This is a genomic window from Micrococcus sp. FDAARGOS_333 (assembly GCF_002206575.2).
Classification (GTDB): Bacteria; Actinomycetota; Actinomycetes; order Actinomycetales; family Micrococcaceae; genus Micrococcus; species Micrococcus lylae.
Window position 1 is genome coordinate 2,053,077 of record NZ_NJFJ02000001.1, and the last position, 57,671, is coordinate 2,110,747.

Consider the following 57,671-nt stretch of genomic DNA (forward strand, 5'->3'; position numbering starts at 1 on the left):
CCTCCACCTTCGCCTCGTCTCCGAACCAGGTGCCCCGCCACTGGTCCAGCGCGGACCAGTCGAAGGAGTCGAGCTGTGCACGGGAGAGCTCCTCGAGGCCCTGCAGCGAGGCGCGGGCCTCGTCCGCCATGGCGCTCAGGTCAGAGGCATGCCCCTCCAGCTCCTCGGACTGCCCCGTGAGCTCCTCGATCTGGGCGCAGCCGGTCAGCCCGCCCAGGGTGAGGGCCGCGGCGGCGGCGAGGACGAGGGGGCGGCGGACGCGCGATACAGTGCTCATGCGGTCATCGTAGGCCCGCCCGGATGACACCGGCGTGAGAGTGCCGCGCCGGCCTGCACCGCGCCCCGTCACCGCGCCCCACGGCGCGCCGTCCGGGCCGCACCGCTCCCCCTCGGCATCGTCCGTCCCCCGGGGACGACGACGGCCCCACACCGTCCGGTGCGTGGCGCACCGGGGGTGAGGGGCCGTCGTCGGGAGGCCGCCGGACCCTCAGGCCCGGACCGGCTCCGCCGCAGCCGAACCGGCTTCGTCTCCACCAGACTGGTTGAGCCTCAGCCGTGCCGGCTCAGCGGCGCCGGCCGCGCTTCTCGCGCACGCGCATGCCGATCTCGATGGGGGTGCCCTCGAAGCCGAAGGTCTCGCGCAGGCGGCGGGTGATGAAGCGGCGGTAGCCCGGGTCCAGGAAGCCCGTGGTGAACAGCACGAACTTCGGCGGCCGCGAGGACGCCTGGGTGGCGAACAGGATGCGGGGCTGCTTGCCGCCGCGCAACGGGTGCGGGTGGGCCGCCACCAGCTCGCCGAGGAACGCGTTGAGCTTGCCGGTCGGGATGCGGGTCTCCCAGGACTCGAGCGCGGTGTCCAGGGCCGGGACCAGGCGGTCCTTGTGCCAGCCGGTCTTGGCGGAGATGTTCACGCGCGGGGCCCAGGCCACGTGGGCCAGGTCGCGCTCGATCTCGCGCTCGAGGTCGTGGCGGCGGTCCTCGTCCACCTGGTCCCACTTGTTGTAGGCCAGCACAAGGGCGCGGCCGGACTGGAGCGCCATCTGGACGATGCGCACGTCCTGCTCCGAGATGACCTGGTTCGCCTCGAGCAGCACCACGGCCACCTCGGCACGGTCCAGGGCGGACGCGGTGCGCAGGGACGCGTAGTAGTCCGAGCCGTGCGCCATGTGCTGGCGACGGCGGATGCCGGCGGTGTCCACGAAGCGCCACAGGCGGCCGCCGAGCTCGACCAGCTCGTCCACCGGGTCGCGGGTGGTGCCGGCGAGGTCGTCCACGACCACGCGGTCGGAGCCGGCCAGCTTGTTCAGCAGGGAGGACTTGCCCACGTTCGGGCGGCCGATCAGCGCGATGCGGCGCGGGCCGCCGCGCGGGACCAGGCCGCCGTAGGCGGACTCCCGCGGCAGCTCCTCGAGGGCGGCGTCCAGCAGGTCCGCGGTGCCGCGGCCGTGGATGGCCGAGACCGGGTACGGGTAGCCGAAGCCCAGGGACCACAGCTGGGCGGCGTCGGCCTCCTGCATGGCGTCGTCCACCTTGTTGGCGGCCACGATCACCGGGCGGCCCTTGCGGCGGAGCATGGAGACCACGGCCTCGTCGGTGGAGGTCATGCCGACGGTGGCGTCCACGACGAACACCACGGCGTCGGCGACGTCCACGGCCAGTTCGGCCTGGTCCGCCACGCGCCGGTGGATGCCCTTGGCGTCGTGCTCCCAGCCGCCGGTGTCCACGACCGTGAACACGCGGCCGTTCCACTCGGCCTCGTAGGAGACGCGGTCGCGGGTGACGCCGGGGACGTCCTCCACCACGGCCTCGCGGCGGCCGATGATGCGGTTCACCAGGGTGGACTTGCCGACGTTCGGGCGGCCCACGATCGCCAGGACCGGCGGGACCGGGGCGTCCGGGAGCTCGGCCTCGTCGTCGTCCCAGCCGGTCAGGAGGGTGGCGTCGTCCTCGTCGAGGTCGTAGTCCTCGAGGCCGGCGCGCAGGGAGGCGGCGCGGGCCTCGGTCTCCTCGTCGGACATCGCGGCCAGGCGCTCGGTGACCTGGTCGTCGTGCTCGGGCTGGTAGTCCTCCCCCTCGACGGGGAGGAGCTTGTCGTTCTCGCTCACGGGCGGGGTCCTTCCACGGCCGGGGCTCCGGCCTGCTGCTGCACGGCGGCCATGATGGCCGCGACGGTCTGGTCGAAGTCCAGCTCCGAGGAGTCCACGAGGGCCACCCCGTCGGCGGGGCGCTCGAAGCTGGAGTGGGTGGAGTCGGAGCGGTCGCGTCCGGCGACCTGGGCCTTGAGGGTCTCGGCGTCCACGCCGGAGCCGGCGGCGGTGAGCTGACCGGAGCGGCGGGCCATGCGGACCTCCGGCGAGGCGGTCAGCAGCACGCGGGCCTCGGCGTCCGGGGCCACCACGGTGGTGATGTCACGGCCCTCGGCCACGATGCGGCCGGCGCGCTCGATCTCCTCGCGCTGGCGGCCCTGCAGGATCTCGCGCACCGGCACGATGCACGCCACCTGGGAGACCACCGCGGTGACCTCCGGGGTGCGGATGGCCTCGGTGATGTCCTGGCCGCCGACAGCGACGTGCTCGGTGTCCGGGTCGGTGGACTGGGTGAGCTCCATGCCGTGGACGGCCTCGGTCACCGCGTCGGCGTCGTCGAGGTCCACGCCCTCGTGGACGCAGTGCCAGGCGGCGGCACGGTACATGGCGCCGGTGTCCAGGTAGACGGCGCCGAGGGCGCGGGCCACCTGCTTGGACACGGAGGACTTGCCGGAGCCGGACGGTCCGTCCACGGCCACCACGAGGCGGCCTGACTCCACGGGGGCGACGTCGGTCGGGGTCCCGGTGACGTCGACGACGCCGTCCACGGCCGGGCTCTGGTTCGGGTTGTCGGTCATCTCAGACCACCTTCCATCCGCGTTCGGTCAGGGCGGCCGCCAGCTCCTCGCGGCGGCCGGGCAGCACGGAGATCTCCAGCATGCCCACCTCGTGGCCCGAGGCGTGGTCCATGCGCAGGTCCTCCACGTTGACCCCGGCGTCGCCGGTGGCCTGCAGGACCGCGGCGATCTGTCCGGGGGCGTCGTCCACGACGACCGTCACCACGGCGAAGGCCTGCGGCGGGGCGCCGTGCTTGCCGGGGATGCGGGCCTGGCCCGCGTTGCCCTCGGCGATCAGCCGGGCGATGTCGAGCCGGGCGCCGGGGGCGTCCGGGGCCTCGAGGGTGCCGATGAGGCGGTCGAGGTCCGCGCGCACACCGTGGAGGATCTCCACGAGCCGCGCGGCGTTGCCGGCGAGGATCTGCACCCAGAGCTGCGGGTCGGACGCGGCGATGCGCGTGGTGTCCCGCAGTCCGTTGCCCGCCAGGGCCAGCGAGGCGGCCGGGGTCTCCTGCAGCCGGGACGCCACGAGGGAGGCGGCCACCTGGGGCAGGTGGGAGATCAGGGCGACGGAGGCGTCGTGCTCCCCGGCGTCCATGGTGTGCACGGTGGCACCGGTGGACCCGGCGAGCGCCTCGGCGGCGGCCACGGCCGCGGCGGAGGTGCCCTCCTCGGCGCAGACGACCCACGGTGCCGCGGTGAACAGGGTGCCACGGGCGGCCACCGGGCCGGAGCGCTCGCGCCCGGCCATCGGGTGCGTGCCCACGTAGCGGGAGGCGTCCGCCTCGGTCAGCGGCCCGTTCCCGACGGCGGCACGCACTTCTGCCTGGACGCTCGCCTTCACGGAGGCGATGTCCATGACGACGGCCTCCGGCCAGCGGACCAGGGAGTCCACGGCCACGCGGCCGGCGACGTCCGGCGGCGTGGCGACGACGACGGTGCCCGGGACCGGGGTGTCGGCGTCGTCTCCTGCGGGCGCGCCCTCGAGGTCGACGGCGCGTCCGGCGCCGATGTCCTGGGCCACGGCGAGCGCGGCCGGGGACGGGTCGTGCAGGAGCACCTCGACGCCGCGGCCACGCAGGGCCAGGCCGATCGAGGTGCCGAGCAGGCCGGTGCCGCGCACCAGCACCGGCTGCGGCAGCGCCGCAGGGCCGGTGGTGCTCACAGCCCCACCATCGCCTTGAGGTGGCCGAGCTCCTGGGCGTTCATCACGCGGACGGAGCCCTGCTTCTGGTCGCCCAGCAGGATGGGGCCGATCTTGACGCGGACGAGGCGCTCGACCGGGTGGCCGACGGCGTCGAACATGCGGCGCACGATGCGGTTCTTGCCGGAGTGCAGGACGACCTCCACGAGCACGTGGCCGGGAGTGGAGTCCACCAGCTTGAAGGAGTCGACCTTCGCGAGGCCGTCGTCCAGCTCAACGCCGGCGCGGAGCTGGTTGGAGACGCCCTTGGGCAGCGGGCCGCGCACCTGGACCAGGTATGTCTTCGGCACCTCGTAGGAGGGGTGCAGCAGGCGGTTGGCGAGCTCGCCGTCGTTGGTGAGGACGAGCAGGCCCTCGGTCTCGTTGTCCAGGCGGCCCACGTGGAAGAGGTGCTCCTGGCCGGACTTGAGGTAGGTGGCGATGGACGGGCGGCCATCCGGGTCCACCATGGTGGAGATGACGCCGCGCGGCTTGTTGAAGACGAGGTACTGCTTGGCCACGTCCGTCTGCACCGAGATCCCGTCCACCCGGATCACGGAGGACTTGGGGTCCACGCGCAGGCCCGGCTCGGTGACGACCACGCCGTCGACCTCCACCCGGCCCTCGGCGATGAGGTCCTCGCAGACGCGGCGGGAGGCGACGCCGGCGGCGGCCATGACCTTCTGCAGGCGCTCCCCGTCCTCGTGGTGGATGCGGCCGAGGTCCTTCTCCTGGGCTCGCGCGGCGCCGGCGCCCTTGCCGCGGCGGGTGCGGCGGCTGCGCGGGGCCTCGTCGTAGAAGTCCGGGGTGGGCTCGTCGCGACGGCGGGCGCCGCCGGTCTTCCCGGCGCCCTTGCGGGCACCGATCTGGCGCTGGAAGTCACGCTCCTGGAACGGGCCGCCGCGCTTGCCGACGGCGGGGGTTCGTCCGGAGCCTCGCGGCTTGCGGGAGTTCATGGGGAGACGTCGTCCTTCCTGGTTCGTCCGCCCGGCGCGGCGCAGCGGGCCGTGGGCTGCGGACGGTGGGGGTCGGTGGAGGTGCCGCGGCGGCGGCCGCCGGGCCCGTGACGCACGTCGGGCGCGCATCGAACTGCCATTCTCGCAGATCGTCGCGCGCCCGTCGCGGTCCGCCGGTGTGAGCTTCGGCCCGCCCGGCGTGGGGGATGTCAGCCGGTCACGGCGCTCCGCCGCGGCAGATGAGCTCGCGGGCGAGCTGCCGGTAGGCCTTGGAGCCGTCGTGGTTCTCGGCGAACAGGGTGATCGGGGTGGCGGCGACCGTGGCGTCGGCGAACTTGATGGAGCGCTTGATGACGGTCTCGAAGACCTTGTCCCCGAAGCCGGCGACGAGCGAGCCCACGACCTCCTTGGAGTGCAGCGTGCGCTGGTCGAACATGGTCGCGAGCACGCCGTCGATCTCCAGGTCCGGGTTGAGGCGGTCCTGCACCTTCTCGATGGTCTCCACGAGCAGCGCGACGGCGCGCAGGGCGAAGAACTCGGCGGTCAGCGGGATGATGACGCCGTGGGAGGCGGTCAGCGCGTTGACGGTGAGCAGGCCGAGGGACGGCTGGCAGTCGATGAGGACGACGTCGTAGTCGTCGCGCACCTGGCGCAGGGCCCGCTCGAGCACCTGCTCGCGGGCGACCTCGTTGACGAGCTGCACCTCGGCGGCGGACAGGTCGATGTTCGCCGGGAGGAGGTCCATGTTCTCGAACTCGGTCTCCAGGATCGCGTCCTTCGCGGAGGTCTTGCGCTCCATCAGGACGTTGTAGACGGTGACGTCGAGGTCGTGGGGGCTGGTGCCGAGGCCGGCCGAGAGGGCGCCCTGGGGGTCGAAGTCCACCATGAGCACGCGGCGGCCGTAGCTGGCCAGGGCCGCGCCGAGGTTGATGGTGGAGGTCGTCTTCCCGACGCCGCCCTTCTGGTTCACCATCGAGATGATGCGGGCCGGGCCGTGGCCGTCCAGCGGGCGGGGCTCGGGGAAGTCGTGCTTGGGCCGTCCGGTGGGGCCCAGGACCGGCTCGCCCTTGACGGTCATCACGGGGATCGGGTCGTACTTCGACACGGGGCTGCGACTCCTTCTGCCCTTCGGCGGCACGTGGGCGGCCGTCCGGGGCGGGTGGCTGGGGGCGGCGTCCTCTGCGCGTCCCGCGCCGGTGCGGCGTGGGAGGCGGCCGGAGCCGTTCTGCTCGGACTCCACAGTAGACCCTGCCCGCGGATCGTGCCGAGGCCGGGCACCACGACGACGGCCGCTCGCCTCCGTCACGCCTCTCCCCCGCGTCCGGGGTCGCCGACCGGAGTCCCCCGGCCAGAGACGCCGGACGCGGTCACCGGAGGCGGGGACGAGCTGCGGTGCCCGAAGGCGGTCGCCGGGTCAGGAGACCCTGGTGTGCCAGTCCGTGTCCCAGGTGAACGGCGGTCCGGGGGTGCCGCTGACGCGCAGCGAGGCGAGCATGGCCTGGGCCTGCCGGACGGGATCGGTGCCGACGACCTCGCGGACCGCCTCGATCCCGGTCCCGCCGGTCAGCTCCTCGGCGGCGTCCTGGGTGACGAACGCCCTGGTCCAGGCGATGAGCACGCCGTCGTCCGTCTCCACGGGAAGTCCCGGCGGGTGCACGAGCTGCTTCAGGTCGCCCGGCGACCGCCCGCCCTGCGGGGTCTCGAGGGCGGCGGGGTCGGCGTCCTGCGGGACCCGGCACACGGCGATCTCGAGCACGTGACGCAGCTCCGGCTCCTCGGGGCCGTAGTGCTCCACCCGTGCCTGCTCCTGGATCCAGGTGACGAGCACCAGGCGATCGCCGGCGTCGGCGAGCTCCGGCCAGGCGTCCTCGGTGAGCTCGTGCGCGTCGAGGACCTCCACGACGTCGGGGCGGGCCGGCATGCGGACGGCCGCCTCGCCCATGCCCGACCCCGGGAGGACGTAGCCCAGTTCCGGGGCCGGGCGGGCGTCGTCGTCCTCGGGCTGCAGGATCCGCAGGCCCGGTCCCCCGCCGACCGGCCCCGGCTCCCGGGGCTCGGGCCGCCACTGCTGCGCCACCCGGACGGTGAGGTGGTCGCCCACGTCGTCGCGCTCGTCGCCGAGCACCACGCCGTGCAGGGCCTCGGGCTCGGTGCCGGCCGTGCCCGAGGACGTCCCGTCCGGCGCGGGGGTGTCGGGGGTCTCGGCTCCCTCGTCGGAGCAGGCGGACAGCGCCGCCGCCGGGAGCAGTGCCCCCAGCGCCAGCGCCGTCCGTCGTGTGATCCGCTGCTGCATCGTCATCCCTCCTCAGACGATCGGCGTCGGTCGGTCAGCCGCGCGGCGAGAGCAGCGGCTTCAGGCTGTCGAGCACCGAGGGGTCCTCGATGGTCGAGGGCACGGTGTACTCCTCGCCGTCGGCCATCTGCCGCATGGTCTTGCGCAGGATCTTGCCGGAGCGGGTCTTGGGCAGGGCCTCGACGATCGCGACGTCCCGGAAGTCCGCCACCGGACCCACGCCGCGGCGCACCGCCTGCTTGAACTCGTCGTACAGGGCGGCCTCCTCGTCCGAGCCCGGCTGCGGCGTGTCCACGCCGGACTTGAGGACCACGTAGCCGGCGGGGCGCTGGCCCTTGAAGTCGTCCGCGAGGCCGATCACGCAGCACTCGGCGACGGCCGGGTGCGTGGCGAGGGCGGCCTCGAGCACGCCGGTGGACAGGCGGTGGCCGGAGACGTTGATGACGTCGTCGGTGCGGCCCAGGACGAACACGTAGCCGTCCTCGTCCACGATGCCCGAGTCGCCCGTGGCGTAGTGGCCCTCGAACGCGGAGAGGTACGAGTCGATGAAGCGCTGGTCGTCGCCCCACAGGGTCTGCAGGGTGCCGGGCGGCATCGGCAGGCGGACGGCGATGTTGCCCTCCACCCCGGCCTCCACCGGCTCGCCCATGCCGTCGAGCACGACGATGTCATAGCCCGGGGACGGCACCGAGGAGGAGCCGGTCTTCACGGGCAGCTGCTCCAGGCCCACCGGATTGGCCGCGACGGCCCAGCCGGTCTCGGTCTGCCACCAGTGGTCGACGACCGGGATCTCCAGGAGCGCCTCGGCCCACTTCTGGGTCTCCGGGTCCAGGCGCTCGCCGGCGGCGTAGAGGACCTTGAGGCAGGAGATGTCGTACTGGTCCTTCAGCTCGCCGTCCGGGTCCGCGCGGCGGATGGCGCGCAGGGCGGTCGGGGCGGTGAAGAAGGACTTGGCGCCGTGCTGGGAGATGACGCGCCAGAACGCGCCGGCGTCCGGGGTGCCCACCGGCTTGCCCTCGTACAGGACCGTGGTGGCGCCGGCCAGCAGGGGGGCGTAGACGATGTAGGAGTGGCCCACGACCCAGCCCACGTCCGAGGCGGTGAACATGACCTCGCCCGGGCCCACGTCGTAGATGTTCTCCATGGTCCAGCGCAGCGCCACCGCGTGGCCGCCGTTGTCGCGCACCACGCCCTTGGGCTTGCCGGTGGTGCCGGAGGTGTAGAGGACGTAGAGCGGGTCGGTGGCCTTCACGTCCACCGGGGCCGCCGGCTCGGCTGCGGTAACGGCCTCGCCCCAGTCCTTCCACTGCGCACCGCCGCGGTCGGACACGTCGGCGAGGGAGGCCTCGAAGCCGTCGCGGTGGTGCACCAGCACGGTGCGGACGGTGTGCTGCGCCTCCTCGAGGGCCTCGGCCACGGCGGGGAGGTACTCGACCCGACGGCGGGGCTCGATGCCGCCCGAGCAGGTCAGGACGACGTCCGGCGCGGCATCGTCGATGCGGGTCGCGAGCTCCTTGGGCGCGAAGCCGCCGAACACCACGGAGTGGACGGCGCCCAGGCGGGCGCAGGCGAGCATCGCGATGGGCGCCTCGGCGATCATCGGCAGGTAGACCAGGACGCGGTCACCCCTGCCCACCCCCTCGGCGGCCAGGGCCCCGGCGAGCGCGGCGACCTCCTCGGTGAGCTGCGCATAGGTGTACTCGGTGACCTCGCCGGTCATCGCCGAGTCGTGGATGAGGGCGACGGCGTCGCCGCGGCCGGCCTCGAAGTGACGGTCGAGGCAGTTGTACGCCGTGTTCATCACGCCGTCGGGGAACCAGCGGTAGAGCGGAGCGTCGGAGTCGTCGACGGCCTGGGTGGGCGGGGTCGTCCAGTCGATCGCCTGGGCGGCCGCCAGCCAGAAGCCCTCCGGGTCGGACAGGGACCGGGCGTGCGCCTGGGCGTAGGCACCGGTGGTGAGGGTGGTGGAAGCATCATGGGTCGCCATACCCTGAGAGTAGTGTCCTCAGTCACAGGCAGACAAGGTCCATGTATACATTTCACCCATGTGACACGGAATCGACCCCAAGAGGTTCCCCACCCTCGGGTGCTTCTGTATACACTGATGGCATGCGAGCAAGCGAGAGGGCGTACCACACGCTCCGGTCCGAGATCCTGGACTGGACGCTGCCGCCCGGCACCGTGCTGGGCGAGGTGGACCAGGCCGAGCGCCTCGGCATCTCCCGCACGCCCGTGCGCGAGGCCCTCTCCAAGCTGGTGGCGGACGGCCTGGCCGAGCAGGGCGGCGGCCGCGGGGTCCTCGTCGCAGACCTCTCCCTCAAGCAGGCGGACCAGCTGTTCGACCTGCGCATCGCACTCGAGTCGCTCCTGGCCCGCCGGGCCGCCGAGCGCGCGCACGGCGAGACCGCGGACCGCTTCCGGGCCCTCGCCGAGCGCTTCACCGCCGCCGCCGACGCGCTCGACGGGGGCGCCGACCCCTCCGAGTACTACGACATGGCCTCGGACCTGGACGCCGCCCTGGACGAGGCGGCCTCCAACCCCTACCTCGTCTCCGCGCTGCGGACCCTGCGCCTGCACCTGTCCCGGCTGCGCCGCCTGTCCGCCAACGACCCGGCCCGCCTCGCCGTCTCGGCCGCCGAGCACGCGGACATCGCCTCCGCGGTGGCCTCGGGCGCCGGCGACCTGGCGGAGGCCACCACGCGGGTGCACCTGCACCACGCCTTCAGCCACCTGACCAGCCGTACGACCCCCGACCACACCGACACACTCTTGACCGCATCGTCGAAGGAGAACCGATGAAGAACCACGAAGTCCGCGTCTACCGCTCCGAGGAGAACCTCCCCCGCGAGGACCAGCTCGCCTGGAAGCTCGCCGAGGTCGCCGTCGACCCCGTCGAGGTCGAGGCCGAGGTGGAGGAGATGATCGTCAACCGCATCATCGACAACGCCTCCGTCGCCGTCGCCTCCCTGAAGCGCGGCCCGATCGTCGCCGCCCGTGCGCAGGCCATGTCCCACCCGGTCTCCGCCAACGGCGAGGGCGCCACCGTCTTCGGCATCGACCAGAAGGTCTCCCCCGAGTGGGCCGCCTGGGCCAACGGCGTGGCCGTCCGCGAGCTGGACTACCACGACACGTTCCTGGCCGCCGAGTACTCCCACCCGGGCGACAACATCCCGCCGATCCTGGCCGTCGCGCAGCACACCGGCCGCTCCGGCAAGGACCTGGTGCGCGGCATCGCCACCGGCTACGAGGTCCAGGTGGACCTCGTGAAGTCGATCTGCCTGCACAAGCACAAGATCGACCACGTCGCGCACATCGGCCCGTCGGCCTCCGCCGGCATCGGCACCCTGCTGGGCCTGGACACCGAGACCGTCTTCCAGGCGATCGGCCAGGGCCTGCACACCACCACCGCCACCCGCCAGTCCCGCAAGGGCGAGATCTCGACCTGGAAGGCCCACGCTCCGGCGTTCGCCGGCAAGATGGCCGTCGAGGCCGCCGACCGCGCCATGCGGGGCCAGACCTCCCCGGTCCCGATCTACGAGGGCGAGGACGGCGTCATCGCCTGGATGCTCGACGGCCCGGACGCCCGCTACGAGGTCCCGCTGCCGGAGAAGGGCGAGGCCAAGCGCGGCATCCTGGACACCTACACCAAGGAGCACTCCGCCGAGTACCAGGCCCAGGCCTGGATCGACCTGGCCCGCAAGCTCCACAAGGAGCACCCGGAGGCCACCGACCCGAAGAACGTGGAGTCGGTGCTCATCAAGACCTCGCACCACACCCACTACGTGATCGGCTCGGGCGCCAACGACCCGCAGAAGTACGACCCGAAGGCCTCCCGCGAGACCCTCGACCACTCGATCCCGTACATCTTCACCGTCGCCCTGCAGGACGGCTCCTGGCACCACGTGGACTCCTACGCCCCGGAGCGCGCCGGCCGCGAGGACACCGTCGCCCTGTGGCACAAGGTGACCACCGTCGAGGACCAGGAGTGGACCCGCCGCTACCACTCGATGGACCTGGACGAGAAGGCCTTCGGCGGTGCGGTGGAGATCACCCTCGCCGACGGCACCGTCATCACGGACGAGATCGCCGTGGCCGACGCCCACCCGCTGGGCGCGCGTCCGTTCGCCCGCGAGCAGTACATCCAGAAGTTCCGCTCCCTGGCCGAGGGCATCGTGACCCCGGAGGAGCAGGACCGCTTCCTGGACGCCGTGCAGCGCCTGTCGGAGCTGAAGGCCGGCGAGCTGGACCAGCTCAACGTCAAGGCCGACCCGGCCTGGCTGACCGAGCAGGACCTGGCCGACGCCCCGAAGGGACTCTTCTGATGCTGTACTCCAAGCTCACCGCCGAGCAGAAGCGCAAGAACCTGCGCGCGACGCTCGCCGAGGGCGGAGCCGCCCAGTTCCCGGGCGCGTTCACCCCGCTCACCGCGCGGCTGATCGAGGAGAAGGGGTTCCCGGGCGTCTACATCTCCGGTGCGGTCCTGGCCAATGAGCTGGGCCTGCCGGACGTGGGCCTGACCACCCTGACCGAGGTCGCGGCCCGCGGCGGCCAGATCGCCCGCCTCACGGACCTGCCCTGCATCATCGATGCGGACACCGGGTTCGGCGAGCCGATGAACGTCGCCCGCACCATCCAGGAGCTCGAGGACGCCGGCCTGGCCGGCTGCCACATCGAGGACCAGTTCAACCCGAAGCGCTGCGGCCACCTGGACGGCAAGAACATGGTGGACCTCGAGACCGCGGTCAAGCGCATCCGCGCCGCCGTGGACGCCCGTCGGGACCCGAACTTCCTCGTCATGGCGCGCACCGACCTGCGCGCCGTGGAGGGCCTGGACGCGGCGATCGCCCGCATGAAGGCCCTCGTGGAGGCCGGTGCCGACGCGATCTTCCCGGAGGCCCTCAAGGACCTCGGCGAGTTCGAGACCGTCTGCCGCGAGCTGGAGCCGCTGGGCGTCCCGGTCCTGGCGAACATGACCGAGTTCGGCAAGTCGGAGCTGTTCACCCGTGACCAGCTCGCCGACGCCGGCGTGTCCATGGTGATCTACCCCGTGACCCTGCTGCGCTCCTCGATGGGCGCGTCCGAGCGTGTGCTCGACGCGATCCGCACCGAGGGCACCCAGCAGTCGCAGCTGGACCAGATGCTCACCCGTGCCCGCCTGTACGAGCTCGTGGACTACGAGGCGTACAACCGGTTCGACACCGGGATCTTCAACTTCGAGGTCCCGACGCTCGACATCGACTCCAACAACGCCAACCTCTGACCATCCCGCCGGCGGCGCGGCTCCCCCACGCCGCGCCGCCGGCCGTTCCCCCAAGGAGGGACACCATGTCTGACGAGATCAAGAAGGGACTCGCCGGCGTCGTCGTGGACCACACGGCCGTCTCCAAGGTGAACCCGGAGACCAACTCCCTGCTCTACCGCGGCTACCCGGTGCAGGACCTCGCGAAGAGCCTGCCGTTCGAGGCCGTCGCCCTGCTGCTGTGGAACGGCGAGCTGCCGTCCGAGTCGGAGCTGCAGGAGTTCCAGGAGTTCGAGCGCGCACACCGCGCCCTGGACCCGAACGTGAAGCAGGCCATCGACCTGCTGCCGACCGACTGCCACCCGATGGACGTGGGCCGCACCGCGGTCTCCGTGCTGGGCGCGAACCACCCGAAGGCGGAGGACTCCTCCCCGGAGGCCGAGCTGGAGAAGGCCAAGGCCCTCTTCGCCGCGTTCCCGGCGGTCGTTGCCTACGACCAGCGCCGGCGCCGCGGCCAGGACGTCGTGGAGCCGAACGCGGATCTGGACTACTCCGCGAACTTCCTGTGGATGACCTTCGGTGAGGAGCAGCCGGAGGAGGTCGTCGACGCGTTCCGCGTGTCGATGGTCCTCTACGCGGAGCACTCCTTCAACGCGTCGACCTTCACCGCCCGTGTGATCACCTCGACCCTGTCCGACCTGCACTCGGCCGTGACCGGCGCCATCGGCGCCCTCAAGGGCCCGCTGCACGGCGGCGCGAACGAGGCGGTCATGCACACCTTCGACGAGATCGGCATCCGCAAGGAGGAGTCCCGCGAGGACGCCGCCGGCCGCGCGAAGGCCTGGATGGAGGACGCCCTGGCCCAGAAGAAGAAGATCATGGGCTTCGGCCACCGCGTCTACAAGAACGGCGACTCCCGTGTACCGACCATGAAGGCCGCCCTGGACCGCATGATCGCCCACTACGGCCGCGACGAGATGCTCGGCCTGTACGACGGCCTCGAGGCCGCCATGGGCGAGGCCAAGGACATCAAGCCGAACCTGGACTATCCGGCAGGTCCAACCTATCACCTGATGGGCTTCGACACCGAGATGTTCACGCCGATCTTCATCGCCTCCCGCATCACCGGCTGGACCGCGCACATCATGGAGCAGCGTGCCTCGAACGCCCTGATCCGCCCCCTGTCCGAGTACAACGGTCCGGACCAGCGCGAGCTGCCGAACGGCTGACCGGTCGCATGTCGGACCGCCCGCGGTCGGCCTCCTGGAGCGCCGGCTGCGGGCGGTTCGTCGTCAGGGACGCACGGTGCGGGCGGCGCGGAGTGCGAGGACGGTTGCCGGCACTGACGCCGCAGCACCGGTGAGGGCCGCCAGGGCACAGACTCCTGGCCGCCCTTGCCCCGTCCGGCGCAGCAGTGTCTCCTCGACGAGTGGGATCCTGCTGCCCGTGACCAGTTCCTCCACGTTGTGCACGGCGAACACCGCGAGCAGGACGTGCCCGTCGTGCCCCGTCATCGCCCGACGCCCCATCCGGCTCACCGGGCCCGCGGGTGGGCCGAGGCGTAGACCTCCCGAAGGGTGTCCACGGTGACGAGCGTGTAGACCTGCGTGGTGGTCACCGAGGCGTGGCCGAGCAGCTCCTGGACCACCCGGACATCGGCGCCGCCGGAGAGCAGGTGGGTGGCGAAGCAGTGGCGCAGGGTGTGCGGCGAGACCTCGGCGGTGATCCCGGCACGCTCGGCGGCGCTGCGGATGACGGCCCAGGCGGACTGCCGGGACAGCCGGCCGCCGCGGGTGTTCAGGAACAGGGCCGGCGTGGACGTCGTCGCCCCGGCCAGCAGTGCGGGGCGGCCACGGACGAGGTAGGCGTCCAGGGCGGAGGCGGCGTAGCGGCCGACCGGGACCACGCGCTCCTTCGAGCCCTTGCCGAACAGACGGACGACGGGCTGGCCCGGCGCGGGGCCGTCGTCGTGGTGGGCGGATCCGGTGCTCTCGGACAGGGCGGCGGTGATGCCCACGACGTCGTCCACGTCCAGGCCCACGGCCTCGGAGACGCGGGCGCCGGTGCCGTAGAGGAACTCCAGCAGCGCGCGGTCCCGCAGGCCCGTGGGGGTGTCCTCGGAGCAGGCCTCGAGCAGCGCGGTGGTCTCCTCGATGCTCAGCGCCTTGGGCAGCCGGCGGCCGGGCTTCGGCGGGGAGACGGCGCGGGCGGGGTCGTCCGCGGCAAGGCCCTCGACGGCCCAGAACCGATGGAGGCCGCGGACGGCCACGAGCACCCGGGCGGCGGAGCGGACGGCCAGCGCGGCGCCGCCGTCCCCGCCGGTGGACAGCGCCTGCAGGAAGCCGGTGACGTGGCCGGTGGCCACGTCCTCCGGCGCGGTCACTCCGGAGGCCGTCAGCCAGCGCAGGTAGCGGTCCAGGTCACGGCGGTAGGCGGCGAGGGTGTTCGCGGACCTGCCCTTCTCGACCGTGAGGTGGTCGAGGAACCTCCGGACGGCGTCGGTCAGCTCGGCGGAGGGTGCCGCGGCGTCCTCGGTGCTCATCCCCGTGGGTCGTCCTGGCGGCCGGGCACGAAGGGCGCGTCCACGGGACGCAGCCGCCGCCAGCCACGGGCGCGGTGGGCGTGCAGGGCCAGGACCGCGACGACGGCCTGCGGGTTGTGGATGCGCCCGTCCAGGACGGCGTCGGTCACCTCGTCCACGGCGATCCAGGCCAGCGGCATATGGGCCTCCTCCTCCGTGCGGGTGAACCGCTCGCCCTCCGGGACCTCCTCCACCTGGCGGGCCAGGAAGACGCGGATGGCCTCGGTGGAGCCGCCGGGGGTGGTGAAGAAGTCGACCAGGGTGTGCCATTCTCGGGCGCGCAGGTCGGCCTCCTCCCACAGCTCGCGGACGGCCACCTGGTGCAGGTCTTCGCCCTTCTTGTCCCGCAGCCCGGCGGGGATCTCCCAGAGCTCCATGCCGACCGGGTGGCGGTACTGGCGGAGAAGCGCGACCTGCTCCTGCGGACCGGCGGAGGTCATGGCGGTGCGGGTGGCCAGGACGGCGACGGCACCGGGATGGATCAGGACCTCGCGGACGATCGGATCGGCGTCCTTGTCCTTGGGGTCCATGCGGAACGTCTCCCGCTCCACGTCCCACACCCTGCCCTCGAAGACGGTCTTGGCCTTCTTGACCCTGCGCGGTGCGTGGACGTCGCGCAGCGGCGCACGCCCGCGGCGGCGGTTCTCGTCGGCGGCCGCGTCCGGCTGCGGCTTCGGTGCCATCTCAGGCGTCCTGCCGGTTGTCGAGGACGGCCTGGACCAGTCCGGCGAACAGCGGGTGGGCGTTCGTCGGGCGGGACTTGAACTCCGGATGCGCCTGGGTGGCGATGTAGTACGGGTGCTGGTCCCTGGGCAGCTCCACGAACTCCACGAGGGAGCCGTCCGGGGAGGTGCCGGAGAAGACCAGCCCGGCCTCCTCGAGCTCCCCGCGGTAGCGGTTGTTCACCTCGTAGCGGTGGCGGTGGCGTTCGGTGACCTCGCTGGTGCCGTAGGCCTCGGCGGCGACGGAGCCGGGGACCAGGGTCGCCGGGTAGGAGCCCAGGCGCATGGTGCCGCCGAGGTCGCCCTCGCCGGCCACGATGTCCTTCTGCTCGGCCATGGTGGCGATCACGGGGTGGTCGGTGTCCTGGTCGAACTCGGTGGACTGTGCGTCGGCCCAGCCGAGCACGGTGCGGGCGTACTCGATCACCATGGCCTGCAGGCCGAGGCAGAGGCCGAGGGCCGGCAGGCCGTGCTCGCGGGCGTGTCTCAGGGCGCCGACCTTGCCGTCCACGCCGCGGATGCCGAAGCCGCCGGGGACGCAGATCGCGTCCACACCGGCCAGCGCCTGGGCGGCGCCCTCCGCGGTCTCGCACTCGTCCGAGGGGACCCAGCGGATGCTGACGCGGGCCTGGTGGGCGAAGCCGCCGGCTCGCAGGGCCTCGGTGACGGACAGGTACGCGTCCGGCAGGTCGATGTACTTGCCGACCAGGGCGATCTCGACCTGGTGCCTCGGCTCGTGGACGGCCTCCATGAGCGTGTCCCACCGGGTCCAGTCCACGTCCTTGAACTTCATGTCCAGGGCCTGCACGGCGTAGGCGTCGAGACCCTGGGCGTGGATGGTCTTCGGGATGTCGTAGATCGACGGCGCGTCGGGGCAGTTGATGACGGCGTCGGCTGGCACGTCGCACATGCGAGCGATCTTGCCGCGCACATCCTCCGGGACCTCGCGGTCCGAGCGGAGGACGATCGCGTCCGGCTGGATGCCGATGCTGCGCAGGGAGGCCACGGAGTGCTGGGTCGGCTTGGTCTTCAGCTCGTGCGACGGGCCGATGTACGGCACCAGGGACACGTGCAGGAAGAAGACGTTCTCCCGGCCGATGTCCTGGCGGACCTGGCGGGCGGCCTCGAGGAACGGCTGGGATTCGATGTCGCCGACGGTGCCGCCGATCTCGGTGATGATCACATCCGGGGCCTGCTTCCCCTCCGCCGGGGCGGCGGGAAGGCGCATACGGCGGCAGATCTCGTCCGTGATGTGCGGGATGACCTGGACGGTGTCGCCGAGGTACTCGCCGCGGCGCTCCTTGGCGATCACGGTGGAGTAGACCTGGCCGGTGGTGACGTTGTTGACACCGTCGAGGTCCTCGTCGAGGAAGCGCTCGTAGTGGCCGATGTCGAGGTCCGTCTCGGCCCCGTCCTCAGTGACGAACACCTCGCCGTGCTGGAACGGGTTCATGGTCCCGGGATCGACGTTGAGGTACGGGTCGAGCTTCTGCATCACCACGCGGAGGCCGCGAGCGCGGAGCAGGTGGCCGAGCGACGACGCGGTGAGGCCCTTACCGAGAGAGGACGCCACGCCACCGGTGACGAAGATCTGGCGGGTGACCGCGCTGGACTTCTGAAGACGAGAATGACGTTGCACCACGGAATTCGAGCGTACCACCGGGCGCGGCCCGTTCACCCCTGGTGTCCCTGTGGACCCTGGGCCAGCAGCTCCCGGGCGTGCGCGCGGGCGGCGGTGGAGTCCGCGTGCCCGGCCAGCATGCGTGCCAGCTCCTCGATCCGCTCGTCCGCGTCCAGGACCTTCACGTCCGAGGTGGTGACGCCGGCGTCCGGGTCCGAGTTCTTGCGCACGTGCACGTGGCGGTCCGCGCAGGCGGCGACCTGCGGCAGGTGGGTGACGCAGATGACCTGCACGTGTTCGGCGAGCCGGGCCAGCCGGGCGCCGATGGCCACCGCGGCCTCGCCGCCCACGCCGGCGTCCACCTCGTCGAAGACGAAGGTCGGGACGGGGTCGGTGGCGGCCAGGACCACCTCGAGGGCGAGCATCACGCGGGAGAGCTCGCCGCCGGAGGCGCCCTTGCCCAGGGGTCGTGGCTCGGCGCCGGCGTGGGGGCGCAGCAGCAGGGCCACCTCGTCCGCGCCGTGCGGGCCGTACTCCCCCTCCGGCAGCGGGGTGAGCCCCACATGGAAGGAGGCGTCCGGCATGAACAGCGCGTGCAGCTCCTCGGTGACCTGTTCCTCCAGGCGCGCGGCGGCCTGGCTGCGCAACCGCCGCAGGGCGGCGGCCCGCTCGGCGACCTCGGCGCCGGAGGACTCGATGAGCGCGGCGAGTCCGTCCAGGCGGTCGGTGTCCCCCTGCAGCTCGTCGAGGCGCGGACGCTCCCGCTCGGCCCAGGCGATCACGTCGGACAGCTCCGGGCCGTAGAGTCGCTGCAGCCGGGTGAGCTCGGCCAGGCGCGCCTGGGCCGCGTCGAGGTCGCCTTCGGCATCCGCGTCCAGGTCGGCCTGGTACCGGGCGATGTCGCCGGCGATGTCGTTGAGCACCACGGCTGCCTCGCCGAGCCGGCGGGCGGCCTCGTCCAGTTCCGCCTCCTCGCCGGGGGCGGCCAGCAGCTCCTGGCGGGCGGACTCCACGAGGGCGATCGCCCCGGGCACCTCCTGGCCCGCGTCCGGGTCGGCGCCGGAGAGGCGGCCGTAGGCACCGGCGGCGGTGGCCCGCAGCTGCTCGTGGTCCTCCAGCCGGCGGATCCTGGCACGGACGGCCTCGTCCTCTCCCGGTTCCACGGCGGCCTCGTCGATCTCCTCGAGGCTGCGCTGCAGGGCGTCCGCCTGACGAGCGCGTTCCTGGAGGGCGGCCGTGAGCTCGGCGTGCTCCGCGGTCGCGCCCTTCCAGCGCGCGTGTGCGGTGCGGTAGGCGGCGAGCTCGGCGGCGAACTCCTCCCCCGCGAACGCGTCCAGGGCCCGGCGCTGGGCTCCGGCGGACCGCAGGCGCAGCTGGTCGGCCTGGCCGTGCACGGCCACCAGGTGGGCGCCCACCTCGCTGAGCAGGCTCACGGGGGCCGAACGGCCGCCGACGGCCGCCCGGGAGCGGGTGCCGCCCCCGTCGGAGGTCGTGGCCACGGTGCGGTTCAGGACCAGGTCCACCGGGCCGTCGTCGTCCTCCGCCTCCACCACGGCGCCGGCCGCCTCGGCGAGGCTGAGCGCACGGCTGTCGGCGGATACGCGCAGGCCTGCGTCCACGACGGCGCGCCGGGCGCCGTGGCGGACGGTGCCCGCGTCGGCGCGGCGGCCCAGCAGCAGGCCGAGGGCGGTGACGACCATCGTCTTGCCGGCGCCGGTCTCCCCCGTGACGACGGTGAAGCCGGGGTCCAGCTCCACGTCCGCGGCGGAGATGACGCCGAGGTCGGCGATGCGCAGGTAATCGATCACGGGCGGTCCTCCGTGGATGACGACGGCCCCCTCTGCCCGCGCAGGTCGACCACCGGCAGCGCCGCGGTGGCCGGCGGCACGACGACCGGACGGGGGGCCGCGTGACGCGGCTCGACGGTCTCGACGGCGGTGCGGGTGGCCTCCGCACGGTCCTCACCGGTGACGGGACCGCGCCAGCCCTCGGTGGGCAGCTGGAACTTGCGCACGAGGCGTTCGGAGAACGGGGTCAGGGACAGACGGGCCAGGCGCACCGGCTCAGCGGAGCGGGAGACCTCGATGCGCGCCTCCGGCGGCAGCTCGACCGTGCGGCGGCCGTCGCACCAGAGGACGCCGTTCTCGTTCGTCCGTGTGAGCACGTCCACGGTGAGCGTGGACGCCGGACCCACCACGAGCGGGCGGGAGAAGAGCGTGTGCGCGCTGATCGGCACGCAGAGCAGGGCCTCCACCCCGGGCCACACGACGGGCCCGCCGCCGGAGAAGGCGTAGGCGGTGGAGCCGGTGGGCGTGGCCATGACGACGCCGTCGCAGCCGTAGGAGGACAGCGCGTGATCGTCCACGGACACCACCACCTCGAGCATGCGCTCGCGGCTGGACTTCTCCACGGAGGCCTCGTTGAGGGCCCAGGTGCGGGCGACCTGGCACCCTGCGACCTTGACCACCACGTCCAGGGCCATGCGCTCGTCCACGGTGTACCGCTCGGCCGCGACGGCCTCGACGGTGTGCTGCAGGTCGGTGCGCTCGGCCTCGGCCAGGAAGCCGACGTGCCCGAGGTTCACCGCGACCAGCGGAACCTGCGAGCCGCGCACGAGCTCGGCGGCGCGGAGCACGGAGCCGTCGCCGCCCAGGACGAGGCCGATGCTGATGTCCGCGAGGCTGCAGTCCCGCCCGAGGATCTCGGGGGCGAAGTCCTCGGCGCCGGGGGCGAGCTCGCGGACGGCGGCCTCATCGGTGTCGAGGAGGACGGCGCGCAGCCCGGCGTCCTCCAGCATGTCGACGGCCTGCAGGGCGGCGGCGATCGCGTCCTGGCGGCCGGTGTGGGCGAGCACGAGGGCGCGGCGCGGCGCGGTGGCGGACATGGGTTCCTCCCGGACGTGTCTCACCGACGGCCGGCGGGCCGACGGCGCGGTCGTCCCAGCATAGTCAGCGGGGCTGACCCCTCAGGCCCAGTCCACATCGGCATGACCCGGGACGTCTTCGAGGACGGCGGAGGCGGGCGCGTCCGTGCGCCGCAGGTGCAGGAAGAACTCGACGTTGCCGTCCTGCCCGGGCAGCCCGGAGCGGGCCAGTCCCCGCGGGGCCAGTCCGGCGGCCGCGGCCGCCTCCAGCACCCCCGCCACCGCACGACGACGGTCGGCCGGGTCCGTCACGACGCCCGACTTCGGCAGGGCGGCCTTGCCCACCTCGAACTGCGGCTTGACCATGAGCAGCAGGTCCGCGCCGTCGACGCAGACGCCGGCAAGGGCGTCCACCACCAGGCGCAGGGAGATGAACGACAGATCGGAGACGACCAGCTCCACGGGACCGCCGACGTCCTCCGGCACGAGGGTGCGCACGTTCAGCCCTTCCCGGACGAGGACGCGGTCATCGGTGCGCAGCACCTCATGGAGCTGGCCGTGGCCGACGTCCACCGCCGCGACGTGGGCGGCGTCCCGTTCCAGGAGGACGTGGGTGAAGCCGCCGGTGCAGGCGCCGGCGTCGAGGCAGCGGCGCCCGGCCACGGCGACGTCCGGAAAGGCGTCCAGGGCGCTGACGAGCTTGTGGGCGGCCCGGGAGACGTACCGTGGACCGTCGTCGGCCACGGTGAGTGCCGTCGTCGGCAGGACGCGCTGGGAGGCCCGGGCGACGGGTCTGCCATCGGCGAGGACGAGGCCGGACTTGATGAGGGCGGCCGCCTCGGTGCGGGATCGGGCGAGGCCGCGCTCGGCCAGCGCCACGTCTGCGCGGACCCTCACCGGTCGATCTCGGCGGCCAGTGCCGTCATGTCGTCGACGATCCAGCCGGGGCGGTCGGCCTCCGGGGCCTGTTCCGCCGACTGGCGGGTGTCGATGCCGGTGAGCACCATGACCGTGTCGAAGCCCGCGGCGTTTCCGCCGCGGATGTCCGTGTCCAGGCGGTCCCCCACGACCAGCGGATTCACCAGCCCGAGCTCACGGGCAGCGGTCTGGAACAGGTGGGGCTCCGGCTTGCCGGCCGCCACCGGGCAGGTGCCCGTCGCGTGGGAGACCGCTCCGACGAGGGCGCCGTTGCCGGGTGCCACGCCTTCGGCGCGCGGGATGGACAGGTCCAGGTTCGTGGCGATCCACACGGCCCCGGCGTTGACGGCGTAGGCGGCTTCCGCCAGCTGTGCCCATCCGACCGACGGGTCGAACCCCTGCACGACCGCGTCGGGACGGTCGGATGCCGAGCCGACGACGCGGTATCCCGACTCCCCGAGCAGGCCGGCCAGGTAGTCCGAGCCGACCGCCAGCACGCTCGCGCCGGCCGCCACGTGCTGCCGCAGCAGCGCGACACCGGCCTGGGCCGAGCCGAAGACGTGCTCGGCGTCGGTGGGGACGCCGAGGTCTCGCAGGTGGTCCGCCACGGTCTGCGGGGACCGCGAGGCGTTGTTCGTGACGAAGGCGACCGGGATGCCTGCCTCGATGAGCGCGGCCAGGGACTCGACGGCCCCGGGGATGGCACCGGCGCCGGCGTAGACCACGCCGTCGAGGTCGCAGAGCAGGCCGTCGTGACCGTGGAAGAACCGCGCAGTTGACATCAGTCACGCTCCGACGGGTCCACGGCGCCGTCCTCCGCGGACACGGCATCCTCAGCGGCGTCCGCGTCGGTGCCATCCTCAGCGACGTCAGCGTCGGTGTCTGAGACGGCTTCCTTGCCTGCCGCCTCGGGTTCTGCACGGGCGGCGCGCTCGGCGTCCCGGGCGGCACGGCGCTCGGCTCGCTCCTCCTCGGATGGGCCGGTGTCGATGTCCACGATGTCAGGGTCGGCAAAGCTTCCCATGCCGAGGGCCTTCTCTGCGACGCGCACGTAGTGCTGCCACTGACGGGACTCCTTCTCCTGGCCGAGGGCGGAGAGCACGTCAGTGTAGCGCTGGAACAGGCGCGGAGAGAAAGGGTACCCGCGGCGACGGTCGAGCTCAGGAATCTCCAGCGCCTTGCGCGCGGCGTCGAGGTCGCCGATGTCCTCGTAGGCTCCGGAGAGCACCATGACCAGTTCGACGCGGGCGTCCCGGTCCAGCGTGGCCATGTCGATCTCGGACGCCAGCTTCACGGCCTTCTCGGAGCGGCCGAGGGCTCGCTCGCAGTCGAGCTGCGCAGCGATGTGGGTCTCGTCGCCGGTGATGCGGCGGTAGGTCCGGAACTCACGGAGCGCTTCGTGCCATTCGCCGGCGGCATACGCGGTCAGTGCGACCGCCTCGCGGACACAGGCCAGCCGACCGCCGCGCCGGCTGGCGGCCAGCGCATGCTGCAAGGCCTGGGCAGGGTCGTCGTACATGAGACGGCCGGCCATCACGAGGTGCTTGGAGACCCAGGCTGCCTGCTTCTCGTCAAGACCCTGGACCTGCTTGAGCGTGGCTCGGTCGAGTTCCTTGCCGGTCACGTCCTCGTCGATGTCAGGAGAACGCCCCTGGTCCACACGGTTGGAGGCGCGCAGGTCCCTGGGATTGTGCGGCGGCTTGCCGGACGTGGACTTCTCAACACGGCCCCTCCCTGCGCCGGCGCGACCGTGGCGCCCAGGACGTCCCCCACGGCGCTCGTCGTCACGACGACGCTCTCCGCCGGCACGGGCACCTGATCCGCCGCGTGTGCCGACGTCGCCGTCGAGACGACCTTCACCGCCCTGCCCACGACCACCACGATGAGGACGGCCCGAACGTAGGGGACGGCCCTGGCCCGAACCACGGCGCCGCCCGTTCTGGGCCCCTCCCCCGTCACGATCGTCATGACGGTGCACGGATCGGTGGTCCCGGTCACGGGAGTCGCTCATACAGGGGTCCTTACTACTCGAGGGAAGAATGCTGGAGCCGCCCGCGCACACAGCGGATCGACTTCCCATCGTACGACGAGAAGGCCAGGGCAGCCTCCGCCAGAGACAGCGCTGGGCACTGGTCCAGCCGGCACCGGCAAGAGAAGGCCCCGCGCACCAACACACCACGCCCACACACACCCGAACGCCGCACCCACACGGCAGCCCCGCCACCAACACAACCAGGCCACACGAAAAAAGGGGAGGCCCCGCACCACACAGGTACGGGGCCTCAACCCACAAAGAATGTCCGGCGGCGACCTACTCTCCCACAACCTCCCGGTTGCAGTACCATCGGCGCTGTGGGCCTTAGCTTCCGGGTTCGGAATGGAACCGGGCGTTTCCCCCACGCTATGACCGCCGTAACCCTAGAACCACACCCCCCAACACCCAAACAACGGAACGGGGGCGGGTAAACCTCACAAGTCACAACACATCGCGACACATATTCACTTACACGCTCAAGCAACCATACACCACAGTCACCCAAGGCTGCAATCAGACAACCGCACAGTGGACGCGAACACCACAACAAAAGTGTTTGTAAGTCATCGGCCTATTAGTACTGGTCAGCTCCACACGTCGTCAGTCCGTGCTTCCACATCCAGCCTATCAACCCAGTGTTCTAGCTGGGGGCCTCACACCCTCAAAGGGGCAAGGAAATCTCATCTCGAAGCCGGCTTCCCGCTTAGATGCTTTCAGCGGTTATCCATCCCGAACGTAGCTAATCAGCCATGCACCTGGCGGTACAACTGACATACCAGAGGTTCGTCCGTCCCGGTCCTCTCGTACTAAGGACAGACCTTCTCAAATTTCCAACGCGCGCAGAGGATAGGGACCGAACTGTCTCACGACGTTCTGAACCCAGCTCGCGTACCGCTTTAATGGGCGAACAGCCCAACCCTTGGGACCAACTCCAGCCCCAGGATGCGACGAGCCGACATCGAGGTGCCAAACCATGCCGTCGATATGGACTCTTGGGCAAGATCAGCCTGTTATCCCCGAGGTACCTTTTATCCGTTGAGCGACGGCCGTTCCACAACGAGCCGCCGGATCACTAGTCCCGACTTTCGTCCCTGCTCGAGCTGCCACTCTCACAGTCAAGCCCCCTTGTGCACTTGCACTCAACACCTGATTGCCAACCAGGCTGAGGGAACCTTTGGGCGCCTCCGTTACCATTTGGGAGGCAACCGCCCCAGTTAAACTACCCATCAGGCACTGTCCCTGACCCGGATCACGGGCCGAAGTTAGATATCCAGAGTTACCAGAGTGGTATTTCAACGATGACTCCACCAACACTGGCGTGCCGGCTTCACAGTCTCCCACCTATCCTACACAAGCAACACCGAACACCAATACCAAACTATAGTAAAGGTCACGGGGTCTTTCCGTCCTTCTGCGCGTAACGAGCATCTTTACTCGTAATGCAATTTCGCCGAGTTCACGGTTGAGACAGCGGGGAAGTCGTTACTCCATTCGTGCAGGTCGGAACTTACCCGACAAGGAATTTCGCTACCTTAGGATGGTTATAGTTACCACCGCCGTTTACTGGGGCTTAAATTCTCCGCTTCGCCGAAGCTAACGGGTCCTCTTAACCTTCCAGCACCGGGCAGGAGTCAGTCCGTATACATCGTCTTACGACTTCGCACGGACCTGTGTTTTTGATAAACAGTCGCTTCCCCCTGGTCTCTGCGGCCCCTACCCCCTCACACCAGCACGTGGTGCTCAAGGTCAGGGCCCCCCTTCTCCCGAAGTTACGGGGGCATTTTGCCGAGTTCCTTAACCATGATTCTCTCGATCGCCTTAGTATTCTCTACCTGACTACCTGTGTCGGTTTCGGGTACGGGCGGCTAGAACCTCACGCCGATGCTTTTCTAGGCAGCATAGGATCACCGGATCACCCACATGGTGGGCGCCCATCAGGTCTCAGGCACACAACCGGCGGATTTACCTACCGGCAGCCCTACACCCTTAGACCAGGTCGATTCCATTGCCTGGCCCGGCTACCTTCCTGCGTCACACCTGTTAATGCGCTTGCCTCCTCGGTTCAGGTCCCGCGCTCCACACCACACGCCCTGCTCAAAGAACAAGGTCGAGGATGCTTCGGGCGGTTAGTATCACCGAATCAGCATGGACGGTCCTTCACCGGTACGGGAATATCAACCCGTTGTCCATCGACTACGCCTGTCGGCCTCGCCTTAGGTCCCGACTCACCCAGGGAAGATTAGCTTGACCCTGGAACCCTTAGTCATCCGGCGGACGGGTTTCTCACCCGTCTTTCGCTACTCATGCCTGCATTCTCACTCGTGCACAATCCACCAGAAGTTACCCGCTGGCTTCACCTCGTGCACGACGCTCCCCTACCCATCCAGAAAAACTGAACGCCACGGCTTCGGCGGTGTACTTGAGCCCCGCTACATTGTCGGCGCGGAATCACTTGACCAGTGAGCTATTACGCACTCTTTCAAGGGTGGCTGCTTCTAAGCCAACCTCCTGGTTGTCTCAGCAACTCCACATCCTTTCCCACTTAGCACACGCTTAGGGGCCTTAACCGGTGGTCTGGGCTGTTTCCCTCTCGACTATGAAGCTTATCCCCCACAGTCTCACTGCCACGCTCTCACTTACCCGGCATTCGGAGTTTGGCTGAAGTCAGTAACCTTGTAGGGCCCATCGTCCATCCAGTAGCTCTACCTCCGGGAAGAAACACGTGACGCTGCACCTAAATGCATTTCGGGGAGAACCAGCTATCACGGAGTTTGATTGGCCTTTCACCCCTACCCACAGCTCATCCCCTCCATTTTCAACTGAAGTGGGTTCGGTCCTCCACGCGCTCTTACACGCGCTTCAACCTGGCCATGGGTAGATCACTCCGCTTCGGGTCTAGGACACGCGACTCAACGCCCTATTCAGACTCGCTTTCGCTACGGCTACCCCACACGGGTTAACCTCGCCACGTATCACTAACTCGCAGGCTCATTCTTCAAAAGGCACGCTGTCACCTGAACACGCAGGCTCCAACGGTTTGTAGGCACATGGTTTCAGGTACTATTTCACTCCCCTCCCGGGGTACTTTTCACCATTCCCTCACGGTACTGATTCACTATCGGTCAACAGGTAGTATTCAGGCTTACCAGGTGGTCCTGGCAGATTCACACGGGATTCCTCGAGCCCCGTCCTACTCGGGCAACCACTCAACAGCGGCGGAACGCATTACAACTACGGGACTGTCACCCTCTACGGTCGACCATCCAAGATCGTTCGTCTATACGCCCGCACCTCACCGCGACGTGCCGGCAGACACGCCAAGAGCAGGCCCACAACACCGCACATGCAACCCCTGCCGGGTATCACACACATACGGTTTAGCCCCATCCGCTTTCGCTCGCCACTACTCACGGAATCACTTTTGTTTTCTCTTCCTGTGGGTACTGAGATGTTTCACTTCCCCACGTTCCCCCCAACCGGCCTATGTGTTCAACCGGTGGTCACACGACACGTCGTGCGGGGTTTCCCCATTCGGAAATCCTGGTCTCAACGTCCGGTTATCGACTCCACCAGGCTTATCGCAGATTCCCACGTCCTTCTTCGGCTCCTGTTGCCAAGGCATCCACCATGCGCCCTTAGAAACTTCCAAACACTAGAAGTCCAAAAAATGAGCATAAGATGACATCATTCTCGGCATCACCACACCTCACCAAACACCCCACACAACGTGGGACACTCAGATCAACGATGCAGCAACAAAAATAAGATGCTCGCGTCCACTATGCAGTTCTCAAACAACAACCCCCACACAGCCCCACACCAACACACAGTCGATGCTTCACCATGCGAAGACTCAACCAGGAAACAACGTCACACCCACACAGGATGTGCCTGCTGTCCCAAAACCCAACAGTGTGCCAACACCAGCACGCACCACCAGCACCCAAAGCTTTCCAACAACCCACAAGAGCTGCGTACTCACCAGACGCCGGCACCACCACTGGCACCATTCATTGATGTTCCACCCATGAGCAACCGACCATCACACACTCGGTGATGCCATCGGCACTAAATGCTCCTTAGAAAGGAGGTGATCCAGCCGCACCTTCCGGTACGGCTACCTTGTTACGACTTAGTCCCAATCGCCAGTCCCACCTTCGACGGCTCCTTCCACAAGGGTTAGGCCACCGGCTTCGGGTGTTACCGACTTTCGTGACTTGACGGGCGGTGTGTACAAGGCCCGGGAACGTATTCACCGCAGCGTTGCTGATCTGCGATTACTAGCGACTCCAACTTCATGGGGTCGAGTTGCAGACCCCAATCCGAACTGAGACCGGCTTTTTGGGATTAGCTCCACCTCACAGTATCGCAACCCATTGTACCGGCCATTGTAGCATGCGTGAAGCCCAAGACATAAGGGGCATGATGATTTGACGTCGTCCCCACCTTCCTCCGAGTTGACCCCGGCAGTCTCCCATGAGTCCCCACCATCACGTGCTGGCAACATAGAACAGGGGTTGCGCTCGTTGCGGGACTTAACCCAACATCTCACGACACGAGCTGACGACAACCATGCACCACCTGTGAACCCGCCCCAAAGGGGAAACCGTATCTCTACGGCGAACGAGAACATGTCAAGCCTTGGTAAGGTTCTTCGCGTTGCATCGAATTAATCCGCATGCTCCGCCGCTTGTGCGGGCCCCCGTCAATTCCTTTGAGTTTTAGCCTTGCGGCCGTACTCCCCAGGCGGGGCACTTAATGCGTTAGCTGCGGCGCGGAAACCGTGGAATGGCCCCCACACCTAGTGCCCAACGTTTACGGCATGGACTACCAGGGTATCTAATCCTGTTCGCTCCCCATGCTTTCGCTCCTCAGCGTCAGTTACAGCCCAGAGACCTGCCTTCGCCATCGGTGTTCCTCCTGATATCTGCGCATTCCACCGCTACACCAGGAATTCCAGTCTCCCCTACTGCACTCTAGTCTGCCCGTACCCACCGCAGATCCGGAGTTAAGCCCCGGACTTTCACGGCAGACGCGACAAACCGCCTACGAGCTCTTTACGCCCAATAATTCCGGATAACGCTCGCACCCTACGTATTACCGCGGCTGCTGGCACGTAGTTAGCCGGTGCTTCTTCTGCAGGTACCGTCACTTTCGCTTCTTCCCTACTGAAAGAGGTTTACAACCCGAAGGCCGTCATCCCTCACGCGGCGTCGCTGCATCAGGCTTGCGCCCATTGTGCAATATTCCCCACTGCTGCCTCCCGTAGGAGTCTGGGCCGTGTCTCAGTCCCAGTGTGGCCGGTCACCCTCTCAGGCCGGCTACCCGTCGTCGCCTTGGTGAGCCATTACCTCACCAACAAGCTGATGGGCCGCGAGTCCATCCAAGACCGAAATTCTTTCCAACACCCACCATGCGGTGAATGCTCCTATCCGGTATTAGACCCCGTTTCCAAGGCTTATCCCAGAGTCAAGGGCAGGTTACTCACGTGTTACTCACCCGTTCGCCACTAATCCACCCCAGCAAGCTGGAGCTTCATCGTTCGACTTGCATGTGTTAAGCACGCCGCCAGCGTTCATCCTGAGCCAGGATCAAACTCTCCGTAAAAAAATTACAGAACAACCAGTCAACAGCCGGAAAAACCATCAACCAGTCAATTCAATCACTGGCACGCCATCGACACAGACACACGGGGGTGCGTCCGCCGACAGCCACCAATCAATAAATAATTGGCATCAACAAACTTGGCACACTATTGAGTTCTCAAACAACAGGCGCTTCCGACACTCAGCTCGACCCGCCATCGCGGCGCTTCACTCCGGAGCAACTTCTCCATCTTAGCCGACCGACCAGAGAGTGTCAACTTGATGTTCTCAAGTCATTCACCATCCGGCCGTGGCAGACAAGGATTAACCTTACCACCACCAACCCGGTCCCTGTCAAACCCAACCGCTGGCAGCAACACTGCCAACCGGATCCTCCAGGACTCACACCAGCCGGCACGAACCAGAAGGCCTCCACGACCCCAGACACGAACCGCACTGACACACCAGGCGATCAGCTCTTCAAGAATACCCCTTCACTTCCCCAAGGAAATGACCGGGATGCTGACGTGAACACGGCCAACAACCGCTTGTTTCTCGTGTTTTCTACGGAAACCGTGGTACTCACTCCGACGCTGCGAACTGATCCGTTCCGCGCCTCAGCACGAGAAAGAACTCTACACACATCCCCACCCACACGCAAAATCGGGGTGTCCACACATGCCGAAGGCCTCGTTCTCCGCGGAATCCTGCGGAGAACGAGGCCTTCCGAGCCAGCGCTCTCATCCCATGGCGGGCCACCGTGCCAGGTGACCTCGACCACTTCCGGGCGTACGCCGTCGTCGGGACAGGGCGGGAGCGATCGGCAGCGGTCCTCTGCCGGCTCCGCGGACGTGTCAGAGGGACAGGGCAGCGGTCCTCTGCCGGCTCCCCGGACGTGTCAGAGGGACAGGTCTGCGGCAGCCATGTTCTTCTTCCCCCGGCGGATGAGCAGCCAGCGGCCGGCGAGGGCGTCGCCAGAGCCGAACGTCTGCTCGATATCCGTCACCTTGACGTTGTTCACGGACGCTCCGCCGTCCTTGATGATGCGTCGGGCCTCGGAGTTCGAAGAGGCCAGGCCGGAGGAGACCAGCAGATCGATGATGGAGACGCGGCCGTCTTCCCTTCGGGACCAGACCGAGGTGTCCGCCTGGTGGTCAAGCTCGGACAACACCGACTCCAAGGTCTCCGGCTCCACCGCGGACAGGTCTCCGCCTCCGAACACCGCGGCGGACGCGTCGATCACGGCCTGGGTCGCCGCCTCACCGTGGGCCAGCGTGGTGACCTCCCAGGCCAGGCGCTTCTGCGCCTCACGTCGGAACGGCTCGTCCGCCACCTTCTGTGCATACTCCTCGATCTGTGCACGGGTCAGGAACGTGAAGACCTTGAGGCGGTCCACCACGTCCGCGTCGGCCGTGTTGAGCCAGAACTGGTAGAAGGCGTATGGAGAGCACATCGAGGCGTCGAGCCACACGGCGTTGCCCTCGGACTTGCCGAACTTGGTTCCGTCCGCGTTGGTGATCAACGGGGTGCCCAGGGCGTGCACGTGCTCTCCCTCCACCTTGCGGATCAGCTCCGTGCCGGAGGTCAGGTTGCCCCATTGGTCCGAACCGCCGGACTGCAGGGTGATGCCGTGGCGGCGGAACAGCTCAAGGTAGTCGTTGCCCTGCAGCACCTGGTAGGAGAATTCCGTGTAGGAGATCCCCTCGTCCGAGTGCAGGCGCTTGGCCACGATCTCCTTCTTGACCATGGTGCCCACGCGGAAGTTCTTTCCGACCTCGCGCAGGAAGTCCAGGGCGGACATCTGCGCGGTCCAGTCCAGGTTGTTCACCATGGTGGCCGCGTTCTCACCTTCGAAGGACAGGTACGGGCGGATCTGCTCGCGCAGGGAGTCCACCCACTCGGCCACGACCTCGCGGGTGTTCAGTACACGCTCGGAGGTCTGACGCGGGTCGCCGATCAGGCCGGTCGCACCGCCCACCAGCGCGTAGGGCCGATGGCCGGCCAGCTGCAGGCGACGCATCAGCAGCAGCTGCACGAGGTGGCCCAGGTGCAGGGACGGAGCGGTCGGGTCGAAGCCGCAGTAGTAGCTCACCGAGCCCTCGACGAGGGCCTGCTCCAGGGAGGCCTCGTCGGTGGAGACGTGGACCAGGCCACGCCACTTCAGCTCCTGCCAGATGTTCTCGAAGCTGGAGTCGTTGGACTGCGCGCTCAGGCGCTTCTCGGTGTTCTGGGTCTCTGCGCTCACGGCTTCAGCGTACCCAGCGGCGGTCGCTGCCGCCGTCGGCGCGCCGCCGTATGTCGCAGTCCGAGCATCTCGACGACGACCGCCCACCGGTGTCCGTCAGCGCACCAGTCCTCCCGGCAGGTCAGCCTCGGGGGCGTCGGTGACCACAGCCAGGGCCTGGGTGCAGCGGGTCATGGCGACGTAGAGGTCTCCGACCACCCCGTGGGCGTCCGCCACCAGTCGTTCCGGAGAAGCGAGCACCACGACGTCGAACTCGAGGCCCTTCGTCTCCCGCGCCGTGGCGACCACGACGTCAACACCCGGTGCCGGGACTCGGTCCACGGTGAGTCCCTGCTGCTGCATCGCCGCGGACAGCGGGGCGACGAGCTCCTCGGGCACCACGAGCGCACTGAGGCCCTCCGGGACGAGGTCGCGGAGTTCGGCCAGCCGTGCGAGCACCGCCTGCTGCAGTTCTCCGGCGGGCACGACGGTGAGCGTCGGCTCGTGGTCGCCCTCGCGCACGGCCTCCGGTGCCGTGACCTTCACCCCCGCGGCCCGGGCGACGCCCGCGGCCCAGCGGACGATGCGCGACGGGGTCCGGTAGTTGACCGAGAGCTCCTCGACCACCAGGCGCTCGTCGAACGAGTCGCCGAGGGCCTGCCGCCATGTCCGCGGGGCGCCCGGGGCCGAGGCCTGCGCGATGTCCCCCACGATGGTGAAGGACTTCATCGGGCAGCGGCGGGCCAGCAGACGCCACTGCATGGGGCTCAGCTCCTGTGCCTCGTCCACCACCACGTGGCCGTAGGTCCAGGTGCGGTCATGGCGGGCCTGCTCGGCAGTGGTGCGACGGACGGTGCCCCGCTCGTTGGCCCGGGCGAGCGTCTCCGCGTCGACGACGCCGTCGACGCCCAGGTCCGCGAGCGTCTGGTGGACGTTCTCGAGGGTGGCCTTCGCGTTCTCCACGTTGCGGCGATGCTGGGCCTCTCCGTCCTCCGCCGGTGCGCCTGAGGGCATGGCGCCCAGCAGCTCGGCTGCTTCGTCCAGCAGCGGCACGTCCGCCTCGGTCCACGGGGCGTCCGGGGCGCGGAGCAGCAGCCGGGCCTCGTCGTCGCCCAGCCACGGGGCGCAGGCCCGGAGGGTCTCCGGCGTGGAGAAGACCTCGGCGAGCAGCCGCTGCGGGGTCATGGGCATCCAGCACAGGTTCAGGGCGATGCGCACATCGCGGGAGGTCCGCACATCCTCCAGCAGGTAGTCCCGGTTCACGGTGGCGCCGGCCGAGTGCTCCAGCTTCTCGCGCAGCTGGTCCGCCAGCTCTCGGACCAGGATCTTGACGAAGGTCTCGCGCGCCTCGTTGTGCGGTTTGCGGGTGGCCCGGGCACGCTCGCGGGCGCGGCGGACCATGCCCGGGGACAGGGTGAGCGCCGTGCCGTCCACCGCCACGGTGCGGCGGGCAGGGATCAGCCTCTGCCGGCGGGCCACAGCCGCCTGCACCATCTCGGCGGCCTCGATGCGCCCCTTGAGGACGGCCACGCGGGGATCGGTCTCCGGGACGGCGGCCACACCGGGATACAGCGTGCCCAGCGAGGCCATCACCACACCCGTCTCGCCCAGCGAGGGCAGCACGCGCTCGATGTAGCGGAGGAAGCCGACCGACGGCCCGACGAGCAGGACGCCGGCCTTCGCGAGACGTTCCCGATGGGTGTAGAGCAGGTAGGCGGCGCGATGCAGCGCCACCGCGGTCTTGCCGGTGCCCGGCCCACCCTGCACCACCACGGCCCCGGGAAGCGGACGGCGGATCAGCTCGTCCTGCTCGGACTGGATGGTGGCGACGATGTCATGCATGCGTCCGGTGCGCCGCGCCGTCACGGCCGCGAGCAGCGCCCCCTGGCCGCCCACTGCGATCTCGTTCGTACCGGCGGAGGCGAGTTCGGGATCCAGCACCTCGTCCTCGATGTCCCGGACGGTGCGTCCGCGCAGCATCAGGTGGCGGCGGCGGCGCACGCCCTGCCGCTGCAACGGGGTGGCCTGGTAGAAGGCGCCGGCCTCCTGCGCCCGCCAGTCCAGGAGCAGCCGCTCGTGCTCCTCGTCGGTCAGGCCGATGCGGCCGATGTAGCGCGGGCCGGGCGTGTCTGCCCCGTGCTCCGCGTCCAGATCCAGCCGTCCGAAGACGAGGCGGTCCTCGACGGCCTCGAGCTGGGCCAGACGGTCCTCGTACAGAGCGGCGAATGCGTCCCGCTCGGAGTGGTTCTGCACCGATCCCTGGAGCCCGGAACGCCGGACGCCGGCGAGCTGCTCCTGCTTCTCGGCGCGCAGCGCGTCGAGGCGGGCGTAGCGGACGGCGACGCGCTCTCGCTCGAGGGCGAGCTCGGCCTCGCGGACGGTCACGGTGTCCCCCATGCGGTGCTCCCTGGTCTCGGGCCGGAGCGGTCTCCGGCGCGGAACGTGACCATCCATCCTATAGGTGCGCGTGTGAACGGAAGGTGACCTGCGGCGCCGGGTCAGCCCCAGGCGTCCGGACCGGCGGCGAACTCGGCGTCCGTGAGCAGGGCGGCGTCCAGGTCCGCCACGATCCGGGACAGGTCCGCATGGGCTCCCCAGCCGAACAGCGCGAGCTCGGGTCCCACGCACAGCAGCTCGGGTTCGAGGCCGTCCCCCGGTTCGGCACCGAGCACCGCGTCGTCCGGCGCCAGCGGATGCAGCTCGAGGTCCGTGCCGACCTGGTCCCAGCGGAAGGTCCACTCCGGCAGGTCGCCCAGGCGGCACAGGCCCGAGATCCGCAGGCCCGCCGCGGCCCCGCCCGCGCCCCGGGCGGCCGCCTCGAGCGCCCAGCGATCGGCGAGCTCCTCCAGGCGGCCGCGGTGGAAGGGACGGTGACGCTCGTAGCGGGCCACGCCGACGCCGGGCACCACCCGGTCCGTGGGCCACTCGCCGTTGACCACCTGGAGCCAGCCGGCGCAGTCCAGCTCGGGGCCGATCCCGCCGGCGGCGTCCGTGCCGGCCGTGCCCAGTGGACCTGCATCGGCGCGACCGCCGACCACCGGCAGCGCGTCCGGGCGCAGCACCGCGAGCAGGCGCCGGGCGGCGGTCTCGGCCTCCCCGTCCGCCCGGAGCACCCCGTGGACCGTCCGGTCTGCACCGGGCGTCGCCGCGGGACCTGTGGCACGGTCCGGCTCGGACGCGCCCACGAGGGCGTGGTGCGTGGCCGCCTCCAGGCAGTCGACGAGGGCCCGGCCGTGGCCGGCCCCGTCGGCGAGGTCCTCGTGGAGGGTGTGCAGGCAGGCGACCGCCACCACGGCGGTGACGCGCACCCGCTCCGGCTCGTCCGCCAGCTCGCCGATCACATGGGTCACCGGCACCTGCGCCGGCACCTCGAGCACCACCGGCCCGCCGGTCCGCAGCACCGCCTCCGGGACGAGGCCGTCTTCGCCCCAGGCGACTGCGGCGACGAGTGTTGCCCCAGCATCGGCGGCCAGCCGTGCCGCCTGCGCATGGCGCTGTGCGGCGTGCACGCCGGCCACCACCACGACGTCGGCCCGCAACGGTCGACCGCCGCTCCGGGGGCGGGACGGGAACGGGGGCTGGGACACGGAGGGTCTCCTTCTGGTCGATCGGACTGCCGCGTCCGGACCGTCGTCGGGCGGGACGGGACCGGTTCGGGGACAGGACGCGGACGACTTTATGCTAACCGTTCTCATTTGCGCTAATCTGTCCGAGTCCCGCTCGGGACGTCTGACCGAACCGCGACCACGAGCCCCCAGGAGGCACCCCATGAAGGTCCGCAACTCCCTGCGCGCCCTGAAGAACCAGCCCGGATCCCAGGTGGTCCGACGCCGCGGCCGCACCTTCGTGATCAACAAGAAGAACCCGCGGCTGAAGGCCCGCCACGGCTGACCGCCAGCGCTGCGACACCGGCCCCGCCCGCGGGCCGGAAGACCCGCAGGAACGACGACGGACGGTCGCCTTCCGTGGAAGACGACCGTCCGTCGTCGTGCCGGGGATGCGCCGCTCAGGCGGCGCCGACCACCGAGCCGGCGGAGTCGGCGAAGGGGCGGACCTCGTCCACGGCCTCCTTGAGCGCCGCGATCTGGGCGGCGACGGCGGAGGGCGCCGTTCCGCCCTGGGCGTCGCGGGAGGACAGCGAGCCCTCGGTGGAGAGCACCTGACGGACCTGCGGAGTCAGGTGCTCGGAGACGGAGGCGAACTCCTCGTCGGTGAGGTCCCACAGCTCCACACCGCGCTTCTCCGCCGCCTGGACGCATTCGCCGGAAAGCTCGTGGGCCACACGGAACGGGACGCCCTGGCGGACGAGCCATTCGGCGATGTCCGTGGCGAGTGCGAAGCCCTGCGGGGCCAGCTCCGCCATGCGCTCGGTGTGGAACGTCAGAGTGGCGATCATGCCGGAGACGGCCGGCAGCAGCAGCTCGAGGGTGTCGGCGGCGTCGAAGACCGGCTCCTTGTCCTCCTGAAGGTCCCGGTTGTAGGCCAGCGGCAGACCCTTGAGGGTCGCGAGGAGGCCGGCGAGATCGCCGATGAGCCGGCCGGATTTGCCGCGCGCGAGCTCGGCGACGTCCGGGTTCTTCTTCTGGGGCATGATCGACGACCCGGTGGAGAAGGCGTCGTCCAGGGTCACGAAACCGGCCTCCTTGGTGGCCCAGAAGATGACCTCCTCGGACACGCGGGACAGGTCCACGCCGATCATCGAGGCGACCCAGGCGAACTCCGCGTAGACATCGCGCGCGGCGGTGCCGTCGATGGAGTTCCACACGGCAGAGTCGAAGCCCAGCTCCGCGGCCACGGCCTCCGGATCCAGGCCGAGCGAGGAGCCTGCGAGGGCGCCGGATCCGTACGGGGAGACGGCGGCGCGGCGATCGAAGTCCGCCAGGCGCTGGACATCCCGCAGCAGCGGCCAGGCATGGGCCAGCAGGTGGTGGGACAACAGCACCGGCTGGGCGTGCTGCAGGTGGGTGCGGCCCGGCATCGGCGCGTAGGGGTGGGCCTCGGCCTGGGCGATCAACGCGTCGATCGTGGCGAGGACGCCGCGCGCGACCAGTCGGGCGTGGTCCCTCAGGTACATCCGACCCATCGTGGCGATCTGGTCATTGCGTGAGCGGCCGGCGCGCAGCTTGCCGCCGAGCTCCGGACCGGCGCGCTCGATGAGGCCACGCTCGAGGGAGCCGTGCACGTCCTCATCGGACTCCGCTGCGGTGTAGGCGCCGGAGACGACGTCTTCTTCCAGGCGGTCCAGGGCCGCCAACATGCCGTCCAGCTCCTCGGCCGTCAGCAGTCCGGCGGTGCGCAGCACGCGGGCGTGGGCACGGGAGCCGGCGATGTCGTAGCGGGCCAGGCGCCAGTCGAAGTCGGTGGACTTGCTCAGGGCGGCGAGGGCATCGGCGGGGCCGCCGGAGAAGCGGCCGCCCCACAGGGCGCCCTCGTTGGTGCCGTGGCGGGCGGAATCGGCTGGGGTGGTCATGGGGCCCTCCTGACGGGTGGGAGTCGACGTCGATGGTGCTGTGGGAAGGGACGGACGGCGGGACAGACGAGGCGGCCCCGGCTGCGGGATGCGCCGGGGCCGCCTCGTCGCCGGTCGACCGGGTCAGTCGTTGCTGAGGCGCGCGACGTCCGTCAGGTCGGCGGTGCCGCCCAGGCGCTGGTCGCGCTCGGAGGCGGTCTTGGCGGACAGGCCGTAGATGTCGATGAAGCCGCGGGCGGAGGACTGGTCGAACGCGTCGCCCTCGTCGTAGGTGGCGAGGTTGAAGTCGTACAGGCCGGTCTCGGAGCGGCGGCCCTGGACGGTGGCGCGGCCGCCGTGGAGCTCGAGCCGGATGTCGCCGTTGACATGCTCCTGGGTCGCGTCGATGAAGGCGTCCAGGTTCTGCTTCAGCGGCGAGTACCACTGGCCGTCGTAGACCAGCTCGGTCCAGCGGTCGGAGACCAGGCGCTTGAAGCGGGCCTGCTCACGCTCGAGGGTGACGTTCTCCAGCTCCTTGTGCGCGGCGATGAGGGCCATCGCGCCCGGGGCCTCATAGATCTCGCGGGACTTGATGCCCACGAGGCGGTCCTCCACGATGTCGATGCGGCCCACACCCTGGGCGCCGGCACGGCGGTTGAGCTCCTCGATGACCTCGAGCGGCGTCAGCGAACGGCCGTCGAGGGCGGTCGGGACGCCCTGCTCGAAGGTGATGGTCACGACGTCCGGCGCCGGCGAGAACGCCGGATCGTCCGTGTAGTCGTAGACGTCCTTGGTCGGACCGTTCCAGATGTCCTCCAGGAAGCCGGTCTCCACGGCACGACCCCAGACGTTCTGGTCGATCGAGAACGGGTTCTTCTTGGTGGTCGCGATCGGCAGCTCGTTGCGCTCGGCGTAGTCGATCGCCTTGTCACGGGTCAGTGCCAGGTCGCGGACCGGGGCGATGCACTTCAGGTCCGGGCCGAGGGTCTGGATGGAGACCTCGAAGCGCACCTGGTCGTTGCCCTTGCCGGTGCAGCCGTGGGCCACGGTGGAGGCGCCGAACTGGCGGGCGGCCGCCACGAGATGGCGGGAGATCACCGGACGGGAGATGGCCGACACCAGCGGGTAGGCGTCCATGTAGAGGCCGTTGGCCTTGAGCGTCGGCATGCAGTACTGCTCCGCGAACTCGTCACGGGCATCGGCCACGTAGGCCTCGACGGCGCCGCAGTCCAGGGCGCGCTGGCGGACGGTCTCGAGGGACTCGCCGCCCTGGCCCACGTCGACGGCCACGGCCACGACCTCGGCGCCGGTGGCCTCGGCGATCCAGCCGATGGCGACGGACGTGTCCAGACCGCCCGAATAGGCGAGGACGATGCGTTCCTTCACTGACGTGCTCCTCACGTGATTGTCTGCGTTGGCGCGGCCTCGGCGGAGGCCTGGTCACACAGAGCGACCTGCCACCGGCGAGCCTAGCCTGTGAAGGCATAGTTATGCAAAGCATGGAATACCTGAATGACCCCACGGGGCGCCCCAGGGGGCGTGAGGGCCGAGCGACAGCGAGGGCATCGCCGAGCACCAGAGCAGCGGCGGCGACGCCGACGCGCCGCACGCCGCGGCGACGATCGGAACGCCGTGACCTTTCCGATGTCTGCGGCGCCACATCCCGACCATGGACATTCTGTACGGCACACCCGCCACTGCTGACAGACTGTCAACGCCCAACAGGTTTCAACCGGGTGTTGCAGACATACCGTCCACCAGAGGTGGAAGTCCCCCCCAATTCCTCCCACGGACTTGACGCGCACCCACCGCAGGGCGTTGACTCTCCCGTAGCCGATTCGTGATCTAACCGTGACCGACGCACTCACGCGCAGGACGGGACCGCACGGATCAACCTCTTCTGCCAGGCGCCCGCTGCGGGCCGTCCCACCCTGGCAGGAGTCATGCCCCGAACCAGGGTGGACGGCCCATTGCCTGAGCACGCACTGTCTCGCAGGCGAGAAGCGGCAACCCGACTCTCTCAACGCCATGAACCTCATTGCATCCTCTGCCAAGCGCACTACCGCCACCGTCACCGCCGGCCTCACCGTCGCCGGCGCCGCCGCCGTCGCGATCGCCGCTCCGGCCCAGGCCGCTTCGGAGGCCACCTGGGACCGCCTGGCCTACTGCGAGTCCGGTGGCAACTGGTCCATCAACACCGGCAACGGCTTCTACGGCGGCGTGCAGTTCAAGCTCTCGAGCTGGCACGCCGTGGGCGGCAAGGGCTACCCGCACCAGGCTTCCAAGGCCGAGCAGATCAAGCGCGCCGAGAAGGTCCTGGCGCTGCAGGGCTGGAAGGCCTGGCCGTCCTGCTCCAAGAAGCTGGGCCTGACCGCCGCCGACGCGGCCGGCTCCTCCGCCACCCCGGTCGAGCGCACCTCCGCCGTGGACACCTCCGCCGCCGAGCGCGCCGAGGCCCAGCGCCAGGCCGCCGCCGAGCGCGCCGAGGCCCAGCGCCAGGCCGCCGCCGAGCGCGCCGAGGCCCAGCGCCAGGCCGCTGCTGAGAAGGCCGCCGCCGAGAAGGCCGAGGCCCAGCGCCAGGCCGCCGCCGACAAGGCCGCCGCCGAGAAGGCCGAGGCCCAGCGCCAGGCCGCCGCCGAGCGCGCCGAGGCCCAGCGCCAGGCCGCCGCCGAGAAGGTCGAGGCCGACCGCCAGGCCGCTGCTGAGAAGGCCGAGGCCGACCGCCAGGCCGCCGCCGACAAGGCCGCCGCCGAGCGCGCCGAGGCCCAGCGCCAGGCCGCTGCTGAGAAGGCCGAGGCCGACCGCCAGGCCGCCGCCGAGAAGGCCGCCGCCGAGCGTGCCGAGGCTGCGGAGCAGGCTGCCGCCGAACGTGCCGAGGCCCGCCGTCAGGCCGCGCAGCAGGAGACCGTGGTCGTCGAGGCCGGCGACAGCCTGTTCTCGCTGGCCAACAAGCACCGCATCGAGGGCGGCTGGGAGGCCATCTACGAGGCCAACTCCTCCATCATCGAGGACCCGAACCTGATCTACGTCGGCCAGGAGTTCACCCTGCCGCGTGGCTGATCCACGGTCCCTCTGAAGGGCCCCGTCGCCGAGCGCGACGGGGCCCTTCGCACATCTGTGGCCGGGGCCACGTCCGGACCTGCACCACCCCTCACCAGACTGTCGTCGGCCCGGGGCGGCGGCCCGCAGACCGCCCGTGCCCGTGCCGTCCCGGCAGGCGCGGGGGGACACCGCGTACGCTGAACGACAGAGAGCTCACCTGCAGGAGGGACCGCCATGCCCCCATCGACGACCGTCGCCCCCGCCGCAGCACTCCGCCCCGTCCGTCGCCATGCCGCACTGCTGGCCGGCCTGGCCGTGGTCAGCGGTTCCGCGCTGACCGGCTGCGTGCCGGAACCCCCACCGCTGGCGGAGGTGTGGCCGTCCGTCCGCGCCTCGGTCGACGAGGCCACTTCGGTGCGGGTCAGCGGCGACGTCCGTCAGGGCGAGGGCACCATCGACGTCGAGCTCGCGGGCGCCCTGGACGACTCCTCCTACGCAGGCCGCCTGATCGAGAAGAAGGGCACGGTCGAGGTGATCGCCGCCGACGACACGACCTTCATCCGTCCGGACGAGAAGTTCGTCTCCGCCAAGGGCGGCGAGACCTTCAAGGACGTGGACCCGGGTCTCTGGATCTCTGTGCCCTCCGGACGGGACGGCGCGTTCTCGATGTCCACCTTCTACGAGGGCTTCGTCTCCGCTCTCCCGGACGCCGACGCATTCGACGGCCAGGAGCCGCAGGCCGAGACGCTCCGCCTCGACGGCGAGCGGGTGTTCAAGTACTCCGACGTGGACGCCGGCGACGGCCACGTCTCGCTCTACATCAACCAGGACGACGAGCTGGTGCGTCTCGAGGTGGACGGCGAGAGCGACAGCAAGGACGGCCCGGCCGGCACCATCGACTTCCGCGACTGGAACGAGGTCCCGCCCACAGAGGCACCGCCGGAGGACCAGATCTACCAGCGCCCCGGGCTCTGAGGACTCAGACCCCGGCCCACCGGACGTGCGAGCGGCCGAGCACCGATGGGTGTCGGACCCCTCACACGTCGCCGGGAAGCGGCTCCCGCCGCGGTCTGCCTCAGCCGGCGAGGCCGAGCAACTGGGCGGCCACCCCCGGGGCGTGCTCGGTGCTGTCCGCGATGAGCAGGATGGTGTCGTCTCCGGCGATCGTCCCCAGCACGTGCTCCACCCGGGCCTGGTCGATGACACTGGCCATGTACTGGGCGGCGCCCGGCGGCGTGCGCAGCACCACCAGGTTCTCGGTCGGCTCCGCGGAGATGAGCAGCTCGCGGCTCATGGAGCTCAGACGGGCGGCCTGGGCCTCCCCGCTGCGGGCCGGGAAGCCGTCCTCGCCCTCCGCCGGGACCGCGTAGACCATCCCCTCGGCATCGCGCACACGCACCGCGCCCAGGTCCACGAGGTCACGGGAGAGCGTGCCCTGCGTGACCGAGAGTCCCCGGTCGGCGAGGGCCTCGGACAGGGCGGACTGGGACCGGATCTGCTGGGTCTGCAGCACGTCCCGGATGGCCGCCTGCCGCGCAGTCTTCGTGGTGGGGGTCGCCATGTCAGCGCACCTCCTCGGCGGGCGGCGCGGCCTGGCCGGACTTCTCGAGCAGCCAGGCCATCAGGGCCTTCTGGGCATGCAGCCGGTTCTCGGCCTCGTCCCACACCACGGACTGCGGACCGTCGATGACATCCTCGGTGACTTCCATGCCCCGGTAGGCCGGCAGGCAGTGCAGGAAGATCGCGTCCTCAGCGGCGCGCCCCATGGCGGCGGCGTCCACCGTGTAGTCCCGGAAGAGCTCCTTGCGCTCGTGTGCCTCGTCCTCCTGTCCCATCGACACCCAGGTGTCCGTGACCACCACGTCGGCCCCGTCCAGCGCCTGGGCCGGGTCGGTGGTGACCAGGACGGACCCTCCGGTCTCCGCGGCGCGCTCCTCGGCGGAGGCCACCACATGCGGATCCGGCAGGCGCCCCTCGGGTCCGGCCACGCGGACGTGCATGCCGGCGGTGACGCCCGCCAGCAGGTACGAGTGGCCCATGTTGTTCGCCGCGTCGCCGACGTAGGTCAGGGTCAGGCCCGCGGTGCGGCCCTTGTGCTCGCGAACGGTCAGCAGGTCCGCGAGCAGCTGGCACGGGTGGTAGTCGTCCGAGAGCGCATTGATCACGGGGACCCCCGCGTGCTCGGCCATCTCCTCCAGGCCGGTCTGCGCATAGGTGCGCCAGACGATCACCGAGGCCATGCGTCCCATCACCCGTGCCGAGTCCCCCACGGACTCCTTGTGGCCCAGCTGCGACTCCCCCGGGTTGATGATCAGCGGCTGGCCGCCGAGCTCGGCGATGCCGGCGGCGAAGGAGATGCGCGTGCGCGTGGACGTCTTGTCGAAGATCACCAGCCCCGTCCGCGGGCCGACCAGCGGGCGGCGGGAGAAGCGGTCCGCTTTCATCTCGGAGGCCAGGTCCAGGACCTCGGCCTGCTCGGACGGGGACAGGTCGGTGTCCACCAGGAAGTGGCGCACGGCGGTGTCGGTCACGACGATGCTCCTCGGTTCTCGGTCGGCTGTCCGGCGGCGGACAGGATCGTGGGCAGGGCGGCGACGAAGTCGCGCGCGTCGGCCTCGTCCAGGATCAGGGGCGGGGCCAGGCGCAGGGTGCGCGGACCCGTGGCGTTGACGATCCAGCCGCCCTCCAGGGCGGCGCGGACGACGGCCGGCGCGGGGCCGTCGTCGGGAAGCGGGCGCACTGCGTCCGCGGCGAGGTCCACGCCGAGCCAGAGGCCATACTGGCGGACCTCGGTCACCGAATCCACCGCGCGCAGACCGTCGCCGAGCGCGGCGCCCACGCGACGGACGTTCTCCAGCAAGCCCTCCTCCTCGATCGTGGCGAGGACGGCGCGCGCGGCGGCCGCGGCCAGCGGGTTGCCTCCGAACGTGGTGCCGTGCTGCCCCGGGCGCAGCAGCGCCGAGACCTCCGGCCCCACGGAGACGAGCGCACCGATCGGGACGCCTCCGCCCAGCCCCTTGGCCAGGGTGAACGCATCCGGCACCACGGGGTCTGCCCCGGTCACCTCGGGGTCCTGGAACGCGAACCAGCTGCCGGTGCGGCCGATGCCGGACTGGACCTCGTCCAGGATCATCAGCGCCCCGGCCTCCCGCGTCGCGGCTCGGACGCCCGCCAGATAGCCGGCGGGCCAGCCGTGGACGCCGCCCTCGCCCTGCACGGGCTCCAGGAGGACGGCGGCCACGGTGCGGCCCGCGGTGTCCGGGGCGAGCGCGGCCTGTAGGGCGTCCAGGTCGCCGCCGGGGATCCGCTCCACCCCTCCGGGCAGCGGCTCGAAGGGGGCACGGTAGGCCTCCTTCGAGGTGAGCGCGAGGGCACCCATCGTGCGGCCGTGGAAGGCCCCCTCCAGGGCGATGACGCGGGTGCGCAGCCCGGAGGGGTCCTCGCCTCCGTGCCGGCGGGCCAGCTTGAAGGCCGCCTCGTTCGCCTCGGTCCCGGAGTTGGCGAAGAACACCGAGGAGCCCGCCGGCGCCCCGGACAGGCGCAGGAGGTCTTCGGCCAGGCCGACCTGGGGCTCCGAGGTGAAGAGGTTGGAGACGTGCATGAGGCGTCCGGCCTGCTCGGACACGGCCGCCACGAGGCGCGGGTGGGCATGGCCGAGGGAGTTCACCGCGATCCCGGCGAGCAGGTCCACGTACTCGCGGCCGTCCTCGTCCACCACACGGACGCCCGAGCCGGAGACGAGTGCCCGCTGGGGCGGGCCGAACAGTCCGGTGAGGGCGTGGCCGTAGCGGTCGAGCAGGGTGCCGTGGGCAGCATCGGCGGTCATGGCGGGCTCCTTCCGAAGGGATGAGCAGGCGGCGTCAACGGGCATCGGGGACCACCTGGGTGCCGACGCCTGCGGAGGTGAAGACCTCCAGCAGCATCGAGTGCGGGCGGCGTCCGTCCACCACGTGGGCGCGCGGCACGCCGGCGTCGATCGCCTCCAGGCAGGCCGCCATCTTCGGGATCATGCCGGAGGACAGGGACGGGAGCAGCTCCCGCAGCTGGGAGGCGGTGAGGGAGCTGATGAGCGAGTCGCGGTCCGGCCAGTCCGCGTAGACGCCCTCGACGTCGGTGAGGAGCACGAGTTTGCGGGCACCGATCGAGGCGGCGAGCGCTCCGGCGGCGGTGTCCGCGTTGACGTTGAGCACGTGGCCGGTGAGGTCGCCGTGGTCGTCCACCTCGGGGGCCACGGAGGACACCACGGGGATGCGGCCGGCCTCGATCACGTCCCGGATGGCCTCCGGGTTCACGCCGATGACCTCCCCGACCAGTCCGAGGTCCACAGGCTCGCCGTCCACCACGGTGCCGGTGCGGCGTGCTTGGAACAGGGCGCCGTCCTCGCCGGAGGAGCCGATCGCGTAGGGGCCGTGGGAGTTGATCAGGCCGACGAGCTCGCGGCCGACCTGACCGGTGAGCACCATGCGCACCACGTCCATCGCCTCCGGCGTGGTCACGCGCAGGCCGCCGCGGAACTCGGACTCGATCCCGAGCCGGTCCAGCATGGTGTTGATCTGCGGGCCGCCGCCGTGCACCACCACGGGGCGCACACCCACGTGCAGCAGGAAGACGATGTCCTCGGCGAAGGCGCGGCGCAGCTCCTCGGAGACCATGGCGTTGCCGCCGTACTTGATGACCATGGTGGTGCCGGCGAACCGCTGGATCCACGGCAGGGCCTCGATGAGGACCTCCGCCTTGGACTCGGCGCGCTCGAGGCGGTCCGCGGCGGAGAGCACCGGGGTGGCGGCGGTCGACGGGTTCTCGATCATGGCGTGGGGGCCTTCCGTGGGTGGGTCCGGGGGACGGTCGCGGCGGGCCGGGGTGTCCTGGGCGCCGGCCCTGCCGTCCGCGGCTTCAGGTGGAGTAGGCGGAGTTCTCGTGGACGTAGTCGTGGGTGAGGTCGTTGGTCCAGATCGTGGCCTCGACGTCGCCTGCGTGCAGGTCGATCTCCACGCGCACCTCGCGTGCGGACAGGTCCACGAGGGAGCGGTCCTCCCCCACGCCGGAGGCACGGCAGACCTGGACCCCGTTGAAGGACACGTCCAGGGCGGTCGAGTCGAACGCGGCCACAGACTCCGGCACGGTGCCCACCGCGGAGATCACGCGGCCCCAGTTCGGGTCCTGGCCGAAGACCGCGGTCTTGAACAGGTTGGAGCGGGCGACGGCACGGGCCACGGCCTCGGCGGCCTGCTCCGTCTCGGCGTTCACCACGCGGACGGCGATGTCGTGCTGGGCGCCCTCGGCATCCCCGACCATCTGGCGGGCGAGATCCGCACAGACGCGGGTGACGGCGGCGCCGAACTCGTCCGGGTCCGGGGTCACGCCGGAGGCGCCGGAGGCCAGGAGGATCACCGTGTCGTTGGTGGACATGCAGCCGTCGGAGTCGGCGCGGTTGAAGGTCGCGGCCACGGCACGGTCGACGGCGAGCTGCAGGGCGGAGGCGGGCAGGTCGGCGTCGGTGGTGACGACGGCGAGCATCGTGGCCATGCCCGGGGCGAGCATGCCGGCGCCCTTGGCCATGCCGCCCACCGTGTAGCCGGTCCCGTCCACGCGGGACTGTTTGGCGCGGGTGTCCGTGGTCATGATGGCCTCGGCCGCGGCAGGGCCTCCCTCCGTGCCGAGCCCCTGCACGGCGGCGTCGACGCCCGGGAGCAGCCTGTCCATGTCCAGCGGCTCGCCGATGAGGCCGGTGGAGCAGACCAGGACGTCGCCGGACGAGCAGCCGAGGGCAGCGGCCGCGTGTTCGGCGGTGCGGTGGGCGTCCCGGAAGCCCTGCTGGCCGGTCGCCGCGTTCGCGCCGCCGGAGTTGAGCACCACGGCATCCGCCCGGCCATCCGTGACGGCCTGACGGGACCAGAGGACGGGGGCCGCGGCCACGCGGTTGGTGGTGAACACGGCCGCCGCCTCGTGCTTCGGTCCGTCGTTGACGACGACGGCCACGTCCGGCTTCCCGGACGGCTTCAGTCCGGCGGTGGTCCCGGCCGCCCGGAACCCTGCTGCTGCGGTGACGCTCACGGTGCGACCCCCTGGCTCTCGAGCCCGGCCTGTTCCGGCAGGCCCAGGGCGATGTTCATGGACTGGACGGCACCGCCGGCGGTGCCCTTGCAGAGGTTGTCGATCGCGCTGACCACCACGACGCGGCCGGCGCGCTCGTCCACGGCGAGCTGCACCTGGACATGGTTGGAGGCGATCACCGCCGCGGTGGTCGGCCACTGCCCCTCGGGCAGCAGGCGCACGAACGGCTCGTCCGCGTAGGCCGTCTCCCAGGCCGCGCGCACGGCGGCGGGGTCGGCGTCGTCGGTCAGGCGGGCGGTGGCCGTGGCCAGGATGCCGCGGGGCATGGGTGCCAGGGTCGGGGTGAAGGAGACCTGGACGTCCTCCCCCGCAGCCCAGGCGAGGCCCTGTTCGATCTCCGGCGTGTGACGGTGGCCGCCGCCCACCCCGTAGGGACTCATGGAGCCCAAGACCTCGGAGCCGAGCAGGTGGGGCTTGAGCGCCTTGCCCGCGCCGGAGGTGCCGGAGGCGGCCACGATGACGACGTCCCGCGGCTGAAGGAGCCCGGCGCCGAAGCCCGGGGTGAGGGCGAGGAGCGTGGCGGTGGGATAGCAGCCCGGCACGGCGATGCGCCTGGCCCCGGCCAGCCGCCCGCGCTGTCCGGGCAGCTCGGGCAGCCCGTAGGGCCAGGTTCCGGCGTGCTCCGTGCCGTAGTACTGCGCCCAGGCGTCGGCCGACTCGAGGCGGTGGTCCGCGCCGGCGTCGATCACCACGATGTCCGGCGAGCGCTCGGCCAGCTCCGCGGCGATCGGTCCGCTGGCGCCGTGCGGCAGGGCGAGGAAGACGACGTCGTGCCCGGCGAGGACGTCCGCCGTCGTGGGCTCGAGGACGCGGTCGGCCAGGGTGTGCAGGTGTGGCTGGAGGTCTCCGAGACGCTCTCCCGCCTGGGAGTGGGCGGTGACGGCCCCGATCTCGACCTCGGGGTGGCCGCTCAGCAGGCGCAGGGCTTCGCCTCCGGCGTAGCCGCTGGCTCCGGAGACGGCGACGGTGATGCTCATGGACCCATCCTAGACCAGATATGCACTGTGTCGAATATGTATTCCGCCATGGTTCGGGCCACGCCGGATCACTACGCTGGGCTGCATGGATGCCACCCAGACCCAGCACGTCTCGCCCGGCGCCGATGCCTCCTTCGACGTCCCCCAGACCCACCGAGCGATCATCGCCGAGCAGACCGGCGGCCCCGAGGTCCTGCAGTGGACCGAGGCACCCGTTCCCGCCCCCGGCCCGGGGCAGGCACTGGTCCGCACCGCCGCCGCAGGCCTGAACTTCATCGAGACCTACCAGCGCTCCGGGGTCTACCCGGTGGACATGCCCTTCGTGCCGGGCACGGAGGGCTCAGGGACGGTCGTCGCCGTCGGGGCCGGCGTGGACGCCGTCGCCCTGGGCGACCGGGTGATGACCGCCGCCGGCGTGGGCACCTACGCCGAGCACTTCCTCGCCCCCGCCGAGCAGCTTCTGCCGGCCCCCGGCTCGCTCGACCTCGCCGAGGCCGCCGCTCTGCCGCTGCAGGGCCTGACGGCCCACTACCTGTCCCGCTCCACGTTCCCGGTCCAGGCCGGCCAGACCGTCGTGGTCACCGCCGGCGCCGGCGGCGTCGGCCTGCTGCTGACCCAGCTGTGCCGCGCCCGTGGCGCGCGCGTGGTCACCACGGCGTCCACCGAGGCCAAGCGGGAGCTGTCCCTGCAGGCAGGGGCGACCGTGTCGGTCGACTACCCGGACGTGCAGGCCGCGGTGGAGGATCTCACCGGAGACGAGGGCGCCGACGTCGTGTACGACGGCGTCGGGAAGGCGACTTTCGAGGACTCCCTGGCGTGCCTTCGGGTGCGCGGCATGCTCGTGCTCTTCGGCGGCGCGTCGGGCCAGGTCCCGCCGTTCGACCTGCAGCGCCTCAACGGCGCCGGCGGCCTGTTCGTCACGCGCCCGTCCCTGGTGCACTACACTCGCACCCCGCAAGAGACGCACTGGCGCGCCCAGGAGCTGGCGGAGGCCGTGTCGGACGGATCGCTGACCCTGCGGATCGGCGAGCGCTTCGCCCTCTCCGACGCCGCGGCCGCGCACGCGGCGCTCGAGGGGCGGCAGACCACCGGCAAGGTGCTGCTCACCCTGGACTGACAGGCCCTCCGCCCGCCGGGGAGCCTGTCGGTCGGGGCCGGCCCCGCCACTACAATGCGACAGGCGAGGCACCGAGGCCCTGTGCTCGTGCCCTCGTCTTCGAGGCCCTCATACCACCCGGAGGAATGGTGACCGCACCTCACCGCGCCCAGCTGCCCGGAGGAGACCGTGCGCCCGCGCCGCGGACCCTGTGGGACGTCCTGACCGCCACCGCCGCAGAGCATCCGAACGCCCCGGCCCTCGACGACGGCACCCAGGTCCTCGAGTACACCGACCTGGTCGAGCGCGCCGAGGCATGCGCCGCCCGCCTGGCGGCCGCCGGCATCGGCGCCGGCGAGCGCATCGGCGTGCGGATCCCCTCCGGGACGGTCGACCTCTACGTGGCGATCCTCGGCGTGCTCGCCGCCGGCTGCGCCTACGTCCCAGTGGACGCGGACGACCCGGACGAGCGTGCCCGCCTCGTCTTCGCCGAGGCGAAGGTGACCGGTGTCCTCACCGACGAGCACACCCTGGAGCGCGGCACGGACGCCGCCGCGGACGCCGAGCCCGTCACCGCCGTCGGTGCGGACGGGCAGACCACGGCGACGGCTCCGCCCCGACAGGCCCGACACCCCCTGCCCGACGACGACGCGTGGATCATCTTCACCTCCGGATCGACCGGCACCCCCAAGGGTGTGGCCGTCACCCACCGCAACGCCGCCGCGTTCGTGGACGCGGAGGCGCGGATCTTCCTGGCGGACGATCCGCTCGGCCCCGGCGACCGTGTGCTGGCGGGACTGTCCGTGGCCTTCGACGCCTCCTGCGAGGAGATGTGGCTCGCCTGGCGCCATGGCGCCTGCCTCGTCCCTGCTCCACGCGCACTCGTGCGCTCCGGCATGGACCTCGGCCCCTGGCTCGCCGAGCGCCGCATCACCGCGGTCTCCACCGTGCCGACCCTGGCGGCCATGTGGCCCTCCGAGGCCCTGGAGAATGTGCGCCTGCTGATCTTCGGCGGGGAGGCGTGCCCGCCCGAACTCGCCGCCCGCCTGACCGAGCAGGGACGCCAGGTGTGGAACACCTACGGCCCCACCGAGGCGACCGTGGTGGCCTGCGCCGCCGAGATGACCGGCGAAGGGCCGGTGCGCATCGGCCTGCCGCTGGACGGCTGGGACCTGGCCGTCGTGGACCCCGCCACCGGGATCCCCGTGGCCGACGGCGAGACCGGTGAGCTGATCATCGGCGGCGTCGGCCTGGCCCGCTACCTGGACCCGGCCAAGGACGCGGAGAAGTACGCGCCCATGGACACCCTCGGCTGGGAGCGCGCCTACCGCTCGGGCGACCTCGTGGTCTTCGACCCTGCCGGCCTGCTCTTCGTGGGCCGCGCAGACGATCAGGTGAAGCTCGGCGGCCGACGCATCGAGCTCGGCGAGGTCGACGCGGCGCTGCAGGCCCTGCCCGGCGTCCAGGGCGGCGCCGCCGCCGTGCAGACCACCCCGGCAGGCCACCAGATCCTGGTGGGCTACCTCGTGCCGTCCGGCGCCCCGGAGGACCTGGACCTCGAGGCCGCCCGGCAGCTCTTGGCAGAAGAGCTGCCGGCCGCCCTGGTCCCCCGGCTGGCCGTCACGGACACCCTCCCGACGAAGACCTCCGGCAAGGTCGACCGCAATGCCCTGCCCTGGCCGCTGCCCGGAGCCCAGCCGGACGAGGACGCCCCGCCGATCGACGAGTCCACGGACGCCGGCTGGATCGAGCGCCAGTGGGCCGACGTCCTCGGCGCCGCGCCCCGCGGTCCCAAGACCGACTTCTTCGCGGCCGGGGGCGGCTCCCTGGCCGCCGCACAGCTGGTGGCCCGCCTGCGTTCCCGCTATCCGCAGGTGACCGTCCAGGACATCTACGCCACCCCCCGGATCGGCGACCTGGTCGAGTCCCTCGCCGGCGCCGCCGCGGCCGTCCCGGTCGAGGACCGGCACGTGGCCCGCACCCGGAAGAAGGCCCAGTGGGCACAGACCCTCGTGGGCGTGCCCGTGTTCATCCTCCCTGCCCTGCGCGCCGCCGTGTGGACCGCCCTGGTCCTCAACGTCCTGGCCGCCACGGGGCTGGCTCCCGCCGTGCCCACCGTGGACTGGTGGCTGCTCGCCGTCGCCTGGCTCGCCGTGGTCTCTCCGCCGGGACGCATGGCCCTGGCCGCGCTGGCCTGCCGGCTCCTGCTGGCCGGGGTGAAGCCCGGCGTGCATCCCCGCGGCGGCCGCGTCCACCTGCGCCTCTGGCTCGCCCAGCACGTGGTGGACCTCGTGGACCCCTACTCCCTGGCCGGCGCCGTCTGGGTGCCTGCCTTCGCCCGCGTGCTCGGCGCCCGGATCGGCAAGGACGTGGACCTGCACTCCCTGCCGCCTGTGACCGGGCTGCTCGAGATCGGCGAGGGCGCCTCCATCGAGCCGGAGGTCGACCTCTCCGGCTACTGGGTGGACGGCGACCGCGTGCACATCGGCACCGTCAAGGTCGGGGCGGGCGCCGTCGTCGGCGCCCGCTCCACCCTGATGCCCGGCTCCTCCGTGGGCGAGGGCGCTCACGTCGAGCCCGGCTCCACGGTGGTCGGGCGGCTGCGGGGCCACCGCGTCCACGCCGGCTCCCCCGCCGTCCGCGTCGGCAAGGTCAAGGACACCGGACCCAACGTGGCCCCGCCGCGCGCCACCGGCTACCGCCTCCTCTCCACCCTGGCCTCCTCCGTGCTCGCCGCCCTGCCGTTCATCGCGGCGGCCGTGGCCGGCGCGCTCGGCCTGTGGTCCCTGACCTGGTGGGGCACCGAGGTGACGGACCTGGGCCCGGCCGGGTCCGTCGTCGTGGTCCTGGGCCGGCTGCTGGCCGTCAGCCCGCTGCTGGCGGCCGTCTGGTTCGGGGTGCACATGCTGCTCGTCCTGGTCACCACCCGGCTGCTGTCGATCGGCATCACCGAGGGCTACCATCCGGCCCGGTCCCGGGTGGGCTGGCAGATCTGGGCCACCGAGCGTCTGCTCGACGCCGCCCGTGACCAGCTCTTCCCGATCTACGCCTCCCGGTTCACACCCACCTGGCTGCGCTGGCTCGGCGCGGAGGTCGGCCGGGACGTCGAGGCCTCCACCGTGGTGCTGCTGCCGTCGATGACCCGAGTGGGCGACGGCGCCTTCCTCGCCGACGACACCATGGTGTCCTCCTACGAGCTGCAGGACGGCTGGATGCACGTGGCTCGCGCCAAGGTGGGCAAGCGCTCGTTCGTGGGCAACTCCGGCATGGTCCCGGCCGGCCGCACCCTGCGGCGCGACTCCCTCGTCGCCGTGCTGTCCACGACTCCCACCAAGACCAAGGCGGGCACCTCCTGGATGGGCTCCCCGCCGGTCCGCCTGCGACGCACCGAAGTGCAGGCGGACACCTCCCTCACCTACGACCCGCCGGCCGCCCTGCGCCGCGCCCGCACCTGCTGGGAGCTGCTGCGCGCGATCCCGGTCTGGCTGCACGCCGCGCTCCACCTGCTCGTCGGCGGTGCCCTGGCACTGCTGGCCACCGCCTCCTGGTGGCTCACCGCCGTGGCCGGCGGCCTCGTCCTGCTGGCCGCCGGCGCCGCGGCCGCCACGGTCACCGTCCTGGCAAAGAAGGTGTTCGTCGGCCGCATCGACGCCGGTGAGCATCCGCTGTGGTCCCCGTTCATCTGGCGCAACGAGGTGGCGGACACCTTCACCGAGTACCTCGCCGCCCCCTGGTTCGCGCGCGCCGCCGCCGGAACCCCCGCCATGGTCTGGTTCCTGCGGGCCATGGGCGCACGGATCGGCCACGGCTGCTGGGTCGAGTCCTACTGGCTGCCCGAGGCGGACCTGGTCTCCCTCGGCGACGGGGCCACCGTCAACCGCGGCTGCGTGGTGCAGACCCACCTCTTCCACGACCGGGTCATGTCCCTCGACGCGGTGGATCTGGCCGCCGGCGCCACCCTCGGCCCGAACTCCGTGGTCCTGCCCGCCGCCCGCCTCGGCGCCGGCACCACCGTGGGCGCCGGTTCTCTGGTCATGCGCGGCGAGGAGCTGCCCGCCGGCACCTGGTGGATCGGCAACCCCGTCTCCCCGTGGTCCGACCCCGCCCCGCGCGCCTGGCGTGCCGCATGGCGCTCCCCCGATTCCCGTCCCCGAAAGGCCTCATGAGCACCGATCCCTACCTGCCCGCAGTCGGCTCGGACATGCTGGCGCTGGACGCCGTCCGCCTCGAGCTGGACGTCCGCCTGGCCGCCAACCGGATCGCCGGCACCGCGGTGCTGCACGGCCGCCTGCTCGCCCAGACCGCTCGCGTGGAGCTGGACCTGCACAGGCTCTCCGTCACGGAGGTGAAGGCCCAGGCCGCCGGGCGGCCGCTGCCGCGGGTCAAGGCATCCCAGCCACGTCGCCGCCCGCACCGTGTGGTGGTGGAGTTCGGCGAGTCCCTGCCCGCCGGGACCGAACTGGAGCTCACCCTGGACTACCGCGGCACCCCGAAGCCACGGCGCAGCCCCTGGGGCACCGTCGGCTGGGAGGAGCTCACCGACGGTGTCCTCGTGGCCGGCCAGCCGCACGGCGCCTCCACGTGGATGCCCTGCGTGGACTCCCCGGACAACCGCATGAGCGCGGACATCACCGTCACCTGCGACGCCGGCTACCTGCCCGTGTCCAACGGCACCGGCACCCCTGTGAAGCAGTCCGGTTCCCGCACCACCTGGCGGTGGGTCCTGGACGAGCCCGTCCCCCCGTACCTGCTCACCCTGCAGATCGGCCGGTACCGGCTGATCGAGCTCCCCGGCCGCAGCGACGGCCCGCCGATCACCCTCGCCGTGACTCCGCAGACGCAGCAGCGTGCGCTCACCGCGCTGGGCGCACAGCACCGCATGGCCGAGGTGTTCCAGGCGGCCTACGGCCCCTACCCCTTCGACGCCTACACAGCCGTGGTGGCCGACGATGACCTCGAGATCCCCCTGGAGTGCGCCGGCCTGTCCCTGTTCGGCACCAACCACCTCTCGGGCCAGTGGGAGGACGAGCGGCTGATCGCCCACGAGCTGTCCCACCAGTGGTTCGGCAATGCCGTGACCCTGGGCCGCTGGGCGGACCTGTGGCTGCACGAGGGCTTCGCCTGCTACAGCGAGTGGCTCTGGTCCGAGGCCTCCGGCCGCGAGTCCGTCCAGGCCCATGCCCGCCGCGCCTGGCAGGGCCTGGCAGAGCAGCCGCAGGACGTGGCGCTCACCGACCCGGGGCCGAAGGACATGTTCGACGACCGCGTGTACAAGCGCGGCGCCCTGACGGTGCTCGCCCTGCGCCGTCTGCTCGGGGACGCCGTGTTCGGCCGCGTGGTGCGCGGGTGGGTGGCCGAGCACCGCTTCGGCACCGTGGACACCGCGATGTTCCGGGCCCACGTGCACTCGTGGGCCCCCGCCGCCGGGGTCACGGCCGCGGCCGTGGACGCCCTCTTCGACGCGTGGACCGTGGAGACCGCCCTGCCGGCGTTCCCGGGCTGAGCCGGCCCGGCCCGGCACCGCGCTCCGTCAGCGGGCGAACGGCCCGATGGCGTCCTCCTCGGCCAGGTGCAGCGTCCCGTCCTCGGCCACGTCGAAGACCACCCAGACCTGGGTGTGGGAGATGTCCGTCGGGGTCCGCTCGCGCCCGGAGGCGACGGTGCGTTCCAGCACCGGCGTGCCGTCCTCGTTCGCGAAGCCCACGGCCACCCGGGCGGTCCCGCCCTCACCGTCCTCGCCGCCGGTGAAGGCCACGCGGACGTCGTCACCGCGCTGCGGCTCACCCACCGTGACCCCCGGAGTGGGGCTGCCGCCGAAACCGCACTGGGTCCCCGGGGTGCGCACCGTGACCTGGCCGACCTGCAGGTGCGCGAACTTCCCCTCACAGCGAGGGTCGTCGTCCGGTGCCAGGCTCCGCTCCGCGGCGGCCCAGTCCTGCACATGGGCGAAGGCCCGGTCCACCGCCTCGTCCGTCAGGGTGACGCGCGGGCGGTCCCCCTCCAGAGACCACGTGCCGTGGCCGTCGGCCACGCGGAAGTCCTCTGCGGACAGCGCCTCACCGAGGGTGACCTCGTACGTCCCGCGCAGCGGCGGTGCGGCATCCTCGTCGGCGACGTCCTCCCAGGGCACCCCGCCGAGCTCCAGGTCCCCGACCGCACCCACCACACCGTCGTCCAGCGGGTGGTCGGCGGCGGTGACCGTACGCTCCACCGGCGCCTCGGGACGGCGCAGCAGCCCGGGGCATCCGCCGGAGTACACCGGTGCCAGGCCCTCGCCTGCATCACGCAGGCGGAGGCAGTGCTCGGTGCCGTCGGCGTCCGTGACGGTGCCGAGGACCTCGCGTTCTCCGGCCTGCGTGGTCTCGGCCTCCTGCAGGACCACCTCGTCGAAGGACGCCCTCTCCGGGCCGGGGACCTGCTCCGCGCTCAGCGTGCCGCCCTGCTCGGTGAACAGGACGCCTCCCAGGAAAAAGCCGTCCTCGTTCACGAAGCCGATCAGGTGCCGGTGGATCGCCTCGGCGGTCTCCTGCTCGACGGCGACCTGGTGCTCCGGCGCCCAGTCCGCGAGCGGCCCGTCCGGGGCGGCGCGCCAGTCGGCGGCGTCGGCCGGGGTGTCCCCGCCGGCCGGCGGTGCCGCGAGCCCGTCCGGGGTCTGCCGGCCGCGCCGGTCACCATCGCCCGGCGTCTCGGCGTCCGGGGCGGCGAGCTCCCCGTCGATCGGCAGCGGCTGCGGCGTGCGGGTGCCGCCCTCCCCTGCCGTGCCCGACCGGGCCCCTTCGTCCTGCACCACGTCCTGCCCGGCGGCCGAGCCTGCCCCGCCCCCGGCGGGTCCTCCGCATCCGGCCAGCGCCAGGGCCAGGCCGAGCCCGGTGAGCGCGGCGGCACCGCCGCGGATCTGCCGACGGACATGGCGATGTGCGGTTGAGTGTCCCTGCATGCGCAGGCCCCCTCCGGTGCTGTTCCCGTCGTGTCTGCGCCGGCATCCCTTCCGGCGCGCGCCACCACCCTAGCGTGACTGGGAGCACGACGACGGCCCGCCGCCTCCGCCTGTGGACATCACCGGACGGACGGGGCCAGGACCAGGACACCGCGGACGGTCTCCGGCAGTCCGGGCACCTCCGCCGCGGTGAGCGGCAGGACGCGCTCGGCCGGTGTCGGCTGCACGGCGGAGGGGTCCGCGGTGGTGAATCCGGTGCCGCGCGCCTTCACGAGTGCCTCGGCCCGGCACCAGGCGTCGACGCGCGCGGCATAGGCCCGGTGACGTGGCAGACCGTCCCAGACGGCGAGCTGCTCGGCGGAGAACGCGACGGCGTCCGAAGCGGCGCGGCCGTCCGGGCCCGGCTCCAGTGCCCTCCGCGTGCGCGGGCTGTCCAGGTCCTCCACGTCCACACCGACCGTCCCCTGCCCGGCGGCGCGCCAGGCGAGCACCGTCAACGGGCGCTCTCCGGCGGTGTGGGACAGACTGACGGTCGGCAGCGCGAGCGGGACGTCCTGACGGCTCCCCCGGAGCCGGCCCCAGGCACGGGCGAGTCGGCCGCCGGGGTGAGGGCCGTCGTCGTGGTTGCGGGAGTCGGCGGCCCAGGCGAGGTCGGGCGTGCCGTGATCCTGCGCACCGCAGGCCGGGCAGGTGCGCTCGATGCGCAGCGTCCCGGCGGCGAGGCCGAGCAGCGCCTCCAGCCGGGCCAGCAGGAGCGCGGTCCGTTCAGCCCGGCAGACGCCGACGACGCCGACCAGCACCCCGTGTCCGGGGGCGATCGGCGCCGTCGTCATCGTCCTGCCTCGGCAGCGCAGGTTCCGTCAGCGCTGGACGGCGCCGTGGCGCTGCGCGGCCAGCTCGGTGGCTGCCGCACGGGCCTCGGAGGCCTCGTCCGCGGTGAGGGTGCGGTCCGGGGCCCGGAAGCGCAGCGCGAAGGCCAGCGACTTCTTGCCCTCCTCGATGCCCTTGCCCACGTACACGTCGAACAGCTCGACGGACTCGAGCAGCTCGCCGGCGCCCTCCACGAGGGTGGCCTTGACGTCGCCGGCGACGACGTCCTGGTCCACCACGAGGGCCACGTCCTGGGTGGTGGCACCGAACGTGGACAGCGGTCCGGCGACCACGCGCTCCGGGGAGGCGGCGAGGACGGCGTCCAGGTCCAGCTCCATGGCGCAGGTGCGTGCCGGCATGTCCGCGGACTCCAGCCACGCCGGCAGCAGCTCGCCGGCGACGCCGACCACGGTGCCGTCGGCCAGGTGCAGCTGCGCGGTGCGGCCCGGGTGGAACGCCTGGTGGACCGTCTGGGCCACGGTCAGCTCCACGCCGACGGCGCGCGCGATCTGCATGGCGGCGGCGATCGGGTCCTGCCAGTCGAAGGCGCGCGGGGTGAAACCGGCGGCCGGGGCGGCCTCATGGCCGGCGAAGACCGCGGCCACGCGGCGTGGCTGTGCCGGGATCCCGGCGTTCAGGTCCTCCAGGGCCTCGTCCGACGGCGTGGCCCCGTTCGGCTCGTTGGATTCGGAGCCCATCTGCTCCCCCGGCAGGAACACCAAGCCGATCTCGTAGAGGGCCACGTCCTTGAAGCCGCGGGAGACGTTGCGGCGAGCGGTCTCCAGCAGGTTCGGCAGCAGGGTGGTGCGCAGGAAGCCGAACTCCTGGGAGATCGGGTTGGACAGGCGCACCATCGTCTGGGCGGCGCCCTCCGCCTCGGTCGCCGCGCCGAACAGACGGTTCTGCGCCTCGGACACGAACGGGTAGTCCAGGACCTCGGTCAGGCCGGCGCCGGCCAGTACGTCCGCCACGCGGCGGCGCTGGGCCTGCGCGCGGGTCAGGCCGCGGCCGGGAGGGGCGACCGGCAGGGTGGACGGGATCTTGTCGTAGCCGTCCAGGCGGGCGACCTCCTCGACGAGGTCCTCGGGGATCGTCAGGTCGTGGCGCCAGGACGGCGAGGTGACCGTCAGGGTCTCGCCGGTGTCTTCGACGTCCGCGCCGAGCTCGGTGAGCAGCTCGACGACGCGCTCCTTCGGGTAGTCCACGCCGATGCGGCGGGCCGGGTAGGTCGGGTCCAGCTCCACCACCGGGTACGTCGGACGGGCGCCGATGTCCGTGACGCCGGGCTCGGCGGTGCCGCCGGCGAGCTCCACCAGCAGCTGCACGGCACGTTCGGCGGCGACGTCCGCGACCTCCCAGTCCACGCCGCGCTCGTTGCGCTTGGAGGCCTCGGAGGGCAGCCGGTGGCGGCGGCGAGTGCGGGCGATGGAGACCGGGTCGAAGTGCGCGGACTCGATCGTCACGCGGGTGGTGGACTCGGAGACCTCGGTGGCGGCTCCGCCCATGACGCCGGCCAGGCCGATCGGGCCGGACTCGTCCGTGATGAGCAGGTCCTCGGTGTGGAGGGTGCGCTCCTTGTCGTCCAGGGTGCGCAGAGTCTCGCCCTCGGCGGCACGGCGGACGGTGATGGCGCCGGTCAGCTTGTCCGCATCGTAGAAGTGCAGCGGCTGGCCGAGCTCCCACATCACGTAGTTGGAGATGTCCACGGTCAGCGAGTGCGGGCGGATGCCCGCCAGGCGCAGGCGCGCGGCCATCCACGGCGGGGTCGGGACGCTCGGGTCGATGCCGGAGACGGTGCGGGTCACGAAGCGGTCGCAGCCGGGGACGCCGTAGATCGGGGCGGTGTCGTCCAGGATCACCGGCTGGCCGTCCTCGTTCGGCTCCGGGACCTCGATGCCCGCCGCCGGGTCGGTGAAGGCGGTGCCGGTGGCGTGCGCGTATTCACGGGCGATGCCGCGGATGCTGAAGCCGTAGGAGCGGTCCGGAGTCACGTTGACCTCAGCGGCCTCCTCGTACAGGTGCAGCAGCTCGAGCGCGTCGGTGCCGACCTCCGGGTCCAGGCCGAGGGTGGACAGCACCAGAATGCCATCGTGGTCCTCGCCG

General features: G+C 71.1%; 40 protein-coding genes and 3 rRNA genes (2 of these 43 cut by a window edge). 10 read left to right on the forward strand and 33 right to left on the reverse strand.

Going from position 1 to position 57,671, the window contains the following annotated elements:
• The 8 genes from CEQ11_RS09055 to CEQ11_RS09090 all read right to left on the reverse strand — a co-directional run.
• Positions 1–277 carry the 5' portion of a hypothetical protein gene (locus CEQ11_RS09055; RefSeq protein ID WP_088478398.1) on the reverse strand. Its footprint begins 218 nt before the window's first position, so only the first 277 of its 495 coding nucleotides appear in the window; it begins with the start codon at positions 275–277; its stop codon lies off the left edge, out of view.
• Between the two features lie 286 nt (positions 278–563).
• A complete protein-coding gene (gene der / locus CEQ11_RS09060; RefSeq protein ID WP_088478996.1) occupies positions 564–2,018 on the reverse strand; it encodes a ribosome biogenesis GTPase Der in 1,455 nt (484 codons plus the stop codon).
• Between the two features lie 83 nt (positions 2,019–2,101).
• The gene (cmk, locus tag CEQ11_RS09065) at positions 2,102–2,884 is read right to left on the reverse strand and encodes a (d)CMP kinase (protein WP_088478399.1); all 783 of its coding nucleotides are present in this window, start codon (positions 2,882–2,884) and stop codon (positions 2,102–2,104) included.
• Position 2,885: 1 nt separating this feature from the next.
• A complete protein-coding gene (locus tag CEQ11_RS09070) occupies positions 2,886–4,028 on the reverse strand; it encodes a prephenate dehydrogenase (protein ID WP_088478400.1) in 1,143 nt (380 codons plus the stop codon).
• Positions 4,025–5,002 (reverse strand): pseudouridine synthase, encoded by a 978-nt coding sequence (locus CEQ11_RS09075; protein ID WP_088478401.1) that lies wholly within the window; start codon positions 5,000–5,002, stop codon positions 4,025–4,027. The genes CEQ11_RS09070 and CEQ11_RS09075 overlap by 4 nt, the downstream gene beginning before the upstream one ends.
• A 217-nt stretch (positions 5,003–5,219) precedes the next feature.
• Positions 5,220–6,080 carry a ParA family protein gene (locus CEQ11_RS09080; protein ID WP_088478997.1) on the reverse strand — a complete coding sequence of 287 codons (861 nt, stop codon included), beginning with the start codon at positions 6,078–6,080 and terminating at the stop codon, positions 5,220–5,222.
• Positions 6,081–6,416: 336 nt separating this feature from the next.
• Positions 6,417–7,301 carry a hypothetical protein gene (locus CEQ11_RS09085; protein WP_088478402.1) on the reverse strand — a complete coding sequence of 295 codons (885 nt, stop codon included), beginning with the start codon at positions 7,299–7,301 and terminating at the stop codon, positions 6,417–6,419.
• Positions 7,302–7,329: 28 nt separating this feature from the next.
• Positions 7,330–9,282 (reverse strand): AMP-binding protein, encoded by a 1,953-nt coding sequence (locus CEQ11_RS09090; protein ID WP_088478403.1) that lies wholly within the window; start codon positions 9,280–9,282, stop codon positions 7,330–7,332.
• Between the two features lie 122 nt (positions 9,283–9,404).
• Here CEQ11_RS09090 and CEQ11_RS09095 point away from each other — a divergent pair, with 122 nt between their 5' ends.
• The 4 genes from CEQ11_RS09095 (at position 9,405) to CEQ11_RS09110 (ending at position 13,763) form a co-directional block, all read left to right on the forward strand.
• Positions 9,405–10,094 carry a GntR family transcriptional regulator gene (locus CEQ11_RS09095; RefSeq protein ID WP_088478404.1) on the forward strand — a complete coding sequence of 230 codons (690 nt, stop codon included), beginning with the start codon at positions 9,405–9,407 and terminating at the stop codon, positions 10,092–10,094.
• Positions 10,091–11,617: an MmgE/PrpD family protein gene (locus CEQ11_RS09100; protein WP_088478405.1), complete on the forward strand. Its 1,527-nt coding sequence runs from the start codon at positions 10,091–10,093 to the stop codon at positions 11,615–11,617. The genes CEQ11_RS09095 and CEQ11_RS09100 overlap by 4 nt, the downstream gene beginning before the upstream one ends.
• The gene (gene prpB / locus CEQ11_RS09105) at positions 11,617–12,555 is read left to right on the forward strand and encodes a methylisocitrate lyase (RefSeq protein ID WP_088478406.1); all 939 of its coding nucleotides are present in this window, start codon (positions 11,617–11,619) and stop codon (positions 12,553–12,555) included. Before CEQ11_RS09100 ends, prpB begins: the two co-directional genes overlap by 1 nt.
• Positions 12,556–12,620: 65 nt before the next feature.
• Positions 12,621–13,763, forward strand: a complete 1,143-nt coding sequence (locus CEQ11_RS09110; protein ID WP_102957513.1) for a bifunctional 2-methylcitrate synthase/citrate synthase — start codon at positions 12,621–12,623, stop codon at positions 13,761–13,763.
• A gap of 305 nt (positions 13,764–14,068) precedes the next feature.
• Here the strand turns inward: CEQ11_RS09110 and xerD are convergent, their stop codons facing one another.
• The 14 genes from xerD to CEQ11_RS09190 form a co-directional block, all read right to left on the reverse strand.
• Complete coding sequence (gene xerD / locus CEQ11_RS09120) at positions 14,069–15,076, reverse strand: site-specific tyrosine recombinase XerD (protein WP_088478408.1); 1,008 nt, start codon at positions 15,074–15,076, stop codon at positions 14,069–14,071.
• On the reverse strand, positions 15,073–15,798 hold the full coding sequence (locus tag CEQ11_RS09125; RefSeq protein WP_082739887.1) for an NUDIX hydrolase: 726 nt from the start codon (positions 15,796–15,798) through the stop codon (positions 15,073–15,075). The genes xerD and CEQ11_RS09125 overlap by 4 nt, the downstream gene beginning before the upstream one ends.
• A gap of 1 nt (position 15,799) precedes the next feature.
• Entirely contained in the window at positions 15,800–17,497 is a 1,698-nt protein-coding gene (locus CEQ11_RS09130) for a CTP synthase (RefSeq protein WP_067191138.1), read from the reverse strand.
• 14 nt (positions 17,498–17,511) lie between these two features.
• On the reverse strand, positions 17,512–19,266 hold the full coding sequence (gene recN, locus CEQ11_RS09135; RefSeq protein WP_088478409.1) for a DNA repair protein RecN: 1,755 nt from the start codon (positions 19,264–19,266) through the stop codon (positions 17,512–17,514).
• Positions 19,263–20,342, reverse strand: coding sequence for an NAD kinase (locus CEQ11_RS09140; RefSeq protein ID WP_088478410.1), 1,080 nt, complete (start codon positions 20,340–20,342; stop codon positions 19,263–19,265). The genes recN and CEQ11_RS09140 overlap by 4 nt, the downstream gene beginning before the upstream one ends.
• Positions 20,343–20,423: 81 nt before the next feature.
• Complete coding sequence (locus CEQ11_RS09145) at positions 20,424–21,218, reverse strand: TlyA family RNA methyltransferase (protein ID WP_088478411.1); 795 nt, start codon at positions 21,216–21,218, stop codon at positions 20,424–20,426.
• The gene (locus CEQ11_RS09150) at positions 21,215–22,021 is read right to left on the reverse strand and encodes an HAD-IIA family hydrolase (RefSeq protein ID WP_088478412.1); all 807 of its coding nucleotides are present in this window, start codon (positions 22,019–22,021) and stop codon (positions 21,215–21,217) included. The genes CEQ11_RS09145 and CEQ11_RS09150 overlap by 4 nt, the downstream gene beginning before the upstream one ends.
• Positions 22,021–22,863: a hypothetical protein gene (locus CEQ11_RS09155; protein ID WP_088478413.1), complete on the reverse strand. Its 843-nt coding sequence runs from the start codon at positions 22,861–22,863 to the stop codon at positions 22,021–22,023. The genes CEQ11_RS09150 and CEQ11_RS09155 overlap by 1 nt, the downstream gene beginning before the upstream one ends.
• A gap of 674 nt (positions 22,864–23,537) precedes the next feature.
• Positions 23,538–23,654, reverse strand: a 5S ribosomal RNA gene (gene rrf, locus CEQ11_RS09165).
• Positions 23,655–23,828: 174 nt separating this feature from the next.
• Positions 23,829–26,923, reverse strand: a 23S ribosomal RNA gene (locus CEQ11_RS09170).
• A 434-nt stretch (positions 26,924–27,357) separates the two neighbouring features.
• Positions 27,358–28,881: ribosomal RNA gene (locus tag CEQ11_RS09175) — 16S ribosomal RNA — on the reverse strand.
• Together the 16S, 23S and 5S rRNA genes form the textbook arrangement of a ribosomal RNA operon.
• 876 nt (positions 28,882–29,757) lie before the next feature.
• The gene (gene tyrS / locus CEQ11_RS09180) at positions 29,758–31,104 is read right to left on the reverse strand and encodes a tyrosine--tRNA ligase (protein WP_088478415.1); all 1,347 of its coding nucleotides are present in this window, start codon (positions 31,102–31,104) and stop codon (positions 29,758–29,760) included.
• A gap of 96 nt (positions 31,105–31,200) precedes the next feature.
• Complete coding sequence (locus tag CEQ11_RS09185) at positions 31,201–33,480, reverse strand: UvrD-helicase domain-containing protein (RefSeq protein ID WP_088478416.1); 2,280 nt, start codon at positions 33,478–33,480, stop codon at positions 31,201–31,203.
• A gap of 101 nt (positions 33,481–33,581) precedes the next feature.
• Positions 33,582–34,670 carry a hypothetical protein gene (locus CEQ11_RS09190; protein WP_088478417.1) on the reverse strand — a complete coding sequence of 363 codons (1,089 nt, stop codon included), beginning with the start codon at positions 34,668–34,670 and terminating at the stop codon, positions 33,582–33,584.
• A 181-nt stretch (positions 34,671–34,851) separates the two neighbouring features.
• On the opposite strand from CEQ11_RS09190, the gene ykgO reads away from it, so the two are divergent.
• On the forward strand, positions 34,852–34,974 hold the full coding sequence (ykgO, locus tag CEQ11_RS09195; protein WP_067191236.1) for a type B 50S ribosomal protein L36: 123 nt from the start codon (positions 34,852–34,854) through the stop codon (positions 34,972–34,974).
• Between the two features lie 115 nt (positions 34,975–35,089).
• Here ykgO and argH read toward each other — a convergent pair whose 3' ends face one another.
• Both argH and CEQ11_RS09205 read right to left on the reverse strand, forming a co-directional pair.
• Positions 35,090–36,553, reverse strand: a complete 1,464-nt coding sequence (argH, locus tag CEQ11_RS09200) for an argininosuccinate lyase (protein WP_067191238.1) — start codon at positions 36,551–36,553, stop codon at positions 35,090–35,092.
• Between the two features lie 123 nt (positions 36,554–36,676).
• Positions 36,677–37,918, reverse strand: a complete 1,242-nt coding sequence (locus tag CEQ11_RS09205; RefSeq protein WP_088478418.1) for an argininosuccinate synthase — start codon at positions 37,916–37,918, stop codon at positions 36,677–36,679.
• Positions 37,919–38,560: 642 nt separating this feature from the next.
• Between CEQ11_RS09205 and rpf the strand changes: the two genes are divergently transcribed.
• Together rpf and CEQ11_RS09215 are read left to right on the forward strand one after the other, a co-directional pair.
• Positions 38,561–39,592 carry a resuscitation-promoting factor Rpf gene (gene rpf, locus CEQ11_RS13350; protein WP_088478419.1) on the forward strand — a complete coding sequence of 344 codons (1,032 nt, stop codon included), beginning with the start codon at positions 38,561–38,563 and terminating at the stop codon, positions 39,590–39,592.
• A 216-nt stretch (positions 39,593–39,808) separates the two neighbouring features.
• Positions 39,809–40,549: a hypothetical protein gene (locus CEQ11_RS09215; RefSeq protein ID WP_088478420.1), complete on the forward strand. Its 741-nt coding sequence runs from the start codon at positions 39,809–39,811 to the stop codon at positions 40,547–40,549.
• Between the two features lie 100 nt (positions 40,550–40,649).
• Here the strand turns inward: CEQ11_RS09215 and argR are convergent, their stop codons facing one another.
• The 6 genes from argR to argC form a co-directional block, all read right to left on the reverse strand.
• Complete coding sequence (gene argR, locus CEQ11_RS09220) at positions 40,650–41,135, reverse strand: arginine repressor (protein ID WP_067191246.1); 486 nt, start codon at positions 41,133–41,135, stop codon at positions 40,650–40,652.
• 1 nt (position 41,136) lies between these two features.
• Positions 41,137–42,105 (reverse strand): ornithine carbamoyltransferase, encoded by a 969-nt coding sequence (gene argF / locus CEQ11_RS09225; RefSeq protein ID WP_369804921.1) that lies wholly within the window; start codon positions 42,103–42,105, stop codon positions 41,137–41,139.
• Positions 42,102–43,400 carry an acetylornithine transaminase gene (locus CEQ11_RS09230; RefSeq protein WP_088478998.1) on the reverse strand — a complete coding sequence of 433 codons (1,299 nt, stop codon included), beginning with the start codon at positions 43,398–43,400 and terminating at the stop codon, positions 42,102–42,104. Before CEQ11_RS09230 ends, argF begins: the two co-directional genes overlap by 4 nt.
• Before the next feature lie 34 nt (positions 43,401–43,434).
• Positions 43,435–44,382, reverse strand: coding sequence for an acetylglutamate kinase (argB, locus tag CEQ11_RS09235; protein ID WP_102957514.1), 948 nt, complete (start codon positions 44,380–44,382; stop codon positions 43,435–43,437).
• 85 nt (positions 44,383–44,467) lie between these two features.
• Positions 44,468–45,628 carry a bifunctional glutamate N-acetyltransferase/amino-acid acetyltransferase ArgJ gene (gene argJ, locus CEQ11_RS09240; protein WP_088478422.1) on the reverse strand — a complete coding sequence of 387 codons (1,161 nt, stop codon included), beginning with the start codon at positions 45,626–45,628 and terminating at the stop codon, positions 44,468–44,470.
• Entirely contained in the window at positions 45,625–46,665 is a 1,041-nt protein-coding gene (gene argC / locus CEQ11_RS09245; protein WP_088478423.1) for an N-acetyl-gamma-glutamyl-phosphate reductase, read from the reverse strand. The genes argJ and argC overlap by 4 nt, the downstream gene beginning before the upstream one ends.
• Before the next feature lie 85 nt (positions 46,666–46,750).
• Here argC and CEQ11_RS09250 point away from each other — a divergent pair, with 85 nt between their 5' ends.
• The 3 genes from CEQ11_RS09250 to CEQ11_RS09260 all read left to right on the forward strand — a co-directional run bounded on the left by CEQ11_RS09250 (position 46,751) and on the right by CEQ11_RS09260 (position 53,264).
• On the forward strand, positions 46,751–47,782 hold the full coding sequence (locus tag CEQ11_RS09250; RefSeq protein ID WP_088478424.1) for a quinone oxidoreductase: 1,032 nt from the start codon (positions 46,751–46,753) through the stop codon (positions 47,780–47,782).
• Between the two features lie 125 nt (positions 47,783–47,907).
• Positions 47,908–51,927 carry a Pls/PosA family non-ribosomal peptide synthetase gene (locus CEQ11_RS09255; RefSeq protein ID WP_088478425.1) on the forward strand — a complete coding sequence of 1,340 codons (4,020 nt, stop codon included), beginning with the start codon at positions 47,908–47,910 and terminating at the stop codon, positions 51,925–51,927.
• The gene (locus CEQ11_RS09260) at positions 51,924–53,264 is read left to right on the forward strand and encodes a M1 family metallopeptidase (RefSeq protein ID WP_088478426.1); all 1,341 of its coding nucleotides are present in this window, start codon (positions 51,924–51,926) and stop codon (positions 53,262–53,264) included. The genes CEQ11_RS09255 and CEQ11_RS09260 overlap by 4 nt, the downstream gene beginning before the upstream one ends.
• A 27-nt stretch (positions 53,265–53,291) precedes the next feature.
• Here CEQ11_RS09260 and CEQ11_RS09265 read toward each other — a convergent pair whose 3' ends face one another.
• From CEQ11_RS09265 to pheT, 3 genes are all read right to left on the reverse strand, one after another.
• On the reverse strand, positions 53,292–54,698 hold the full coding sequence (locus CEQ11_RS09265) for a hypothetical protein (RefSeq protein ID WP_088478427.1): 1,407 nt from the start codon (positions 54,696–54,698) through the stop codon (positions 53,292–53,294).
• Positions 54,699–54,817: 119 nt separating this feature from the next.
• On the reverse strand, positions 54,818–55,531 hold the full coding sequence (locus tag CEQ11_RS12760; protein ID WP_088478428.1) for a 4'-phosphopantetheinyl transferase superfamily protein: 714 nt from the start codon (positions 55,529–55,531) through the stop codon (positions 54,818–54,820).
• A 27-nt stretch (positions 55,532–55,558) separates the two neighbouring features.
• Positions 55,559–57,671 carry the 3' portion of a phenylalanine--tRNA ligase subunit beta gene (pheT, locus tag CEQ11_RS09275; RefSeq protein ID WP_088478429.1) on the reverse strand. 437 nt of this gene lie beyond the right edge of the window, so 2,113 of the gene's 2,550 nt are visible here — the last part of the coding sequence; the start codon falls outside the window, past its right edge; it ends in the stop codon at positions 55,559–55,561.

Bases quoted from the DNA above. Each gene is read 5' to 3' on its own strand.
- der (WP_088478996.1), bottom strand. From the start codon at position 2,018: ATGTCCGACGAGGAGACCGAGGCCCGCGCCGCCTCCCTGCGCGCCGGC.
- cmk (WP_088478399.1), bottom strand. From the start codon at position 2,884: ATGACCGACAACCCGAACCAGAGCCCGGCCGTGGACGGCGTCGTCGAC.
- CEQ11_RS09075 (WP_088478401.1), bottom strand. From the start codon at position 5,002: ATGAACTCCCGCAAGCCGCGAGGCTCCGGACGAACCCCCGCCGTCGGC.
- CEQ11_RS09080 (WP_088478997.1), bottom strand. From the start codon at position 6,080: ATGACCGTCAAGGGCGAGCCGGTCCTGGGCCCCACCGGACGGCCCAAG.
- CEQ11_RS09085 (WP_088478402.1), bottom strand. From the start codon at position 7,301: ATGACGATGCAGCAGCGGATCACACGACGGACGGCGCTGGCGCTGGGG.
- CEQ11_RS09090 (WP_088478403.1), bottom strand. From the start codon at position 9,282: ATGGCGACCCATGATGCTTCCACCACCCTCACCACCGGTGCCTACGCC.
- CEQ11_RS09095 (WP_088478404.1), top strand. From the start codon at position 9,405: ATGCGAGCAAGCGAGAGGGCGTACCACACGCTCCGGTCCGAGATCCTG.
- CEQ11_RS09100 (WP_088478405.1), top strand. From the start codon at position 10,091: ATGAAGAACCACGAAGTCCGCGTCTACCGCTCCGAGGAGAACCTCCCC.
- prpB (WP_088478406.1), top strand. From the start codon at position 11,617: ATGCTGTACTCCAAGCTCACCGCCGAGCAGAAGCGCAAGAACCTGCGC.
- CEQ11_RS09110 (WP_102957513.1), top strand. From the start codon at position 12,621: ATGTCTGACGAGATCAAGAAGGGACTCGCCGGCGTCGTCGTGGACCAC.
- xerD (WP_088478408.1), bottom strand. From the start codon at position 15,076: ATGAGCACCGAGGACGCCGCGGCACCCTCCGCCGAGCTGACCGACGCC.
- CEQ11_RS09125 (WP_082739887.1), bottom strand. From the start codon at position 15,798: ATGGCACCGAAGCCGCAGCCGGACGCGGCCGCCGACGAGAACCGCCGC.
- CEQ11_RS09140 (WP_088478410.1), bottom strand. From the start codon at position 20,342: ATGTCCGCCACCGCGCCGCGCCGCGCCCTCGTGCTCGCCCACACCGGC.
- CEQ11_RS09150 (WP_088478412.1), bottom strand. From the start codon at position 22,021: ATGTCAACTGCGCGGTTCTTCCACGGTCACGACGGCCTGCTCTGCGAC.
- CEQ11_RS09185 (WP_088478416.1), bottom strand. From the start codon at position 33,480: ATGGGGGACACCGTGACCGTCCGCGAGGCCGAGCTCGCCCTCGAGCGA.
- ykgO (WP_067191236.1), top strand. From the start codon at position 34,852: ATGAAGGTCCGCAACTCCCTGCGCGCCCTGAAGAACCAGCCCGGATCC.
- argH (WP_067191238.1), bottom strand. From the start codon at position 36,553: ATGACCACCCCAGCCGATTCCGCCCGCCACGGCACCAACGAGGGCGCC.
- rpf (WP_088478419.1), top strand. From the start codon at position 38,561: ATGAACCTCATTGCATCCTCTGCCAAGCGCACTACCGCCACCGTCACC.
- CEQ11_RS09215 (WP_088478420.1), top strand. From the start codon at position 39,809: ATGCCCCCATCGACGACCGTCGCCCCCGCCGCAGCACTCCGCCCCGTC.
- argR (WP_067191246.1), bottom strand. From the start codon at position 41,135: ATGGCGACCCCCACCACGAAGACTGCGCGGCAGGCGGCCATCCGGGAC.
- CEQ11_RS09230 (WP_088478998.1), bottom strand. From the start codon at position 43,400: ATGACCGCCGATGCTGCCCACGGCACCCTGCTCGACCGCTACGGCCAC.
- argB (WP_102957514.1), bottom strand. From the start codon at position 44,382: ATGATCGAGAACCCGTCGACCGCCGCCACCCCGGTGCTCTCCGCCGCG.
- argC (WP_088478423.1), bottom strand. From the start codon at position 46,665: ATGAGCATCACCGTCGCCGTCTCCGGAGCCAGCGGCTACGCCGGAGGC.
- CEQ11_RS09250 (WP_088478424.1), top strand. From the start codon at position 46,751: ATGGATGCCACCCAGACCCAGCACGTCTCGCCCGGCGCCGATGCCTCC.
- CEQ11_RS09255 (WP_088478425.1), top strand. From the start codon at position 47,908: ATGGTGACCGCACCTCACCGCGCCCAGCTGCCCGGAGGAGACCGTGCG.
- CEQ11_RS09260 (WP_088478426.1), top strand. From the start codon at position 51,924: ATGAGCACCGATCCCTACCTGCCCGCAGTCGGCTCGGACATGCTGGCG.
- CEQ11_RS09265 (WP_088478427.1), bottom strand. From the start codon at position 54,698: ATGCAGGGACACTCAACCGCACATCGCCATGTCCGTCGGCAGATCCGC.
- CEQ11_RS12760 (WP_088478428.1), bottom strand. From the start codon at position 55,531: ATGACGACGGCGCCGATCGCCCCCGGACACGGGGTGCTGGTCGGCGTC.